This window comes from Nocardioides jensenii JCM 1364 = NBRC 14755 (genome assembly GCF_001552535.1).
GTDB lineage: Bacteria > Actinomycetota > Actinomycetes > Propionibacteriales > Nocardioidaceae > Nocardioides > Nocardioides jensenii.
In genome coordinates this window covers 1-49,804 of sequence record NZ_BCRJ01000036.1, presented here as the reverse complement: position 1 = coordinate 49,804, position 49,804 = coordinate 1, and the positions used below count along the sequence as shown (strand labels likewise).

Sequence of the window (49,804 nt, the reverse complement as noted above, 5' to 3'; positions counted from 1 at the left end):
GGGTCGGCCCGAACTCACGACAGGTCGGCCCGAACTCACGACAGGTCAGGGGCGCGGCCAGGGGCGGCCGTCGCGCTTCTCGATGTCGGCGTTGAAGCGCTGGAGCAGCTTCGCCAGGGCCGCGACATCCTTGGCGCTCCAGTCCTCGAGCACCATCTGAAGGCCGGTGATGTGGAACGCGCGCTCGGCGTCCAGCTTCTTCGCCCCGGCCTCGGTGACCAGGAACTTGCGGGCCAGGCCGCCGTCGGGGTCGGGAATGCGCTCGACCAGGCCGGCGCGCATCATGGCAGCGGTCTGCCGGTTCAGGGTGGAGGAGTCGAGCCCGAAGGCCTCGCTCAGTTGGCCGATCGACATCGGGCCCTGCACCTGGAGCCTGCTCAACAGGGTGTAGGCGCTGCGGTCGAGGTAGGACTCGCCGTCGGCGGCCCGGCGTACGGGGGAGAGGTGACGCCCGAGCAGCATCGTCTCGAACTCGATGTTCTCGAACTTGTCAGCCACGTCGCTCACTCCATCGTCGATCCCACGCCTCGCCGCGCCGGCACATCGAAGTGTAACGTACACAACGTGTGCAAGATACATAGAATGTGTATAGTGCACATCGTGACTTCCCAAGCCCCCGACCACGTCACGGCCCCCGAGCCGTCGACGGTCTCATCCAATGCCATCGTCTTCGTGCTCTCGGTCGCGGGCATCACCGGCGCTCTCATGCAGACGCTCGTGGTCCCGCTGATCCAGGACCTGCCCGACCTCCTGAACACGACCGCGTCCAACGCCAGCTGGGTGATCACCGCAACGCTGCTGACTGCGGCCGTGGCCACGCCGGTCAGCGGCCGCCTCGGTGACCTCTACGGGAAGCGCCGGATGATGCTGGTCTGCTCGGGTGCCCTGGTCATCGGCTCGGCCGTCTGTGCGCTGGCCGCGTCGGTGGTCCCGATGATCGTCGGCCGCGGCCTGCAGGGGGTCGGCATGGGCATGATCCCCCTCGGCATCAGCGCCATGCGTGACCTGCTGCCGGCCGAGAAGCTCGGCACCTCCATCGCCCTGATGAGCGCCTCCATGGGTGTCGGTGGGGCGCTGGGGCTGCCGATCGCGGCAGCCGTCGCCGAGGTCAACTGGCGCCTGCTGTTCTGGGGCTCGACCGCCCTGGCCGTGCTGATCGCCACGCTCATCTTCAAGCTCGTGCCAGCCACTCCGGTCGCGAGGAACACGTCCGGGTTCGACTACGTCGGCGCGGTCGGGTTGGGGGCCGGTCTGGTCTGCCTGTTGCTCGGCGTCTCCAAGGGAGCCGACTGGGGCTGGGGCAGCGCCACCACGGTCGGCCTGCTCGTCGCCTCCGTGGTGATCCTGCTCGTGTGGGGCTGGTTCGAGCTCACGCTCGACGCCCCGTTGGTCGACCTGCGGGTCACCGCGCGCCCCGTCGTACTCCTCACCAACGTCGCCTCCCTGGTCGTCGGCTTCTCGATGTACGCCCAGTCGCTGATCATCCCGCAGCTGATGCAGATGCCGAAGGCGACCGGGTTCGGTCTCGGAGAGTCGATGCTGGCGATGGGCCTGTGGATGATGCCCGGTGGCCTGGTGATGATGCTGGTCTCGCCCCTCGGTGCCAAGCTCTCCCACCTGCGTGGCCCCAAGGTCACCCTCGCCGTCGGCTCCTTCGTGGTCTCGCTCGGCTACGTGGCCGCCGTGTTGATGATGGGGTCGGCGTTCACCCTGATGCTCGCGGTCTGCATCGGCAGCGCCGGGGTCGGTCTGGCGTACGGCGCCATGCCTGCCCTGATCATGGGGTCGGTGCCGGTCTCGGAGACCGCGTCGGCCAACAGCTTCAACACCCTCAGCCGCTCGGTCGGTACGTCGATCGCGGCCGCGGTCGTCGGTGTCGTGCTCGCCCAGATGACCATGGACCTCGGTGGCACCCAGGTCACCAGTGAGAACGGCTTCAAGACCGGGCTGCTGATCGGTGCCGCGGTCGCACTGGTGGCGTCACTGGTCGCGATGGCGATCCCGTCCAAGGCCAGCCGAGACGCGGAGGAGAGCATCGAGCACGAGGTCGCGACAGTCTGAACCGGACGAACCCGGGTCTGGTCGAGCCGGGCCGAAGTGGAAGGATGACGTCCAGGAAGCACGGCCAGCGGCACGGTACGAGGAGATTCGGATGTCAGCGGAGAACGACTACTGCGAACTCTGTGACCTGCCGTTGAGCACCTGCATCCACGGCATGCCCAAGCCCGTGGCTCCGCCCGAGCCGGTCAAGCCCGTGCGGGCCCCGAAGGTGCGCGAGCCCAAGCCACGCAAGTCACCCGCGGCCAAGGCGGTCTCCACGCGTACGACCGCACCCCGCAAGTGGACCCAGCCGGGGGAGTTCATGCCCCACATCGTGGCCCTGCTCGACGAGGCCGGTGCCGGGCTCGAGACCGAGGAGGCGCTGAACCGTCTGGGGGAGCGGATGGCCGACCATCTGCGGCCCGGCGATCACGAGAAGTCACCCCAGGGCGAGCTCCGCTGGCGTACGGCGGCACGCAAGGCCCGCCGCGAGCTGGTCAGCACCGGACTGCTCAGCGATGACCAGCCCGGAGTCTGGAAGCTCAAGGGCTGACGCAGTCGGTCAGGCGGACTCGAACCACGGGTGGTGCAGGTCGTAGAACGTCGCGCCGCGCATCACCTCGGCCAGGGCCGTCCGGACGTCGGCCGGCGGCTCGACGGACTCGCCCTTGCGGGCGCTCGCCTCGTCGGTGAACGCGATCGTCTCCGTGAACGTGCCGTCGTCCTCGAGGGCGAGCGTCGCGCCGAGGATGTCGGGACGCATCTGGTGGAGCATGTCGGTGTCGGCCATCATCGCCTTGAGTCGGCTGGGGTCCTCGACCTTGCCGCGGATCACCTGCACGAAGCCGGCACTGTCCGAGCCGCCGTCCATCATCAGGGTGACGTCGTCGCAGTCGTGGAACTCGACCGGCCCGTCCATCAGGCCCATCATCCTGTCTGCCCAGGCGCTCTGCTCGGGGCGAGCCGAGTTCTCCATCGCGAGCTCCCGTGACTCGAACCTGACCACACCGACGAACATGTCGTCATCGGTGAAGCCGTAGGTGCCGCCGAGGAACCCTCGGGCCGTGGGACCCAGCTCCTCGCGCCAGGTGTCGGCCATCGCACGAAGCTCGTCCTGCCGCGTGCACCTGCCCTGAATGATCTGGATGAACATTCCGTGCCATCTCCTGAGTCGGGTTGGTCCCCCGATCACCTTTCAAGGTAGGTCCACCGACCCCCTGGACACATCTCCGAAATGGGTGGTCTTCCTGCCCCGGGAGCAGTTGCCGGCTTAGGGTCCTGACGCCTCATGCTCTAGATTCCGGTTCGTGAGTGCCCAAGCCCCTTCCGCAGTGATCCTGATCCGAGCCGAGCGATTCACGCCCAACCCGTCGACCGCCGCGGACAACGCGTTCCAGTCCGAGGCTCCGGCCGGCGAGCCCGATGACGTGCTCGCGATCCGAGCCCTCGCCGAGATGGATGCCCTGGCCGACGCCCTGCGCGAGGTCGGCGTACGGGTGCACGTCTTCGCCGACGAGGACCACACCCGCCCCGACAGCGTGTTCCCCAACAACTGGCTCTCGACGCACGCCGGCGGCAACGTCGCGGTCTACCCGATGTATGCCTCCAACCGTCGCCACGAGCGCCGGGCCGACGTGCTCGAGATGCTCAAGTCGGAATACCGTGTGCAGACGATCATCGACTACTCCGGACTCGTGCCCGACGGGATCTTCCTCGAGGGGACCGGCGCGATGGTGCTCGACCACGTCTCCCGGGTCGCCTACACCGCCCGCAGCTACCGCGCCGACACCCATGTGCTGGAGCGGTTCTGCACCGACTTCGGCTACGAGCCGATGGCCTTCGAGGCGGTCGACTCCGGCGGGGTGCCGGTCTACCACACCAACGTGATCGCCTGTGTGGGCACGGATGTGGCGCTGTTCGCCCTCGAGATGATCCCCGACGAGCGTCGCCGTGAAGAGGTCCGTGAGCGCCTGACGGTGCAGGGCCGCAGGGTCATCGAGATCACCGAGGCCCAGGTGCGCGAGTTCGCCGGAAACGCGGTCGAGCTGTGCGGGCGTACGCCGGACGGCGGGCGCCGCTATGTCATGGCGATGTCGGCCCGGGCGCGACGCAGCCTGACCCAGGAGCAGATCGCGGCGATCGAGGAGTCGTGCGAGATCGTCGCCGTCGACATCCCCACGATAGAGCTGGCCGGTGGGTCGGTGCGCTGCATGATCGCCGGAGTCCACCTCGACCACCGTCCCGCCGGCGCCGAGCCAGAGCTCACCGAGGCCGTCGAGGCGATCAACGAGGACAACCCGGTCACCCCGGACGGGCGCTTCGTCGGAATTCCGGTCGGTTGACCTCGGCCCGGGCGCGCCCGACTCCAAAACTGAGTGCGGCCCGGCCTCCCGGTCCGTAGGTTCGCAGTCATGCGCGAACCCGATGCTGCCTTCGCCGACCCCCGACAGGCCGTGCTGTACGACGCTCTCGACGACGACCGTTCCGACCTGGACGTCTACCTGGCGATCGTCGAGGAGGTCGGTGGCGATCGCGTGATCGACATCGGCTGTGGCACCGGAACGCTCGCGGTGCTGCTGGCCGCGATGGGTCGCACGGTGATCGGAGTCGATCCGGCCGACGCCTCGCTCGACGTGGCGCGGGCCAAGCCGAACGCCGACCGGGTCACCTGGGTGCACGGCGACGCCACCAGCCTGGTCGGCCGCAACGGAGTTGGCGGCCCAGTCGTCGACGGGACCCTTGACCACGCGGGCCTGCTCGCCGACGTGGCTGTGATGACCGGCAACGTGGCCCAGGTCTTCGTCAGCGACGACGACTGGTCCAGGACCCTCGCCGCGGTGCACGCGTGCCTTCGCCCGGGCGGCTGTTTCGTGTTCGAGACCCGACGCCCCGAAGCGCGCGCCTGGGAGAGCTGGGATCTCGCGCCGACCGCCATCACGCTCCCCGACGGTCGGTGCGCGGTCGTCGAGCGCACGGTCACCGAGGTCGCCCTGCCACTGATCACGTTCGAGGGATCCACCACCATCGACGGTGAGGCCTTGCGCTCGCGGTCGACCCTGCGTTTCCGTGAGCGGGACGAGATCGAGCGCGATCTCGCGGTTCACGGGTTCACCGTGGTCGACGTCCGCGAAGCACCGGACCGACCCGGCAAGGAGCATGTCTTCCTGGCCCGGTGCGACGGCGTCAGGCCAGTGCCGCGGCCAGGCGCCTGAGGACCTCGCGCGCCGCCTGCAGCTCGTCGGGGGAGACGCCCGCCCGGGCCAGCCGGTCCGCTCGATCGGCATCGGAGGAGCGCACTGAGGCGGCGAGGACGTCGCGGCCTGCGTCGGTGAGGACCAGCAGCGGGGCGCGGGCGTCGTTCGGGTCGGTCTCGCGCCGCAGCGCTCCGATGCCCACCAGGTCGTTCGCGACCCGCTGGACGCTCTGGCGAGCGAGCCCCAGACGCCTGGCCGCGGACGCCACCGAGCGTGGCCCGTCGGAGACGACGCTCAGCAGGTTCCAACGTGCCGCGGTCTGCCCCAGGTCGCGCGCCAGGGCCTCGCTCGCCCGACGTGATGCACCCGCGAACTCGTAGGCGTCGGCCACGAGCAGGCGGTAGGCCTCGGCCAGGTCCTCTGCGCCGTTCGACGTGTCCATGAATGACAGTGTACTGTCGAATTGGTCGACAGCACACTGTCACAAGGCGGGAGAAGCACCCATGCGAGTCGGGCAGGGCCCGAGCAGGTCGGGGCACGCGGGCCGCGCCGCCGCGTCGAGTCCGGATCGCACCGTGCTCCTGCTGCTCGGACTCTTTGCCTGCTGGGGATCGGCGATTCCGGCCATGAAGCTGATGGTCGACACGGTGCCGCCTGTCGGGGGAGCGGCTCTGATCTTCCTGCTCGCCGGGGTCGTGCTCGCCTGCGTCGCGCGCGGGCATCGCCGGCCCACGAGCCGGCAGCTGCGGGCCCTGACGGCCGCAGGCATCCTGCTGCTGGTGGGCGGGCAGGGGCTCGCCGTCGTGGCGCTGACGGAGGTGACCGCCAGCCTGGGGGCGATTCTCGCTGCGGCGATCCCCTTGTGGGTGGTGGTGCTGAGCGCGTTGACCGGCGTTCGGGTTCCGATCGCGTCGTGGGCGCGCCTGTCGGTGGGGTTCGCGGGCGTCGCGATCGTGGTGATGACGGCGCCGGGGAGTGCCATCGGCGCAACGCCGTGGGGGCTGGCGGCATTCTGCGTCGCGCCGGTGCTGTGGGCCGCAGGCACCCTGATCTCCGCGAACGTCGATCGTCCGGTCGACCGAACGATCGCCAACGCGGTCCAGCTGCTTGCCGGTGGCAGTGTGTTGCTGCTGGCTGCCCTCCTGCTCGGCGAGCTCGACCCGACGCGATGGGCAGACGTCAGCGCCGCGTCAGCCGCGGCGGCCCTGTTCCTGATCGTCTTCGACTCGCTCGTCGGATTCATGCTCTACACGCGCCTGCTGGAGAGCGCACCTCCGCCACTGGTCAGCACCTACGCCTATGTCACACCGCTGGTCGGCGCCGTGCTGGGCGCGACCGTGCTCAACGAGCCGCTCTGGGCCGGGGCGCTCGCCGGAGGGGCGCTGGTGCTCGGCGCGGTCGCCCTCGAGCTGTCCGGGTCGAGTGCCGACAGCGGCGCGGAGAGTGGCAGGGAGCACGTGGGCCGTTGATCCGTCCCGGTGGGTGGCCGGTGAGACCTCAGCCCTCGATGCCGGTGCTGGTGTGCGACGGTCAGGGTGTGGGCCAGCCCCGCCGCGATCACGCACAGGTAGGCGGTGAACACGAGACGCACCGTCAGCCTCCTTCGACCAAGCAGTTGCAGGGACCGGGGTGCTGGCGGTGCAGGCTGCTGCCACGACTCGCCAACCGTCCTCGAATCGGCTCAGGAACACGGTGTCGTGGGCGAAGCGCACCTGGGCGCTGGTGCCGATCACCGTGACCTCGCCGGCCCTGGCCGGAACGGGCTCACGGGTTGAAGACGACCTTGACCATGCCGTTGGACTTGGCCTGGAAGGACCGGTAGGCCTCCGGCGCCTCGTCGAGGGGGAGGTGGTGGGTCGCGAACGTCTCGACCCCCAGAGGGTCGCCGTCCTGCTCGAGGAACGGCATCAGGTCCTTGGTCCAGGCGCGCACGTTGGCCTGCCCCATCCGGATCTGCACCTGCTTGTCGAACAGCTGCATCAGGGGCACCGGGTCCAACGCCCCGCCGTACACGCCGGCGATCGAGATGGTGCCTCCACGGCGTACGGCGTCGAATGCCGTGTTGAGCGCCGCCATCCGGTCCACGCCCGCCTTCTGCATGAGTGGCCCGGCGACCCCGCCCGGCAACCTGGACAGCACCTTGGTGAGGCCCTCGACCACCGGAGAGCCGTGGGCCTCCATGCCGACGGCCTCGATGACGGAGTCGGCCCCACGTCCATCGGTGAGCTCACGCACCTGCTCACCGACGTCGCCCCGGTCGAGGTCGATCGTCTCCGCGCCGCGCAGCCGCACCCGTTCGAGGCGATCCGGGACCCTGTCCACGGTCAGCACGCGATGGCCCTCATCGAGCGCGAACCGGGTGGCCATGTCGCCGATCGGTCCGGCACCGAGCACCAGCACGGTGCTCTCCGGCGCGGGGTCGGCGTAGCGCAACGCCTGCCATGCGGTCGGCAGGACGTCGGAGAGGAACAGGAACCGGTCGTCGGGCGGACCGTGGGGCACCGTGATCGGCAACCGGTTGCCGAACGGGACTCGGAGGTACTCGGCCTGCCCGCCCGGGACCTGTCCATAGAGACTGCTGTAGCCGAACAGGCTGGCACCGGTGCCCCGGTCACGGTTCTGCGTGGTCTCGCACTGGGAATGCAGACTGTGCTCGCACATCCAGCAGGTGCCGCAGCTGATGTTGAACGGCACCACGACCCTGTCGCCGACGGTGAGCTCACGGACGCCGGGGCCGGTCTCGACCACCACGCCCATCGGTTCATGGCCGACCACGTCGCCGGGCGTCATGAAGGCCGTGAGAACCTCGTAGAGGTGAAGGTCGGAACCGCAGAGCCCCGTGGAGGTGATCTCGACGATGACGTCGTCGGGGTCGATGATTCGCGGGTCTGGGACGTCCTCGACCCGGATGTCGCGCTTGCCCTGCCAGGTGACAGCCCTCATCAGCTCCTCCTCAAGATCGTGTCCGCGCCCGGTACCCGAATCACCTCCCGGCAGTCACCACCGGTGAGGTGCCCACAGGTGGGTACCGGTTCGGCCACGCGTCCGGCAGCAGAGTGGCCGGTCGCAGCCCGAACGCCTCCAGGAGGAAGCATGAGCAAGGAAGAGAGGGCCAGTACGTCGGCCAAGGTGCTCTACCGGCCCGTGGGGTTGGTCGGCTCGGTCCTGGCCGGTCTGCTCGCCAGCATGGTGTTCCGGTTCGTCTGGAAGAAGGTCGCACACGGCGACCGGGACGACCCGCCGAAAGCGCTGGAGAGTGAGTACGCGCTCAAGGAGATCCTGGTCGCTGCCGTCATCCAAGGTGCCATCTATGCCGTGGTGAAGGCGCTGACTGACCGTGGCGGGGCCAGGGTCTTCCAGAAGGTGACCGGCGACTGGCCAGGGAGCTGACATGAGAATCGTGGTCACAGGCGCATCGGGAAACCTCGGGAGTGCGGCGATCCGTGCGCTGACCGAGGACGGAGCCCACGACGTGCTCGCCGTGGCACGTCGACGTCCGAGCGGGATCCCCTCCGCGGCCCCGACGTCGGTGGAGTGGCGCGAGATCGACGTGGCAACCGCGAATCTCGTGCCCGTCGTGCACGGGGCGGACGTGGTGGTGCACCTGGCCTGGAAGTTCCAGCCCACGCACCGCCCCGACGTCACGTGGGCGACCAACGTCGTCGGAACCCGCCGCGTGCTGGATGCCGTCGCGCGCGCCGGCGTTCGCGCCGTCGTCTGCGCCTCGTCGGTGGCGGCGTACTCACCCGTTGAGCACGACGATCCGGTCGACGAGGGCTGGCACACCGACGGCGCCTCGCCGGCCGCGTACTGCCGGGAGAAGGCGTACGTCGAACGGGCACTCGACGCGTTCGAGTGCGCCCACCCCGACGTGCGGACGGTCCGGGTGCGTCCCGCCTTCGTGTTCCAGAGGTCTGCGGCAAGCGAACAGCGCCGCATCTTCGGTGGCCCGCTCGCCCGACCGTGGCTGCTCGACCGGCGGCGCATCCCGGTGCTGCCCGTGCCCGCAGGGCTGCGCTTCCAGGCCGTGCATGCCGGTGACGTCGGGCAGGCCCTGGCATCGGCCGCCACCAGTGACGTGTCCGGAGCCTTCAACCTGGCCGGAGGTGGGGTGATCGGCCGCGAGGTGCTCGGTGAGCTGATGCGCGCCCGTACCGTCGAGGTCCCGGCCCGTCTGGTCCGGGGCGGCCTCCAGTCGGCGTGGCACGCCCGCGCCGCGCCCGTGCCGGGCAGCCTGCTCGACGCGGTGCTCCAGCTGCCGCTGATGGCGACCGACAGGGCCACCCATGAGCTCGGCTGGGAGCCCCGCCACACCGGCGCCGCTGCACTCGAGGCCGTGCTGAGCGGAATCCCCGATCGGGCCGGGAGTGACCTTCCGCCGTTGCGCCCCTGACCAGGGCCCGCACCGAATGACTCTCAGCCGGCCGTGCCGCCGGCCGGGTGCGTGGTCGTCGGCTGCTCCGGTGCCTCTGGCCGACCCGGAGCCTGGGGGGTGACGAACTTGTGAGTGCCGTCGCACCACGGTTGTCGCTGGGACCGATCGCAGCGGCACACCGCCACCACCGGCCGGGTGACCGGGTGCTCGGTGCCCTCCTGGTCGGTCCACGTCGTCGCCCCGCGGACGAGCAGGGGCCCACCGGGGCAGTGCTGCAGCCGCACCGGTGGTGACGCCGACCCGGAGCCCGATGTCTCGTCCTCCGGTTGGTTGCCGGCGCTCTCGGAGCTCACGCGTCCACCGCGACGAGTCGCTGGCGGGGCGGGGTCTCGCTCCACGAGCCGACGAGTGCCTCTCCCGCGATCTCCGCCATCCGCAGGCAGCTGGCCGCGCCGAACAGCACGTCGTCGGCCAACTCCGGCTCGTCGTCGGTGAGAGCCGCGCAGACATTGCGAATCGCCAGTTGCTCGTGCACCGCGTCTGCCTCGACGTGCTCGTCGAAGTACGCCGCGGTGGCGGCCGGCAGCCCCAGTCGTTCGATGCCGGAGACGATGCGGCGGCACGGAGCCGAGCTGGTGGCCTCGAAGGCGGCCAGATGGCCGAGAGCGGCTCCGCGGAGCCGACGTCTCAGGCCGAACATCGACATGACGTTGTTCATCGCCAGGGTGGCGGCGCTGGCCTCGTCGATGTACGCGCCGTAGCCGCTGTCCAGTGCCATCGCATCGAGGGCCCGCCCGAACATGTCGGCGTGGAGTCGCTCCGGACGTCCGGCGCCGTACTCGTCGTACTGCAGCTCGGCGAGGGCCACCTTGGCCGGGCCGCCGATCCGGGGCAGCACGAAGCTCTGCGGGTCGGACTCCTTGAGGTGGTAGATGCTCCGTTGCCGCATGAAGTCGGCGAACTGGTCGACGGTGGCGCTTCGCTGGAGGAACGTGGCCAGGGACCCACGGTCGAGATCGTCGATCAGCCAGGTCAGCCGACCGGCGAGGTCGCCACCGCGGCGCTGGGCGCGGCGTACGTCCTCCGCGGTGAGACCTCGCAGCTCGCCTTCGAGGCAGCCCTCGAGCATGCCTCGGGAGTGGATCAGCACCGGGTCCCACTCGAGGTCGGGATCGACCCCGTCGAAGCCGCGGTAGTGGAGCTCGAAGAGCATCCAGAGGGCGAGCTGGAGATCCTCGCTGTCGAGGACCTCGCCGGTGGGCAGGGGTAGTGCGGTGACCGCGGGGCCCTCGCACGCACGACCGGCGAGCACGTGGCCCACCTGCTGGCTGAGGGGTCCGCGAGGATCGGGCAACTGCATGGGGCACCTCCGAGGGAGTGGGGACGCAGCGGTACCCCGCGACGGCTGGATCAGCCTAGGGGATCTGCTGGCGCGGATCAGGCGGGCTCGGGTCGGGCGGGACGTCGCAGCAGCACCAGCACTCCACGATCGCCGAAGGCCCGCACCTCGGCGGCGACCAGATCGGCGCGTTCGCTCATCCAGTCCCCGAGTGCATCGGCCTGGGCGATGCTGCCGAGCTGGATCACCGCGGCCCCCCGCGGGTCGAGGCACCGGTCGATGGTGGACACGCACTCCCTGGCCAGATCGAGTCCGTCGGAGCCGCCGTCGATGGCTAGCACCGGGTCCTCGGGAAAACGACCGGTCCGGCTGCTCGGCACCCACGGCGGGTCAGCGACGACGAGGGGAAAGATCTCGCCCGGTTCGAGGCAGTCGTCGACGGCCCGTTGGCGGACCTCCACCCGTCCGGCCAGTCCGGCGACCGCCGCGTTGCCACGGGCGAACTCGCACGCAACAGCGGAGATGTCGACGAGCACGCCGTCACGGTCGCTGGCCCTCACGGCGAGCAGGCCGATCTGGCCGGCACCGGTGCAGAGCTCAAGCAGGGGGCCGGACGGCGCCCCGTGGGAGAGCTCGGCGATCCAAGCGGACTGGGCCGCGGTCCACGGGCGCGGGTCCAGCACGCGGTCGTCGTACGCGATCGGCAGGTCGCCGAAGGTCAGCTGTCGGGTGGGCGGGCAGGACGGCTGCGTGGTGTGCATGCCTGGGTGGTACCCAGCACTGGTCCTGTGAACCCTGCGGTCGGGGACGGGTTTGCGGAGACGGCAGTCTCGGGTGGTCCCGTTCGGGTGGGCCCGTTCAGGTGGGACGGAGGGTGAGGTCCGTGCCGCCGTCGACGATCCGCGCGGTCGTGAGTCTGCGGAACCGGAACTCCTCGCACAGCATGTCGAGCCACGGCTGATGCAGGTCCGGACGGTGCGAGGCGATCGCGTCCTCGGCAAGCACGACGTGCAGGTCGTGGGCATAGGCGTCGGTCGCCGTGGCCGACACACAGGTGTGCGTCGAGACCCCGCAGACGATCAGGAGATCGACGTGGCGCTCGCGCAAGCGGTCGGCGAGGTCGGTGCCGTGGAAGGCGCTGTCCCGGGTCTTCACGACCTCGGCGGCGCCCTCGGTGACGAGCCCGGGCACCGGCCCTGCATCGTCGTCCCCGGCGATCAGGAAGCCCTGGTCGTCCTCGAGCATGCTCAACGTCCACGTCGATTTGTCGGCCTGGTGCTGGGTGCGCACCTGGAAGACCGGGATCTGCCGGTACGACGCCCATCGGTGCAGCTCGTTGCACCGTGAGACGAGCTCCTCCCGGAGCGGCTCGAGGGGGCCCGAGGAGAAGAAGGCGACCTGCATGTCGATCATCACGAGGGCGGGAGTGGCTCCGTTCACCCGCGACAACCTACCCGGCCGGCGTCCTGCCATTGCCGAGCCGGGGTACCGGAAGCCTCCACAGAACGAGGAGGACCTATGGCGTTCGAGAACAAGGCCACCGAGAAGGCGGCGAACCCGACCGCTCCCCAGCAGAGCCAGGCGGGGCCCGAGCCCCGCACCCCCACGGGGGCCGGCACGACCACCGAGACCCGGGATCTCGGGCAACAGGGAGATCTCCTGACCACGGCCGACGGCGCGCGTCTGCGCGACAGTGAGCATTCGCTCAAGGCGGGGCGGCGTGGGCCGGTCCTGCTCCAGGACCACCACCTGCGCGAGAAGATCACGCACTTCGACCACGAGCGCATCCCCGAACGGGTCGTGCATGCCCGAGGGGCTGCGGCACACGGCGTCTTCGAGGGCTACGGCACGGCCAGCTCCGTGACGCATGCGGCGTTCCTCGAGAAGGGCACCCGCACGCCGGTCTTCACCCGGTTCTCCACCGTGCTGGGCTCACGGGGCTCGGCCGACACGGTGCGAGACACCCGAGGCTTCGCCACGAAGTTCTATGCGGCCGAGGGCACCTTCGACCTGGTCGGCAACAACATCCCCGTGTTCTTCATCCAGGACGGGATCAAGTTCCCCGACGTGGTGCACGCGGCGAAGCCACACCCCGACCGCGAGATCCCGCAGGCCCAGAGCGCACACGACACCTTCTGGGACTTCGTCTCGCTGCACACCGAGGCGCAGCACCACACCATGTGGAACATGTCCGACCGCGGCATCCCCCGGTCGTTCCGGATGATGGAGGGCTTCGGCGTCCATACCTTCCGGCTGACGAACCGCAACGGTGAGACGTCCTTGGTCAAGTTCCACTGGAAGCCCGTGCTGGGCGTGCACTCCCTGACCTGGGAGGAGGCACAGCTGGTGGCCGGCGCCGACCCCGACTTCCACCGACGTGACCTGGCCGACGCGATCGAGGCGGGCGCCTACCCGGAGTGGGAGCTGGGCATCCAGGTCTTCCCCGACAACGAGGAGCAGTCCTTCGAGAGCATCGACCTGCTCGACCCGACCAAGCTCGTGCCCGAGGAGCTGGCGGAGGTGCAGCCGATCGGGCGGCTGACCCTCAACGCCAACCCGACCAACTACTTCGCCGAGACCGAGCAGGTCGCCTTCCACCCCGGCCACCTGCCGCCCGGCATCGACGTCACCGACGACCCGCTGCTCCAGGTCCGGCTCTTCTCCTACATCGACACCCAGATCACCCGCCTGGGCGGGCCGAACTTCGCGCAGCTGCCGATCAACCGTCCGCACGCACCGGTCAACGACATGCTGCGCGACGGCTTCGGGCAACAGGGTGTGCACACCGGTGTGGCGCCGTACACCCCGAACTCCATGGATGACGGGTGCCCCTTCATGGCCGGTGACGAGGACCGGCCCTTCACCGACGTCCCGGTCGCGCTGCCCGCCGCGACCAAGGAACGGGAGCTCTCCGCGTCGTTCGACGACCACTTCAGTCAAGCGAGACTCTTCTGGCTGAGCATGTCGGCCCCGGAGAAGGAGCACATCGTCGGCGCCTACGGCTTCGAGCTCGGCAAGTGTCGTGACCCCGAGGTGCAGCAACGTCAGCTGCAGTGCCTGGCCACGATCGACCCGGTGCTCTGCCGCGAAGTCGCCACGGTCCTCGGGCTCGAGCCGCCCGAGCCCGAGGAGCGCGTTGCCGACGTGAGCCCGTCCGCCGCGCTCACCCAACTGGGGGCCGAGTGGCCGCTGGACGGACGCAGCCTCGGCATCGTCGTCGACGCTGACAATGCGCCGGACCTGACCGGGCTGGCCGACGCCGTCACCGCGGCCGGGATGGTGCCCAAGGTGGTCGCCGCACACGGCGGAGAGGTCGGCGGGGTGACCGTGTACGGCACCTTCGCCACGGCGCGGTCGGTGGAGTTCGACGCGCTGCTGGTTCTGGGAAGCCCGTCCACCGCGCCGGACGCGATCGCCGCACGCGACACGAAGGCGGGCGCCGCGGACACGGAGGTTTACGACCCGCGTGTGCGGCTGATGGTCGAGGAGTGCTGGCGGCAGGCGAAGGCGATCGGGGCCGACCGTGTCGGCACAGACGTATTGGCCGCGTGCGGTGTCGACGGTTCCACCGGTGTGGTCACGGGCGACGACGCCGACAGCGTCCTCACCGAGGTCCAGGGGCTGATGGCTTCGCACCGGGTCTGGGAGCGCTTCCCGAGCCGGATCGAGGAGTCGTGAACGACGAGGTGATCCAGGGTCAGCTGCAACACCACTGGGTGGGCGCCACCGGTGGAGTCGCCCTGTTCGAGCGGGTCGGGCGGACTCATCCGGACGCCGAGGTGGCCGCCGAGGTCAGGAAGCTGGCCGCCGAGGTCAACGACGATCGTGAGTCCCTGCGCCAGATCATGGTCTCGATGGGGTTCTCGCCGTCACGGGTCGGCGCGGTCTCCGCCCGCGCGGGGGAGTGGCTGGGTCGGTTCAAGCCCAATGGCCGTGTGGTCAGTCGATCCCCGCTCACCGACGTGCTCGAGCTGGAGGCACTGCGCATCGCTGTCTCCGGCAAGCGGATCGGTTGGCAGGTCCTGCGCCAGCTCGCCGAGCACGACGGTCGGATCGACCCGCGGAGGGTCGAGATCCTGCTGGAGCGTGCCGAGTCGCAGCTGGGCCGACTTCACGACCTCCACCTGCGCGTCGCCCTGGACCGGGAGGTGGACTGACTCAGCCTGAATCCACCGATCGACGGCGTTGCGACGCCGTCGATCGGTGGATTGGGGCTCAGAGACCGAGGTTGCGCAAAGGCGGATGCGGAGTGGAGACCCACCGGCTCGGTGCCGGCAACTCAGTCGTGCTCGGGCGGGTCCTGGTCCTGCCCATGGGTGCTGCGGAGCCGACGTCCGCGCGCGACGTCGGCACGTTCCTTCCTGGCGGCCTTGTCGCTCTTGCGGGTGTCGCGCGGCGGCAGCTGAATCGTCTCCTCGGCGGGCATCCCCGCCTGGAGCTCGCGCCCGCGTTCGACCTCGGCATCGAGCTCGGCCCCGAAGAGCAGGGCCAGATTGGTGACCCACAGCCACAGCAGGAACACCACGACGCCGGCCAGCGATCCGTAGGTCTTGTTGTAGCTGGAGAAGTTCGCGACGTAGAGCCCGAATGCCGCAGAGGCGAGCACCCACGTGAGGATCGCGACAACGGCGCCGATGCTGATCCAGCGGAACTTGGGCTGTTTGACATTGGGGGTGGCGTAGTAGAGCAGTGCCACGATGAGTACGACGACCGCCACCAGCACCGGCCACTTGGCGACGTTCCAGACCGTGACGGCCTGGGACCCGAGTCCGATCGCATCGCCGACGGCCCGGGCGGCCGGGCCTGTGAGCACGAGACCCAGCGCCACCACCGCCGTGAGCAGCACGGTCACGAGCGTGACCAGCAGCATCGCGGGTCGCAGCTTCCAGATCGGCCGGCCCTCGTCGATCTCGTAGATGCGGTTCATGCCACGGCCGAACGCTCCGACGTACCCGGAGGCCGACCACAGGGCCGCCGCGAGTCCGACGACCATGCCGAGCCCGGCGTTGGGTGTGTTGCTCAGCTCGGTCAGGGTCGGCTCGAGCGAGTCCGCGGCGCCCGAGGCACCGACGTCACGCAGGATCTGCAGCAGCGTGTCGACGGTGCTGGTCCCCTGTCCGAACAGCCCCACCAGTGACAGGATCGCGATGGACGCCGGGAACAGCGCGAGCACGGCGTAGTAGGTCAGGGCCGCCGCGAGGTCGGTGCACTGGTCGTCGGAGAACTCGCGGATCGTCTTGCGGGTGACGTAGAGCCACGACGTCCTGGTCAGGTCGCGGGGCGAGTCGGGCTTGTCGGCGGCGTCGTACTGCGCCTCGGTCGTGTGGCCCGGGTTCTCCCTGTCCGGACCGCGGCCGACGTGACCGTCCTGCCCCGTCGCGCTCCGGCCAGTCCGTCTCATTCCGACCTGGCCGGGTTCTCGACGGTGCCCACGATGTCGGTCGAGCCGGCCCCGCCGTGGGAGGAGCCCGTGGAGGACACCCTGTCCTTGGCCAGGGCGGCCGCCTCGGTGGCCTTGCTCCTGGCGACGGCGGCCGCCTCGGTGACCTTGTCCTTCAGCGCGTGCCCGGCCTCGGCGCCCTTCTCGCCCGCCGTCTGACGGACTGAGTCGGCCTGGGCCTGCACGCGGGGGTCGCGCCACACCTTCCGTGCCTGCGCGGCGATCTGTTCGTAACGTTGGCGCCCGGCTCGTGCCCCGAGCACGTAGCCCGCAGCGAATCCGGTGAGCAGTCTCAACTTGCCGGTCATGCCGACCTCCCGTGTCGTGGTGGGCCGCCGAGATCGGAACCAATCGCGTGACGGCAACGCGTGTGTGTCCTTCGGTGCCCAGATGTGGGCGTCACATGCGCCCGGGACGCGGGTTTTCCTCTCCGACGTGGCCCGAGGGCGCCCCTCGCTGCGCTTGCGTCGCGCGGGGTACCCCGTCGATAGGGACCCATCCCCGTTGGATTCTGCTGCCGGGCGGGCTAGCGTCCCCGGCATGAGCGACGACCAACTGCAGCCAGAGGACACGCTCGACGACCGGGGCGTGGACGACATTCTCGACGAGGGCATCTCGCCGCCCGAGCGTCCCCGAGGGGTGACCGCCAAAGGTGTCACCGCTCGCGAGGAGCTCGAGGGCGAGAGCATCGACGAGCGGCTCGCCCAGGAGGAGCCCGAGGTCTGGGCCGAGGCCGAGGCCGAACGCGATGCCGACATCCTCGACGGCCCGGTCGGCGGTGAGGTCGGTGAGGCCAGGGCCGGGCGGCTGACCAGTCCCGACGAGGGCCTCGGCGAGGACGAGGAGTCCGAGCTGATCGGCCACGACGAGGGCATCGACGGCGCCGGAGCCTCTGCCGAGGAAGCCGCCGTCCACGTCTTCGAGGAGTGACGCGACGGTCGACGCCCTGAGCCTTCGCCCGGGGTGGACGCCGTGACGCATCCTCGACCATGATCGAGGGTGGAGGCTCTGATGAACGACCACCTGCAGACCCACGCCCTCAACATCATCGACGCGACGCGCTATCTCGTCCTCGGCACGGTCGACGCAGACGGCCACCCGTGGACGTCGCCGGTCTACATGGCCGCGGCCGGACTCCGAGACCTCTACTGGCAGTCCGAGGTCACCGCCGCCCATTCCCGCAACCTGACCGCGCATCCGCGGGTCAGCCTGGCCGTGTTCGACTCCACGGTCGCGCCCTACCACGGTCGCGCCGTGTACGCCGTTGCCGAGGCCGCCGCACTCGAGGAGGAAGACCTCGACCGGGCCCTGCAGGTCTATCCACGAGCGGCCGAACGCCGGGTTCTGCCGATGCAGCGCGACGAGGTGACCGGCGACGCGCCGTACCGCCTCTATCGAGCCGTGGTCTCGCGGCTGTGGGTGCTGTGCCCGCGTCCACCGCGTCAGCCGTGCCCGTTGCACGATCTCGACCGCGACCACCGGGTCGAGGTGCAGCTCTCCAGCGAGTCCGGTACGACGAACGTGGGGTGACCGCGCATTGCGGCCAGGAAGTGGCCTGAAGGGCTCGTAGCGTGTGACCAGTCGCCCCGGCCGGCGGGGCACGAACCAGGAGGAGCAGCAATGGACTTCAAGATCGAGCTGATCCCGATCGCCGTGGCCGACGTCGACCGGTCCGTCGAGTTCTACGGCACGGGCCTGGGCTGGAGCATCGACTTCGACCAGACCGTCTCACCCGAGTTGCGGTTCGTGCAGGTGACCCCACCCGGATCCGCGTGCTCCATCTGCTTCGGCGTGGGGCTCGAGATGATGCCGGAGGGCTCGTCGCAGTTCATCCAGGTCGTCATCGAGGACGCGGACGCGGCGCTGGCCTACCTGCGCGAGCGCGGCGTCGAGTGCGAGGGCGTCGACGAGCGGCCGTGGGGCCGGTTCGTGACCTTCGCCGACCCCGACGGCAACCGCTGGGCGCTGCAGCAGATCGTGAGGCCGTCCTGAGTCTCAGGAAGCGCCGGCGCCACTAGGGTCGACCCATGGCATCGCAGCAGGTGGACCGGATCAGCGGCCGGTTCCGGAGAGTGGCCACCCGCGAGTACGCCGAGGGCGCCATCGTGATCTCGCACCGTTGGGTCGATGACAAGCAGGGCCGTCGGCGATCCACCGGCCGGTGGTACCGCATCGTCAGCACCGAGGGTGGCCGGGCGATCTTCCGCGTGCTCACCTTCGATCCGACCCTGGTGCGCGGCGCCGGTGGGAAGACCGAGCAGGCTGAGGCGCCTGGCGATGAGGAGGCCGGCGAGCTCGGTGTCGACTGGTCGGGGTGGCTGGCACTGATCGACTACGCCGACGACACCACGGCGCCGCGCACTCTCGACCTGACCCGCGCCCGGTGGTGGCACTTCCCGCGGATCGCGATCACCCACCCCAACCCGGTCTCCCGGGTCGCCCTCCAGGTGTCGGCGGTCGCGTTCGTGCTGGGCGCGATTCCCTTCCTGGTCTCGCTGGTCGGATGGATCGCCGGCGCCGTGGGATGAACGACGTGCGTTCTCACGAGAACGGCGGCGGCCCGAGGATCTCGATCGCGTGGGTCTGTGCGGCGGCCGCGCCCACCCGGGCCATGTCGAGACCGGTCGGGTCGGATCCCTCGATCACCGGATCGCTGGCCAGCCGATAGAACGCCTCGCCACTTCCGGGGGTCTGCAGGCACAGCATCCTGGCCCGCGGCGAGGTGACCATGAACGCGTGCGGGACGCCGCGTGGGACGACGGCGATGCCGCCGGCGGCCAACGTGTGCAGCTCGCCGTCGATGTGGACGGCGATCTCGCCGTCCAGCACGTAGAACGTCTCGTCCGCATCGGGGTGCTGGTGCAGGGGAGTGACCTTGCCGAGATCGAGACTGTCCTCGAAGAGGAGGAAGCTGCCGTCGGTGTCGGCGGAGGTCGCCAACCAGGTGTGCATGCCGCCGCCGCAGAACCAGCGGCGTTCGCCGGTGCCCGGTTCGCGAACGGTGGAGGTGGAGGTCTTCATGGTGCCCCCTCGGGCTACATGGGACAGGTGTCCCATAACGAAACTAAGGTACCGTGTCCGGCATGTCAACGGGTTACCTCGATTCCGGGAGGACCAACCAGAAGCAGCGCACGCGCGAGGCGCTGGTGCGGGCGGCCAGGGACCTGATCGCCCGCGGTGGCGACACGCCCACCATCGAGGAGGCGGCCACTGAAGCCGCGATCTCCCGCACCACGGCCTACCGCTACTTCCCGACCCAGCGGGATCTCCTGGTCGCGGCGCATCCCGAGGTCGCCACGAGCTCCCTGCTTCCGGAGGGAGTCGGCGACGACCCTCTCGATCGGCTGGACGCGGCCGTGGGGGCATTCATCGAGATGATCGCCGAGACCGAGACGCAGCAGCGCACGATGCTCCGGCTATCACTGGAGTCGGCCACCGACACCTCGGCGCTGCCGCTGCGCCAGGGGCGTGCAGTCGGGTGGTTCGCCGAGGCTCTGTCGGTGCTGGTCGAGCAGCTCGGCGAGGACGGCGTACGACGTCTGGCGGTGGCGATTCGCAGTGCCGTCGGCATCGAGGCGAGGGTGTGGTTGGTCGACGTCGCGGGTCTCGACGGCGACGAGGCGAGCGCCGTGCTCCGCTCGAACGCCCGCGCGATCCTGCAGCAGACCCTCGACGAGCACGGGAGAAGGAAGGGATGACGAGCGTGAGCGAGCACATCTGCTGCCCGATGCCGGGCGGCGCTGCGCAGTCGGGGATGGCCGAGGCCTACGTCGCTGGCGACCACGGCCCCGGCGTCCTCCTCTACATGGATGCCATCGGCCTGAGGCCGCAGATCGAGCGGATGGCCGATCGCGTCGCCTCCTGGGGGTACGTCGTCCTCGCCCCGCACGTCTTCTGGCGGGACGGAACCTCTGCGGACCTCGCCCCGACCGGGGATCTGCGTGAGCCGGGCAACCGCGAGGCGTTCTTCGCCTCCGGCGTGATGGACCGGGTCCGGGCGCTGACTCCCGACCGCGTCCGCGCCGACGCCGACGTCTGGATCGACACCTTGCGCGCCCACCCCGGCGTCACCGCCGGCCCGCTCGGAGTGACCGGCTACTGCTTCGGCGGACGGCTCGCCCTGATCACCGGCGCCCACCGACCCGACGACGTCGCGGTGGTGGGCATGTTCCACACCGGCGGCATCGTCACCGACTCCCCGGACAGCCCCCACCTCGTCGTCCCTGACCTCACCGCCCGCGTGGTGGCCGGGCACGCCGACGGCGACGGGTCCAACACGCCCGAGCAGATCGCGGCCTTCGACGAGGCGCTGCTGGCCAACGATGTGCCGCACCGGACCGCGATCTATCCCGGTGCCGCCCACGGCTTCACGATGGCCGACACCTCGTCCTACCAGGAGGCCGGGGCCGAGCGTCACTTCGCCGAGCTGCGGGAGGCCCTGGCCGCCGGGCTCCAGATCGCCTGAGCCAGCTGGGAGTCTGAGCCGGCCGCGGACCGTGCTCAGTCGACGCGGTGCAGCCGACGGGCGGCCCGCACCGGCATCCTGACCCCGTTCTCCAGGGTCGAGACGGTGCGGATCTCGAGGATCCTCGGAGCGGTGTCGACCGGCACGCTGAAGATGGCGCGGCCGACGGAGCCGTTGATCGTGCCCGCCTTCAGGCCGTCCCGCGCGACCAACGGGCGACCGTCGAGGGTCACCCGCGGAGCCGCCTGACGGGCATCGGAGAAGAAGTTGCCGGCCGCGTCGGTGCCGCCGGGGCCGAAGGAGTGGATCCGAACGCCACCCCACAGGGTGCCCTCCTCGGCCCAGCCGAGTTCGTGGTCGTAGGGGTAGAGCGTGAGGTAGCTGGCCAGGAATCCCGTGCTCAGCGGCTGGAAGGGCTGCCGATCGCTGACCGGGCCGTAGTCGCAGTTGTCCTCCACCTCGACGCAGTCCGCGTCGAAGTTCGTCAGTGGCACGTAGAGCGCCTGGGCCACGCCGGCGTCGATCTCGCCCGACGCGACGTCGACGATCTGGGTGAGGCCGTCGTACTCCACCTCGACGCTGAGGTCGTCGATCTCGACGTCGTGCGACAGCGCGACCACGATGCTCCCCTCATCGGGGGAGTCGGAGGTCTGACCGGGGCGCGGGAGGGTGGCGGAGCCGAGGGGGATGGTCGTGTCACCGGCGATCAGACGCATCACCGCGGGGTGCTGCTCGGCGTCGCTGGCAGCGACGTCGGCACGTTGCCGGAGAGACCAGCTCAACGGAACCAGAGTGCCGCCCTCGGGCGCGTGCACGGCCTTGGTCGAGGTGCCCTCGATCAGCTCGTCGTCGAGGGCGTCGGTCGGCTGCCCGATGGTGACGTCGACCTCGCTCTGGGGCAGGAGCACGGTGTGTTCCAGGCCGTAGGGCTCGGTGCGCAGCGACCGGGTCTCGCCCGCCACCAGCACCTCGGCGGGGTCACCGCGGAGCTGGCCGACCAGTCGGGTGCCGAGGACGATCGCGGTGATGGCCAGCGCGATGCTCAACAGCGCCCGCAGCGTGGGCATCCAGCTGGGCGTGGCCTCGTTCTCGGTGGTGCTCACGCCAACTTCCTTCCCGGGACGGTCCACCGGATCGCGGCGCGTTCGGTGCGGATCGTGAAGCCGATCTGGCCGCGGGCACGGATCCGGGTGGTGACCGTGAGATCGCCGGCCGGCCGGTCCTTGGCCACGTCGAAGACGAGCTGGGTGCCCTCGGGGCCGAGGACGTACTGACCGAGCGCCTTCATGCCGGCCGGTGCAGCCAGACTCGGCCTGCCGTTCAGCTTCCCCGAGATCGCCAGTGTGCTGGAGTAGTACGTGTCCGTCGGTGCCCCGTCGTCGACCGTCACGTCGATCTGGTTCGGTCGCTCGATCTGCACGGCCAGGAACTCGCGTCCGGGCTCGGCCCAGCCGAGGCCGTCGACGTACGGCGTACGCATCACCTGCGCCACGCGGCAGTCGACGTACTGCGGGTAGGGAAGGGTGATCGGGGAGTCGTCCAGACGGGTGAACCTGCCGCAGCTGAAGCTCGTGCGGTTCTGGAACTGCTCCTGGATCGTTGGCAGGCCCGCGAGGTCGACGAACCGACCCGGGTCGACGGAGCCGTCGGAGGCGTCCACGACCTGCTCCTCGCCGTCGAGGCGTACGACGACGGACAGGTCCTCCGGGTGGCCCTGGACCGCGACCCATCGGTCCTCGCTGCGCGGGTTGGTGCCGGCAGGGTCGAGGACGATGCCACCACGCCCGGACAACGGGTAGTCCGTGCCGTCGGCCCGCAGCACGAGCTCGACCTCGGAGACGTAGCGCGCAGAGATGACCGTGAGTGGGAAGCTCTCCTTCGCGTTCACCTCGACCCGCACGAAGCTGCCGTCCTCGGGTGCCTGGACGTTGGGTCGTGCGCCGAGCAGGTCGGGCAGGTCGTCCTGGGGCTCGCTGACGCCGACGCTGACCCGGCCCCACGGCAGCAGCACGTCGCCGGTGGTGCGGATCGAGCCCTGGGACCAGGAGTCGGTGAAGATCTGACCGGCGTTGGCGTGGGGACGGTCGTCGCTGTTCTTCACCACGACCAGGGCCGCCGCGAGGGCGATGACGGCGAGCACCAGCAGCACCGGGAGGTAGCGGACCGAACGCGCCAGACGTTGTCTCACCGTGGCGGCGTCCGCCGGATCGTCATGGTTCACGAACCATCTGTTCCCGGCGGGGTGTGCTCCCAAACAGTGACGCAATCGCGATCGCGAGTCGTACGCCGTCACGACGTCGCGGCGTCGCGGTCCCGTATCGTCGCCCCGTGCCCAACGAACCGACCTCCCTGGCCCAGCAGCTGCTCGATGCGCAGGTCCGCCACCACCTCGACCGGCTCACCGGTGACCAGATCGCGGTCACGGTGACCGGCCTGGCCGACGGCCTGTTCGCCGCGACGGGGGAGCACCAGATCGCCGACCTGGTGGACCGTGAGGCGATCACCGCGGTGGTGACCCGGGCGCTCACCACGGTCCCGGGCAGCGCCGCGGTCAGCGGCATCATCGAGCTGGCCGTGCAGGTGGCGTACGACGGCCCGACCGAGCCCTATCGCGTCGGCGACCTCGTCGATCGCGAGCGGGTCGAGGCGGTGCTCGACTCCGTGCTGGGCCTGACCCCGGTGCTGGAACGCGCACTGGAGCGGCTCACCGACAGCCCCCTGGTCGGCACCATGGCCTCGAGGTTCATGGGTCGCATCGTGGGCGAGGTGCTGCAGGCCAACAAGGCGGTCGCCGACAAGGTGCCCGGCCTCGGCTCCCTGATGTCGCTGGGCACGAGCGCCGCGTCCAAGGTGATGGGTGCCGCCGACAAGCAGTTCGAGGGGCTGCTCGGAGACACGGTCGGCAAGGGCGGCACGTTCGCCGTACGCCGTCTGAACCGGATCATCGTCGAGACCCTGCGCGACCCCACGACCCGTGAGGCGGTGCTGCAGGTGTGGGACATGGTCGCCGCGGAGCAGGTGACCGGGCTGCGTCGAGTCGTGGAGCGCGACGAGATCGACGAGGTCGTCGACTCCGCACACGAGCTGGTGATCGGCCTGCTGGCCGACGACCACATCGCCCAGCTCGGGGGAGTGGTCGTCGACGGCTTCTTCGAGCGGTTCGGTGGCTACACCCCGACCGAGCTGCTCGACGAGCTCGACATCGACCGAGCCGACATCGTCGCCGACCTGGTCCGGATCGCCCCGGGCGCGCTCGACGCGCTGCGGGAGTCCGGCGATCTCGAGCGCATCGTCCGCGCCCAGCTGGCGCCGTTCTACGAGTCGGCCGAGGTGCGCGACCTGCTCGGCTGATCGCGATTGTGGGCTCATCCGATCGGTCACGGCGGATGACCCGGAAGCGCCATGCGAACCACCCGTGTGGCACCTGGGTTCGAGGTGTCCGTGCTCCTACGCTTGAGCCATGGCTACGTTGGGGGCAGCACCAGGGGGAGACGGTCTCAATCGCCTGTTCGAGGCATCGCCGGACCGCGAGGTCCGCACGTCCGCGGCGGCAGAGATGGCCTTCCTGGCCGGTCTCGTCGCGGCCTTCACGGCACCGTTCACCGCGGTGCGCGCGCTCTCGTTGATTGCCGGCGTGATCGCACTGGCCTTCGTGCTGGTCGGCATGGCCGCGACGAGTCGGCCCCACGTCGCCGGCCGCGCGTTGGTGCCCGCCGGGCTGATGTTGGCCCTGGCCTCGCTGGTGATGATCGGCATGGGCTACGCGGGCTACGACACCGCGTTCGGTGACGCGGCGGTGCCCACCTTGAGCGGTTGGTTGGCCGACCTGCAGTCCTGGCTGCACCTCGCATGAGCTTCACGATGATCCGCGGTGGCGCCGACGGCGCCCCACCTGAGGCCGACGTGCACTTCCGCAGCCACGCTGACCCGTCGTGAGTTCGCGCTGACCTGTCGTGAGTTCGCGCTGACCTGTCGTGAGTTCGCGCTGACCTGTCGTGAGTTCGCCGTTCTTCGGGAGCGCGCGGCACGTGAGCCCACGGCAGTGGGAGCATGAGGCCATGAGCACAGATGATGACCGGCGCTGGCCGCGCTTCGTCTACGAGGAGGGCGACGAGCCCGACTACCGGTTCTCGTTCGCCAACGAGCGCACCTTCCTGGCCTGGATCCGCACCGCGCTCGCACTGCTGGCCGCCGGTGTCGCCGTCGACGTGGTCGACCTGTCGCTGAGTGACGGGGCGCAGCGCACCCTGGCCGTGGTCCTGGTCGTCGCGGGCCTGCTCACCGCGGTCGCGTCGTGGGGCCGCTGGGCGTTCTCCGAGCGCGCGATGCGCCGGGCCCTGCCGTTGCCGTCGTTCAGCCCTGGGGCGTTGTTCACGCTGGTGGTGGCGATCGCGGCGCTGATCGTGCTCTTCGGGCTCCGCTGACGTGGTGCGTGACACCGGAATCTCCAACGAGCGCACGGCTCTGGCCTGGCAGCGCACCGCGCTCTCCCTGGTCGCCGGGGCCGCGGTCGTGGCCAGGCTCGGCGTGGACAAGGCCGGTCCCGTGCTGGTCGTGCTGGTCGGTCTCGCCGCGGTGCTCGGGCTCTGGATCTTCGTCGAGAGCTCGGGTCGCTACCGGCACTCGGCCGGCTCGTCGGTGCGGGTCCGCGGCCGGGGCGGCCGAGCCGCGCTGGCGCTCACCGTCGCCACCGTGTTGATCGGTGCGGGAGAGCTGTTGCTGGTCCTGCGCTGACCATGCGCCCGTCCGCGCCACCAGATCACCAGGCCCAGCGACGCGAGCACGATCGCGTCACCGGCGATCGCGTCGAGGAAGTAGTGGTTGCCGGTCAGCACGACGCTGACCACCATCAGCACCGGGATCGTCCGCCCGGCGGCCCGGGCCCAGGCATTGCCCGACTCGCGGACCAGGGCGATGCCGACCAGCAGGTCCCACCCGACGTGGAAGCTCGGCATCGCGGCGTACGGGTTGGTGAAGGCCGGCGGCTGCAGCACCCGGTAGGCATTGGTCTGTGTGGTGACCGTGTCCAGGAACCCGAGGTCCATCAGCCGCGGTGGCGCCGTCGGGTGCAGCGCCACGATCGCCATCCCGACCAGCCCCGAGATCAGCAGGGCGTTGCGATAGACCGGGTAGGCGTCCGGTCTGCGCCACGCCAGCCACACCAGCACGAGCGCGATCACCGGCCAGTGCCCGTAGATGTAGATCGTGTTCGCCACCGTCATCACCCCGGGCAGGTCCAGCGCGAAGGCCTGCACCTGCTGCTCCACGAAGATGCCCAGGCTGCGCTCGAGCGCGACCAGATCGTGCGCGTTCGCGGTGGCGGTGCTGGCGCTCCCGACGGTCAGGCCGCGCACTCCGAAGTAGACGGTCACCGCGACCAGCAGCAGCCCCAGCTGCCGGGCCACGAACCAGGCCCGGCCCGTCGGCTGACGATCGGTACGCCGGTCCGCCGTACGCAGACCCGCCGTACGCCGACCCGCGGGCGTCCCGGGGACGCTGGTCACCTTGCGGCGGGGTAGCGCGGGCTCGGCTCGCGCGGGCGGGACGAGGGTGCTGGGACGGTCGAGGAGGCTCACCTGTTCAGGGCACCACTCTGAGCGGGTCGGCCACATCCGGCGATCCCCCCATCTCTCCCCGGAACGCGATCTCGGGGATGACTCAGGGAGCCGGGAGTCGGACGCGGCCCGCGCGCCGAGGCGGGCTCAGGCAGTACGTAAGGAGGGCGGGGACTCCAGGTGATCCGCACGATGCCGCAGGTCGTCCTGGTCTGATGTGAGGATCTCTGTCGGGCAGCCGCCATCTCGTCCTCGGGGATTTTGCCGGCCAGCCGCTCGTAGTCGGCGACGCCGGCCAGCCCATCTCTGAGGAGCTCACGACGAGCGACGGCGGTCATCCGTGCCGACACGCTGACACCCTCGCGCAGCTGCCGCCACAACGCGTTCATGGACGTCGGCTGTCGATGGCACCAGACGTCGACGACAAGCAGGTTCCGGATCGGCGGAACCCGCGCTCGAGTGGCAGGATCGCGGGCATGGAGCTATCCGATTTCCTGGACCACGTGAACCACGGCGAGCTGATCGAAGGCGGGTCGGAGGCGCATGCGTTCATGCACGGCGCCGCCCAGGAGGCGCTACGCGTCGTCGCCGAGCTGAACTCCGGCTACCGCACGCCCGAGGAGGTCCGCGACCTGCTGAGCCGACTCACGGGCAAGACGGTGGACGCGTCGGTCGCCGTCTTCCCGCCCTTCTACAGCGAGTTCGGGAAGAATCTGACCCTGGGAAGAGATGTGTTCATCAACATCGGGTGCCGCTTCCAGGACACCGGAGGCATCACCATCGGCGACGGGTCGCTGATCGGCCACGGCAGCACCCTGACCACGCTCGACCACGGGATCGACCCCGATCACCGGGCGGACATGATCCCGGCACCGGTCGTGCTGGGGCGGAAGGTGTGGCTGGGGGCGGGAGTGACGGTCGTTCCCGGCGTGACGATCGGCGACGGGGCGATCGTGGGCGCCGGAGCCGTCGTGACCAAGGACGTGCCAGCCAACGCCATCGTTGCCGGGATACCGGCCAGGTTGATCCGGATGACCGGGTTCGAGGCCTGAGAGAGCTAGCCCGCGGCCAGCCTGATCGCCACGAGCACCATCGTCGCCGCGATCAGCACCTCGAGCACCTGCCAGGCGCGCGGGCGCCGGAGCACCGGCGCGACCAGGCGGGCGCCGAACCCGAGCCCGCTGAACCAGACCAGGCTCGCGGTCACCGCGCCGATGCCGAACCACCACCGTCCGTCCAGGCCCGCGCCGCCCCCACCGCTGTGCGTGGCCGCGATCGACCCGATCAGCAGCACGGTGTCGAGATAGACGTGCGGGTTCAGCCAGGTCAGGGCGACGGCCCGGCCGACGACCGTACGCCGTGACTCGCCGCGAGCCAGCGCCAGTCCGTCGGCGTGCAGCGACTCGGCGTGGAAGGCACGCCGCAGCGAGCCCGCCGCGTACCAGAGCAGGAACGCGATGCCGAGCCAGCGGACCACGTCGATCACCCACGGGGCTCGGTCGACGATGGTGCCGATGCCGCTGACCCCGGCGGCGATGAGGACGGCGTCGGAGACGGCGCAGACCGCCACCACGGCCGTGATGTGGTGCCGGATCAGGCCTTGTCGCAGGACGTAGGCGTTCTGCGCGCCGATGGCCACGATCAGGGTCAGTCCCGTGACGAAGCCGGCGAGGGCGGAGGCGGTCATGCCTCGAACCTAGGCGCTGGCACTGATGAAGAACAGCGAATGTTTCTTCAGGTCCTGAAGTCATGCTTCACTGACCTCATGCAGATCGACCCGATCCAGCTGGAGACCCTCCTGGCGATCGCTGAGGAGGGCTCGTTCGACGCCGCGGCCCGGAGGCTGCACGTCACGCCCAGCGCGATCAGCCAGCGAGTCCGGGCGGCCGAGCGGGCCGCGGGGCAGGTGCTGGTCCGAAGGACCTCGCCGGCGGAGCTCACCGACGCCGCTGCCCCGCTGATGCGCCTCGGTCGACAGTTGCGTCACCTGACCGCCGAAGCGGCCTCGGTGATGGGCAACGAGGCTGTCGTCGACCTCGCGGTCGCGGTGAACGCCGACTCGTTGGCGACCTGGTTCCGACCGGTGCTCGCGACTTTGGCAGAGGCGCCCGCGACGGCGGTACGACTGTTCGTGGAGGACGAGTCGCTGTCACACGACCTGCTGCGTCGCGGGGAGGTGCTGGCCGCGGTCACCGGGGAGCCCCGACCGGTGCAGGGCTGCTCGGTCGAGCCACTGGGCACGATGCGCTACGTCCCCGCCGCAACCCCGGCGTTCGTGGAGCGCCACCGACGGGGGAGAGGGTTCGACTGGTCGGCCGCCCCGGTGGTCGTCTTCAACGAGAAGGACCGGCTCCAGGACGGCGTACTCGCCGCCCACGGCGCGACCCGGCCCGCGGTCGTCCACCGGGTGCCGAGCTCGGCCGACTTCCACGAGGCCGTCCGTTGCGGTCTGGGCTGGGCGACGATCCCCGAGCCGCAGTTCGACCAGACGGGCGCGGCCGGCGACCTGGTCCGCCTGCCCGGGGCGAAGCCGATCGGGGTTGCCCTGCACTGGCAGCGCTGGCGACTCGAGAGCCCGGCCCTGGACGCGCTCACAGAGGCCGTACGCCGAGCCGCGGCCGACGTGCTGCGTCGCCCTCGCCGAGCCTGATCGGGCGGCGCGGGCCGGCGCCACCGTCCGGACTACGTCACACTCTCTGGTTGTCGACGGCGCGATCGCGTTACCTTCGATGTGTCGGGGGACGCACAGCGGGTTGGACCAACGCAGTTTCGCCCGACGTTCACGAGCCTGCTCCACCGAGGCGGGCTCCGTGCTGGAAGGCGAGCTCGAAGAGTTGTGATGCACCTGCGCACCATTGTCCACTCCAAGACGGTGCTGGTCCTCGGCATCGCGGTCGCGGTCGCCGTGCCGGCGTTCACGCTGCCTCGTCTGCCGTCGGTCTCGCCGTGGCCGATCCTGCTCGGTCTGCTGCCCTGGGTCGTCGGCAAGTACGTGCTCTGCCCGCTGCGCTGGCGGGCGCTGACCAACGCCGACTTCGGTCGCCGTTGGTTCCTGCGGGCGTACGCCGAGTCCGAGCTGCTCGGACTGCTCACTCCGGGTCACGTCGGGGCGGACCTGTGGCGGATCCGCCGACTGACCCACGCCGATGTCGCCCGCGGTGACGCCGTGGCCAGCGTCGCGGTCGACCGGACCGTGGGAGCGGTGGGGCTGGCGATGTTCGTGGTGTTCGCCGGGTCGGCGCTGCCGTGGCGGATGATGCTGACCGCGCTGGCGATCGGCGCCGCGTTCGTCGTCGGGTTCCTCGTGGTCCGGCGCATCCGACCACAGCTGCTCCCACTCGGCCCGATGCCGCCGCCGAGGAAGTTCGCGCACGCCCTGGCCCTCTCGGCGGCCTACCAGGCCTCGATCGCGATGCTGCTGCTCGGCACCCTGGGCGCCACCGGCTACACGCTCTCGCCGCTGGAGCTGCTCGGTGCGTTCGGCGCCAGCCAGGTCGCCGGTGCGGTGCCCGGCCCCAACGGCGCCAGCCCCCGCGACGGCGCGCTCGTGGTCGGCCTGGTCGCGCTCGGCGTCCCGTGGACCGCGGCCGCGGCCGCGGTGACCCTGAAGGCGGCTGTCGCCTGGTTGCCCGCCCTGGTCCTCGGCGGGGTCAGCCTGATCGCGACCCGCCGGATGCTCCGCCACTCGTCCGCGCCGGCGCCTGCCGCTGCCTGACCATCTCGGGATGAGCACCTCCGCACAATGAACAGCTCCCGCGAATGAAACGCAGTCCTCCCAATTATTTGGGAGGACACCTCGGGGTCTCCCGCGCCACACTGGCAGCAGGGAGGTGGAGTGGTTCGCTGGATGTGGCTCTTCAAGCAGGCACTCCTCGTCGTCAGTGGCGTCGGGGCCTACTTCGGTGTCCGGGGAGCGACCGAGGGGTCGGTGGATCTCGCGGTCCAGCACGCGCACCTGATCGTCGACCTGGAGAAGAGCCTCGGCATCTACCTCGAGAAGACGCTGCAGGAGCCGTTCACCAACTCCGGGGTCCTGGCCACCCTGGCCAACTGGGTCTACATCTGGGGTCACTGGCCGGTCATCGGAGCAACCATGCTCTGGACCGGCATCTGGCACCGTGACGTGTTCCTGCGGTTCCGCGACGCGATGCTGGTCTCCGGGCTGCTGGGCATGTCGATCTTCGTCTTCTTCCCGGTGGCGCCGCCGCGGCTGGCCGGCCTGGGGTTCATGGACAGCGTCACCGAGCGCTCGTTCTCCTACCGCGTGCTCCAGCCGCCCGCGTTCGTCGACCAGTACGCCGCCATGCCGAGCCTGCACGCCGGATGGGACCTGCTGGTCGGCATCGCGGTCGTGACCGCGGCGTCGTCTCTGGCGCTGCGTGTGTTCGGCTTCGTGATGCCGGTGCTGATGGCCGTCGCCGTCGTGGTGACCGGCAACCACTTCATCCTCGACGTGGTGGCCGGGGTCGTCCTGGCGCTGGTGGGCCAGCTGGCCAGCCTGGCGCTGGAGCGTCGCCGGGCGCGGCGATCACAGAGTCGTGCCCCCGACGTACGGGAACCGGCCCGACACCGCGACGGCAGAGTCCTCGACGGCAGCGGACCTGTTGACGGCGACCGCACGGGTGACCGCGCCGTTCACGACGGCGTACGAGACACCCAGAACGGCGACTGGCAGGAGGCGTCGTGAGCCTGCTCGCGATCGCGCACCGCGCCGGCAACTCGCTGTCCGGGCTGCACGCGGCCAACGAGCTCGGCGTCGACGTCATCGAGTGCGACATCCACCGGCACCGCAACCGGCTCGAGGCCACCCACCTCAAGAGCGCCGGCCCGTTCCCGTTCCTGTGGGACCGCTGGGAGCTGGTGCCGGCCTCGGCGCCGAGGCTGGGCCTGCGCGAGCTGCTCGAGGCGGACCGACACGGCACCACCTTCATGCTCGACCTGAAGGGGATCGGCACCGGTGTCGGCGCCGCGGTGGCCCGGTTGCTGGGCACCGACGGCCACCGCCGGGCGGTGCTGGTGTGCGGGCGCAACTGGCGCGCGGTCGAGGAGGTGGCCGTGCTCGAGCACGTGCGACCGGTGCTGTCCGCCCGCAACCAACGCGAGCTGGCCGGCCTGTGGCCGAAGATCAGCGGCGGCACCGTGCACGGCGTCTCGGTGCACAACTCCCTGCTCGACGAGCCGGTGGTGACACGGCTGCGGGGTCACGTCGAGGTGGTGATGACCTGGCCGATCAACGACCTGCAACTGCTGGACCGGATGGTCGACCTCGGGGTCAACGGCGTCATCAGCGACGAGCCGGAGGTCCTGGCCGAGGTGGTCCGTCGCCGAGGCTGACCGGGCACTCGCGAGTTCAGCCGACGGCCGTCCGCCGAGCGCCCGGACCCGGGGCGCTGCGCGACTCGCGGGCCGACTCGAGCCGGTGCCCGGCCGCACACTCCACCGCAACCGTGACGGGTTCGCCGCAGTCGCGGTGGGTGACCACGACAGCCGGTCCCGCACCGTCCGCGCGATGGTGGTCGCCCCAGCTCAGCAGCGAGATCAACACCGGATAGAGGTCCAGCCCCTTCTCGGTCAGCTTGTACTCGTGGCGCGTGCGGCGTCCGGGCTCCCGATAGGGGAGCGCCTCGAGCACGCCCGCGGTGACCAGCTTGCGCAGCCGGTCGGCGAGCACCGGGTCCGAGACGCCCATGTGGTCACGCATCTGGTCGAAGCGTCGTACGCCGTTGAACGCCTCGCGCAGCACGAGGATCGTCCACTTCTCGCCGATGACGTCGAGGGTGCGCTGGATCGAGCAGTTGTCGGTGTCGTACTCAAGCCACTGCACGGCGCCACCTTCCCTCGTTGTACGGCCTTGGTGCTCTGGTCCGCGGTCAGTGTAGTCTAACTTCGAGAAACACAGTCAGCCTACGAACGGAGTCGCCCATGACCACCCACACCCAAGGCCCCGACGTCTCGTTGACGGCGGCGAGTGCGTTCGTCGCGGCGTCCGGCTTCGTCGTCGACGAGGTCACGCCCACGCAGGTGCGCGGGTACGTCGACCTCGACGAGTCGCACCACACGCCGTGGGGAGTCGTCCACGGGGGCGTCTACGCGACGATCGTCGAGAGCGCCGGCAGCATCGGCGCCAGCCATGCCGTGGGTGAGCGCGGGCAGTTCGCGGTCGGCGTGCACAACGGCACCGACTTCCTCCGCTCGACCACCGGCGGCCGCGCCACCGTCGTCGCCGACGCCCTCCACCAGGGCCGAAGCCAGCAGCTGTGGGACGTCGTGGTCACGGACGACTCGACGGGCAAGGTGCTGGCGCGCGGACAGCTGAGACTTCAGAACCTGCCGCTGCCGTCGCACGACGACGAGGGCGGCAACTGACATGTCTGATCGTTCGACCGTCGTCACCTGGAGCGACACCTCGGAAGCCCTTGCTGCCCTACCGAAGCTCGACGGCCTCGACTTCCTCAAGCAGATGATGGCCGGAGAGCTGCCGCCGGCACCGATCGCCGGGCACATGCGCATGGAGCTGGTCGAGGCCGAGCCCGGGACGGTGACGTTCCGCTGCCACCCCGACGAGTCGCACTACAACCCGATCGGCATGGTGCACGGCGGGCTGGTCTGCACCCTGCTCGACTCGGCGCTCGGCTGTGCCGCCCAGACCACGCTGCCGGCGGGCACGGGCTACACGTCCATCGAGATCAAGGTGAGCTACCTGCGCCCGGTGACCCTCGACAGCGGACCCCTCACCTGCACCGGCCGGGTCACCAAGCCCGGTCGCCGGGTCACGTTCGCCGAGGGCGAGGTCGTCGACAAGGACGGCCGCACCGTCGCCACCGCGTCCGGCACCTTGCTGGTGTTTCCCCTGGGCGCCGGCTGATCTCTCTCCGTCGACGTTGTTCAAGCCAGCTTCCGTGCCGCGATGGTCCACGCGAGATCGGCCCGCAGGTTCTTGGCGGCGAAGGGCCCGTGGCCGCGAGCCCGGTAGCGCGTCGTGACGGTGAGGTCACCGGTGGCCTTGGCCCGGGGAACCTCGAAGATGAACTGGGTGGCCTGCGTTCCGAACCGACCGCCGTCGTCGGTTCCACGGGCCCAGGTGTCCACCGGGGTGGCGTCGTCGGGCTGACCACCGAGTGTCGCCGAGGTCCTGACCGCCATCGCGTGCCAGACCTTCGTCGGTGACTGAGCCGGAATGTCGAACTCCCTCCTGAGGGGCAGCAGGACCGTCACGACGACGAATTCTCGGCCGGGCTCGGCCCAGCCGAGGTCGCCGACGTACGGCGTACGCTGCGCGTCGGCCACACGGCACTCGCCGGACTCCGCATCGCGCACGGCGAACCGTTGGTCGTCAGTGCGCACGAAGCTCCCACAGTCGAAGGTACTGTCGCCCTTCGCCTGCTGGTCCTCGGCCGAGGGCAACGCAGCGAGGTCTGCCGCGCGCCCCAGGTCGGCCGAGCCGTCGGAGGTGTCCACGACCTGCTCCTCCCCGCCGATGCGGACCACGACCGCCAGATCCTGTGGGTGCCCCTCCACGGCCACCCACACGTCGTTGCGAGTGTCGGGCAGACCGGCGCGGTCGAGGTCGAGCCCGTCCGGCCCGGACAACGTGTGGTCCGCACCGTTGGCCCGGAGCAGCACGTCGACGTCGGCGAGGTAGGGCCGGGAGGACTCGGCGAACGCGATCGTCCCAAGGTCGGTGAGCTGGACCCGGACGAAGCTGCCACCCTCGGGGGCGCGTACGCCGGTGCTCTCGCGCAGGCCGTCGGGCAGCTCGTCCCGCGGTGCGGCGGTGGCAACACTGAGACGGGCCCAGGGGAAGACCACGGTGCCGGCGTTCGGAAGTGGGTTCTGTGTGTCGGGGTTGAGGAACACGGCGCCTGGCTCGGCGCGCGGGCGGTCGTCGATCTGCCTCACGATCGCGATCCCCACGGCGATCGCAATGACGACGAATCCGATCAGCCCGGGGAGGTAGCGCTCCAGCCGCTTGCTCCTGGTGGTGCCGCCTGCAGGGCGTTCGCGTGTCACGGACGAGGTCTTCCCGGAAGGGGCGAGCCGAAACCCGCGGAGATGTCCGGTTTCGCCCGAGTTGTCGAGGGTAGGACGCAGGCCACTACTCACGAGCTCGGGGGACCCATGTCACGCATCCGCACCGCCGCGGCACTCGTCGCACTTTCGCTCGGCCTGTTCGGCGCCAGTTACGGCGCCACCGTCGGCACGGCCTCGGCGGCGCCCGAGGAGCGGGCCGCCCAGCGCACCACCGCCTGGCACCTGCACTTCAAGGACGACTTCAAGGGCACCCGACTCACGTCGTACTGGAGCCACAAGAACACGCCCGCCTCGCATCGCGACACGTGCAGGTACACCAGCCCCTATGCGCACGACCGCAGCCGCAACCGCTCCAACAACTCCGTGGTGAAGGTGCACGACGGCCGGCTGCACCTGCTGGTGCGCAAGCAGGTCTGTCCCAACGGCAGGGTGCTGTGGAAGTCGGGGGCGATCACGACCTACAGCACGATGCACATGGAGAGCGCGCTGACCTGGCGGATCACCGCCAAGATCAAGTTCCCCAGGTCGTCGGGCAACCACGCCGCCCTCTGGTCCCTGGCGGTGAACAACGCGATGCCGACCGGTCCGCAGGAGCTCGACATGGCCGAGAGCTTCGGCTGGAAGTCGCGCGCGGGCAACTGCAACGGACACACCTGGCTCAACTACTACTGGATCTACACCGACCCGGCGGCCCAGGTGAAGCAGTGCATGAAGAAGTCGCCGACGCCCTGGTCGGGATTCCACACCTACAAGGTGCTCTGGAAGGGCGGCCAGTACGCCCGGGTCTACATCGACGGCGTCAAGCGCGGCGAGCTGCTCGGCGCGGCGGTCCCGAACACGCCTGAGTACCTCCTGCTGACCAACCTGGTCAACGACGGGCACGGCAAGAACATCGGTCGGATCGACTCGTCGACCACGATGATCGTCGAGTCGATCAAGACCGAGTGGCGCTGACGCCGAAGGCTCGCCGCGGGAGCCCGGACTAGAGTCGAGGGCATGGACGTCGCGCACCACTACGTGGGCATCGACCTGGCATGGCAGCCAGCCAACCGCACCGGCATGGCGGTGGTCGACGAGTCAGGTCGGCTGCGCACGTCGGGCGTCGTCCGCAGCGATGACGAGATCGCCGACTGGCTGGCCCTGCATGCGGTGCAGCCGGTCGTCGTGGCGGTGGACGCTCCGCTGGTCGTGCCGAACGCGACCGGTCAGCGCGTGGGGGAGAACCTCGTTGCCAAGGCGTTCGGGCGCTTCAACGCAGCGCCGTACCCCTCGAACCGCGCGAACCCGATGTTCGATCCGCCACGCGCCGAGTGTCTGGCGCATCGGTTCGGCTGGTCGGTGGATCCCGACGAGCGGGGCAGCGCGGAGAGCCCGGTGTGCATCGAGGTCTATCCGCACCCGGCGATGGTGAGCCTGTTCGGCCTGAGCAAGGTGCTGCCCTACAAGTCGGGTCGGGGTCGTACGCCGGACGCGCGGCGCGAGACCTTCGGTGAGCTGATGGATCACCTCGAGGCGATCCACGAGCTGCAGCTGTCGAGCGTGCGTCGATGGCAGGAGATCCGCGCGGCCGTGGAGCAGACGACCCGGCACATGCACCTCGAAGTCATCGAGGACGAGATCGACGCGATCCTGTGCGCGCACCTGGCCTGGCTGTGGCACCACCGGCCGGATGCGCTCAGGGTCTACGGCAGCCTCGCCGAGGGTTACATCGTGGCGCCCCCGCCGCCCGAGAGAGAAGGCTCGGTGGTCGAGCCTGCCGAGACCGCCGGCGACGACCCGGCCACTCGCGACCACCGCCTCGTCGCCACCTTCGGGCGCACTGTCATCGGCCGCCCCACGGGGTACGGCGGCGAGGAACGCGAGCGGGTGTGGAAGCAGGCCGTCCGCGCTGCGTTCCAAGGTTGCTCGTTGCCGACGGACTGCCGGGTGGCAATCGAGCTCTCGTTCATGCTCGCCCCCGGGCAGACCGGCCGCAACGAGCCCGACCTCGACAACCTGGTCAAACCGACGATCGACGCGCTCGACGAAGTGCTCGGGCGGCGACCCGGCACCGGCTCGCGCATCGAAGCCGACGACGTGCGCGTGGACCGGATCATGGCCTTCAAGCAGCCCGCCACAGGTGAGCCCGGCGCACACATCGTGGTCCGCGAGCTGCCGCCCAGGTAGGCACGGCGGAAGCACCGTGGGACCTGGTGTGAATGGGCGCTACCGGTCGGCCGATCCTCTCGGACCGATGAATGCGGGCAACGAGAAGAGTCAGCACGGCCATGCATGAACAACAGCCGACCTTCCAGACCCACGACCTGGCTGCGAGGCCCCGATGACGACCGTGAACGCCAACGGCGTGGCCCTGGGCATCGAGTCGTTCGGTGAGGACGGCTCACCCCTGGTCCTGCTTGCCGGCGGGCCCACGATGCTCTCCTGGCCGGACGCGCTCTGCCAGCGTCTCGCCTCGGGTGGTCGCCGCGTGGTGCGCTACGACCTGCGCGACAGCGGTGAGTCGACGGCCGAGGACGCATCCGCTCCCGGCTACACCCTGCGCGATCTTGCCGCGGACGCGGCGGCCCTGGTCGAGGCTCTCGGCGGAGCACCAGCCCACCTGGCCGGGATCGGCGTCGGCGGCATGGTTGCCCAGGTGGCCGCGCTCGAGCATCCGGACGCGTTCTCGGCGCTCACGCTGGTCGGCACCCGCCCGGTCGCGCCCGGACCGCAGGACGATGACCTGCCCGACCATGACCAGGCGGCGATGGGTCGGCTGTTCGCGCGTGCGATGCCCGACTGGACCGATCGCGAGGCGGTGTCGGAGTTCGCCGCCGCCGGCGCCGAGGTGCTGGGCAACGACGCCCGCGCAGCTCGGGCGACTGCCGCACGCATCTGGGACCGCACGTCCAGCACCGAGGCGCCGGTGCAGATGGCCAACCAGCTGGGGATGGTGTTCTCCAGGCTCGACTGCACACCGCGCTGGCGCGAGCGGCTGCCAGAGATCGGGGCTCCGACGCTCGTCGCGCACGGCCGCCGCGACCGGTTCTTCCCGGTCGGCAACGGCGAGGCGATCGCTCGCGAGATCCCCGGAGCGGAGCTGCTGGTCCTCGAGAGTGCTGCCTCGGCGATCCCCGAGTCGTCAGTGAGCACTGTCGCAGAGGCGATGCTCGCGCTCGATTGAACGGGGCCGTTGATCAGCGAGGGAGCAGGACGCCCCGGTCCCGCAGGATGTCGGCGTCCGCACCCATCACGTCGCTGAACACGATGGCCTCCTCGATGCTCGAGAAGCCGCGCGGCAACAGCTCGCGCTGGGCGACGATGCGTCCCGCCGTCTCGTCGGAGATGCCGAGGAACGAGGCCAGCGTTGCCCTCGCGGCGTTGTTCAGGTCGACCAGTCCGCCGTCGTGGTAGGTCCGCTTGTAGTCCGGTCTGCCGATCATCAGCTCCCGGGCCAGCGAAGGATCAGAGGCAACCAGACGGCGCGACTCCTCGCGGCGGTTCCGCGCGGCCAAGGCGCTGCCCACAGCGGGGTCGATGACGCCCGGCGGCGCGGCGTACGGGCTCGGTGTCGGATAGACGGCCCGGCGCGGGGAGCGCAGCTGAACGCAGGCGAGCACCACCATGGCGATGGCCAGCAGTGCCATCACCGTGGAGAGGATCCCGCCGATGGCGCCCTCGGGATCCCCGTTGGCGTCCGTCGGAGTCACGCCGGTCAGGCCCAGCAGGACGAGTGCGCCGGCGCCGTACACCACGGCATGGCGCCGCAAACCGGGGTCGTTCAGTCGCGACGAGGCATGGACGAACGGGACCCAGGCGCAGATCCCTGCGCTCGCGACGGTGATCGTGAAGTACCACCGGCCGTGCGCGATGAGGCGATCGTGAAGACTCACGCCGGGCTCCTTCCGCGACTGTCACCGATGTTCGCATGCTCGCAGAGTCCCCGCGCCCGCGCCGGGTTTTGGCTCGATGGGCCCGGCTGGTTTCGAGATTCGGCAGCGCGGGGGCGGTACGCCGGGCATCCTTGAACCCAGGGGTTGGGGATCGAGGGGGCAAGGTGCAGGTGCGGTACGCCGCGGCCGTGGTGGTCGCGTGCTTGGTGCTGGCGGGATGCGGACCGAGCGACGGGGAGCTCGGTTCCGACCTGCCCCCGAGCAGCCCCGCGAGCGTGGCCACGCCGACCGAGCCGTCCGCCTCACCCGAGCAGCCGACCGGGAGTGCCTCCGCGCCCAATGCGAGCGCGACTCCCTCGGCGGCGGACACGATCGACGCCCCGGACCCGGCGCAGAGCACCGCGGATGACCCGGCCCTTGCCGCGCTGGGCCTGCTCGCCGTCAAGGGACGGGCGCCGATGACCGGCTACGACCGGGCGCGGTTCGGGCAGGCCTGGCTCGACGCGGACCGCAACGGCTGCGACACCCGCAACGACGTGCTGGCCGAGAGACTGAGGGCCGTCGTCCTGGAGTCCAACGGATGCGTGGTCGCCACCGGGCAGTACGCCGACCCCTACACGGGCGCCACGATCGACTACCGGCACGGCGACGGCACCCTGATCGACATCGACCACGTGGTCGCGCTCGGCAACTCGTGGGCGACCGGCGCGGCCCGCTGGGACATCAAGAAGCGTGCCGCCTTCGCCAACGATCCGCTCAACCTGCTGCCCGCCGACGCGTCGGCGAATCGTCAGAAGGGGGACGGCGATGCGGCGACCTGGCTGCCGGCGTACAAGCCCTTTCGGTGTGCGTACGTCGCACGGCAGGTCGCGGTGAAGCAGAAGTACGGACTGTGGGTGACCGCACCCGAGAGGGACGCCGTCACGCGGGTCCTCGCCGTCTGTCCGGACCAGGCGTTGCCGGTCGATCGCTGGGCGGCGCCGACCCGGGTCGACCACGACATCACCGACCCCGGGGCGCCCGCACCCAGCGAACCTCCGCGTCCCACGTCGACGCGGTCGTCCCAGCCGTCGTCCCAGCCGTCGCCCCAGCCGTCGCCCCCGCCGGTGAAGAGCCTCACCTCCACCTACTTCAAGAACTGTGACGCTGCCCGGGCTGCGGGCGCGGCACCGGTGCACAGCGGTGATCCCGGCTACGGCCGTCACCTCGACCGTGACGGCGACGGCGTCGGCTGCGAGTAGCTCGGAGCGGCAGGGCAGCACCCGCACCCCAGATCCCGAGGTCGCTGGGAGGGTGGGGTGCTGGTGGTTCGGTGCGGCGGCCCCGGGACGACTCACGGTGGGCGATTCGCTCACGTGATCTTGCGGAAGCTCACCTTGTTGTCGGCCCCGATCGAATGTCGATAGCCGCGATGATGGATCAGCCGATGATGGTGCGGACACAACAGTCGGCCGTTGCTCACGTCGGTGGCGCCGCCCGCGGACCAGGCAGTGTCGTGGTGGGCGTGACAGACCCCGGCCGGCATCCCGCACCCGACCGCTGTGCAGCCCTGGTCGCGTAGCGCGAGAGGCCGGAACTGGGCGGTGCTGAAGAGGCGGCGCAGGCGGCCGAGGTCGAGGACTTCGCTGGGGCCGTCAAGGATGCCGGGGATGATGCCGGCCCGGCAGGCCAGGCGCCGGACTTCGCCGGCGGTGATGCGCTCGCCGGTGGCCAGGACGCCGAATCCGGAGTCGGAGAGCAGCTGCGCGATGTCGATGGTGATGACGATCGCGACGCTGCTGGCGGCGTGGGTGGGCAGCTTGTCGGCGGGGAACATCTCGATCAGTTCCATCAGGGCGTGGCCCATGCGTTCGGGGGTGATCAGTGCCCCGTCGCGTCGTGGGGAGTTCGTGCCGGAGCCGGCGGGGCCGTCGGCAGACGAGCCGGGCAGGTCGCGGCGCGGGTCGGCGAGGGCCAGGAGCTGGTTGCGGAACAGCTCGCCCTGGGTGGCGGGAAGGATGAAGCGTCCGTGCACGCGGCCGTGACCGTCGTTGCTGAAGGTGACCCGGGCGGTCGCGTTGGCCTTGTCCTCCTCGTCCTGGAGCCGCTTGCCCTCTTCGGCCTCGGCGCGCTCCGGGTCGATGACGTCAAGGAGGTGTCGTCCGATCTGGCGCAGCTCGTCGGCGTCGAACGAGCGGGCGTCGTCGAGGAGGATGTCGCGGGCCTTGGCCCGACTCTCCGGGGCGAGGTCGGAGGGCAGGTCGGCGATGGCCTTCACCATGACGTGGGCGTGGTCGGCGTGGATCTGGCCGTCGGCGAGCGCGGTGGCGACGGGTTCGAAGAAGGGGTCGTCGAGCTCGCGGGCCAGATCGAGACGTCTGGCGGCGTCGCTCTTGGTGAGACGGCTGTGCTTGGCCCACCAGTTGGAGGTGTGTCGGGCGCCGACCTTGTCACCCAGGGCACGGTGGTGGGCCTCGACCGCGACCCGTGAGGTGGCGTGGGTCAGTCGGTCGCCGATCGCCGTGCAGGTCTGCAGAAGCGCGCTCACCTGATCGTCGTCGAGAGGGGTGAGGGGCAGGGCGGACAGGTCGCCGAGGTCGGCATCGAGCCGCTTCAGCAGCTCGCTGACGACGTCGGATGCAGTCATGGCCCGGGGGCTCCTCTCGACCAGCGGACCCGTGTGAGCCCAACAGTTGAATGGATGCCACCGAGTCCCCGCCTGTCACGGCGTACTCCCGGATGGATGGTGCCTCTGGCCGATGAAGCTGGCCGGACCCGACACAGAAACCCTTGGTGGGGGACCCGCCGGAGCGGGTCGAGCTCGTATCCCTCAGTGTCGATGTATTGGATCGAACTCTGTGTCCATCGTATGCCTGTTCGAAGTCACATGCAAGTAGTTTGACCGAAAAAATGCGCTAGTCTGCATGCATGGCCACCGTTCAGATCCGCAATCTCGACGACGACGCGTACGCCGTGCTCAAGGGCCGCGCCGCTGCGTCGGGGCGGTCGTTGCAGGAGTTCCTGCGGCTGATGCTCGAGCGTCAGGCCGCCGAGCCCACGGTCGACGAGGCCCTGGCCGCAGCGCGCGTCGACCTCTCCTGGTCCGACGCCCCGGCGATGGTCGACATCGTCGAGGCTCAGCGCGCCGATCGCCGCCGATGATCGTCGTCGACAACTCCGTGCTGGTCGCGGCCCTGGTCGGCCCCGAGGCGCTCAGCGGGGCGATGAGGCAGCGGCTCTCGGTCGAGCAGGCGGCGGCCCCCGAGCTGATCGACGTCGAGGCGGCGAGCACGCTGCGAACGTTGCTGCGGTCCGACAAGCTCAAGGAGGCGCAGGCCGAGCGCGCGGTCGCGGCCCTCGCCGGCTTCCCGCTGCGACGGGTGGCCCATGCCCGGCTGCTGCCGCGGGTGTGGCAGCTGCGTGACGCCCTCACGGCCTACGACGCCACCTACGTCGCCCTCGCCGAGCTGCTGGGCGCCACCCTGGTCACCGGCGATCGACGGCTGGCCAAGGCGGCCAGCGCGCACTGCGTGGTCGAGGTCATCGCCGGCCAGTGAGCCGGGGCCACTCGCGCTGCGCCGACTCAGCCGTCGAAGCGTTCCCCGGTCTGGGGGTCACACAGGCGCCTGTCGCCGAGGTCCACGGAGACGTCGATGATCGCGCCAGAAGACAAGTTCGTGGGCCATGCGGAAGATGTGCCGAACCTGCGATCCGAGAGCAGCGTTCTCAACGACGGGCAAGCAGCAAGGCGAAGTCCCCGGCAGGATCGCTCCACCACCGCTCGGGGTGCAGTCCGGCGGCGGCGAGCTCGGGCTCGAGACGCGATCGGCGGAACTTCGCCGAGATCTCGGTGCGGATCTCCTCCCCGGCGTCGAAGGTCACCTTCAGGTCGAGAGCCGCGAGCTGCGCGACGACCGGACGGCGTGCCCGCAGGCGCATCTCGATCCACTCGTTCTGCGCGTCCCACAGCGCTACGTGCTCGAAGTCGTCCGGGTCCAGGTCGCCGTCGAGTTCGCGGTTGAGCACGGCGATCACGTTGCGGTTGAACTCCGCGGTCACGCCCGCCGAGTCGTCGTACGCCGCCACCAGCCGGTCGGCGTCCTTGACCAGGTCGACCCCGAGCAGGAACGCCTCACCCGGGCGCATCGCCGCGGCCAGTGAGGAGAGGAACGTCTGTCGCTGCCCGGGCGGGTAGTTGCCGAGGGTCCCGCCGAGCAGGGCGACCAGGCGGCGTCCGGGGGCGGGCAACTGGTCGAGGTGGTGGTCGAAGTCGGCGACCGCGCCGTGCAGCACCAGGTCGGGGTAGTCGCGGCGCAGCCCGGCCATCGCGTCGTCCAGTGCGCCGGCGCTGACGTCGACCGGCACGTACGCCGACAACCGTCCGCCGCGCGCCATCGCATCGAGCAGCATCCGGGTCTTCTCGCTCGACCCCGAGCCCAGCTCGAGGAGCGCCTCCGCATCAGCCACCGAGGCGATCTCGTCGGCGTGCGCGGTCAGGATGGAGTGCTCGGTGCGGGTCGGGTAGTACTCCGGGAGTCGGGTGATCTCCTCGAAGAGCCGGCTGCCGCGGTCGTCGTAGAAGTACTTCGGCGGCAGCCACTTCGGCGTCGCGGTCAGGCCGGTGCGGGCGTCGGTCTCGAGCGCGGCGCGCAGGTCGGCCGGGGTGAGCAGCTGGTCGAGGGTCACGGTGCCTCCGGGGTCGGATGCGGACAGGGAGCGTCAAGCGGGTGGGCCGCGCTGGTCCAGGTCACCGCCGCGGCTCGCGCCGTGCGCCGCCGTCGGCGAGGCGTACGCCGGTCAGCGGCCAGCGAGCACCTGGTGGGAAGAAGTTGCGGTACGACGCCCGCGCGTGGCCGGGTGGCGTCAGTGCGCAGCCGCCGCGCAGCACCATCTGGCCGGACATGAACTTGCCGTTGTACTCGCCGAGGGCGCCGGCCGTGGGGTGGAAACCGGGGAAGGGCAGGTAGGCCGACGAGGTCCACTCCCAGCAGTCGCCGAAGAGCTGGCGCAGGCCGTCGACCGGTTCGCCGGCGGCACGGGGATGCCACGACTCGGTGTCGGCGAGGTTGGCAGTTTTGTCGGCACCGGCGTGCTCCTGCAACCGGGCGGCGTGCTCCCACTCCGCCTCGGTGGGCAGCCGCTTGCCGGCCCAGGTCGCGTAGGCGTCGGCCTCGTAGTGGCTCACGTGGCAGGCCGGCAGCTCGGGGTCGACCGGCCGGGTGCCGGTGAGCGTGTGCTCGAACCACACGCCGTCGCGCTCGGACCAGTACGCCGGGGCCGCCCACTCCTCGGCCTGCACGCGAGCCCATCCGTCGCTGAGCCACAGCTCTGGCCGGCGGTAGCCACCGTCGGCCATGAAGGCCAGCCACTCGCCGTTGGTGACCAGCCGGTCGGCGAGGCGGTAGGGCTCGAGCCACTGCTGGTGGCGGGGGAGCTCGTTGTCGAAGCAGAAGCCGCCATCGAGGGACGTCTCGTGGCCGATCTCGACCAGCCCGCCGTCGAAGTCGCGCCAGCCGAGGGTGCCCGATCGTCCGCCGCTGCGCGGGTTGCCGGCGTACGACGGATCGAGCGGGTTCAGCGAGAGGACGTGCTTGATGTCCATCAGCAACAGCTCCTGGTGCTGCTGCTCGTGGTGGAAGCCGAGCTCGATCGTCGGCGCCAGCTTGGTCAGCGTGCCCTCGTCGAGGGTGGCCATCAGGTCGCGCATGCGGTCGTCGACGTTGCCGCGATAGAGGCCGACGTCGTGGGCACCCGGCCGGCTGATCACACCGCGCATCGGCCTGGACCAGCGCGGACCGACTGCCTCGTAGTAGCTGTTGAAGAGGAACCAGTAGGTGTCCTGGTACGGCGCGAAACGCGGCTCGTTGTCGGCCAGCACGAAGGTCTCGAAGAACCAGGTGACGTGGGCCCTGTGCCACTTGGTCGGCGAGGTGTCGGGCATCGACTGGACGGTCTGGTCCTCCGGCGAGAGTGGAGCCGCGAGTCTTTCGGTGTGGGCCCGGACGTCGTCGTACCGGGCGGGCAGTGAGGTCACGTCGATGCTCGCGGCGTCGCTCATGGCCCCAACTCTTGCAGGCCGCCCCAAGCCAAGTCACGCACTTTTGCCAACCTTCGGTGGTCGAGCAGCGAGCGCCCATCGAGACCACCCGCCAGGCAGGGGTCACCGCTTGGGTCGGTAGGTCCGACCGAAGCTGCGCCGGTTCGCTTCGTCGATCTCCGCGAGCTCCCAGTCGACGCGACGTCCGCCGGGCACGTCGAAGATCCTGACCCCGTCGCCGAGGAAGACGGGCGCGACGTAGACCTGCAGCTCGTCGATGAGGTCGTGCTCGAGCGCCTGCCTGGCGATGTCGGCGCTGATGATCTGGACGTCCCTGTCGCCGGCGAGCTCCTGGGCACGTGCGATCGCCTCGGTGACGGAGCAGTTGAGTGCGATGACGGACGGGTCGTCCGCGAGCTCCTCCGGTCGGTGGGTGAGGATGAACTCGGTGCCGGACCACGCGCCGCCGTACGCCTCGGAGGTCATCTCGTCACGTTCGTCGGCCTGCGCCTTCGCCGCGTCGTACCCCTCACGGCCGGCGATGATGACTGCCACCTTGGAGGCCATCGCCTCGGTGGTGCCCTCGGCGTTGGGCTCGGAGGCGGACAGCCAGGCCATGTCGTGGCCCGGTCCCGCGATGAACCCGTCGAGCGAGCAGGTGAAACCCCATGCAACCTTGCCCATCACTCCTCCTTGAGGGTCTGATGACACCGGTGTAGACCAGCCGTAGGCGCGGAAGTCATCGGCCCCGGTGCTCGAGCAGCCCGAGGCGATGTCCTGAGTGCCCGCGAGGGACGAGCGGGTGTATCGAAGGGAACGAGGGCGTCCGTCGAGACCACACCCGTCATGGCAGGCTGACCCCATGCACCTGATGGACGCCCAGCTGGACCGCGCCTGCGGCGTGCTGCTGGGTACAGCGACCGGTGACGCCCTGGGTGCCGGCTACGAGTTCGGCAGCGCGCCGTACGACGGGTGGCCGGCGATGATCGGCGGCGGCCTGGGCAACTTCGCGCCGGGGGAGTGGACCGACGACACGGCCCAGGCAATGGCGATCGCCTTGGCCGCGGCAACCGGCGCCGACCTGGCCTCGAGCGAGGGACTGGATCTCGTGGCTGCGGGCTTCGCCCGGTGGTACGCCGAAGGTCCGCCCGACGTTGGGATCCAGACCTCGGCCGTCCTTCGACTTGCCGGGCCCGACGCGACCGCGGAGCAGATGACCCGTGCGGCGCAGACGGTCCACGAGCAGACAGGCAAGTCCGCCGGCAACGGTTCTCTGATGCGTACCGCACCCGTGGCCTTGGCCTACCTGGACAGGCCAGAGGCCGAGCTGGTCGACGCTGCGATGAAGGTCTCAGCGCTCACCCACCATGGACCCGCTTGCCGGTGAGGGCGCCGCCCTGTGGTGCCTGATGATCCGTCACGCGGTCTTGACAGGGGAGTTCCCCACAGCCGACGACGTGCTGCCGCACCTACCGAACGCTGCCAACTGGGCTGACGTGCTGGCAACGGCGGAGACCTCCGCGCCGGAGACGTTCGTGACGAACGGGTGGGTGGTCGGTGCGATGCAGGCTGCCTGGTCGTCGATCACTCACACACCAGTGACGGACGATGCCGCCGGCCGCCCCCTGCAGGTCGCGCTGGCGACCGCCATCGGCATCGGGAACGACACCGACACCGTCGCCGCGATCGCCGGAGGACTGCTCGGCGCACGCTGGGGTGCCAGCGCGATCCCGCAGGAGTGGACAGGCCTGCTACATGGCTGGGGCGTCAAGGGCGCGGGCGCTCCCGAGTTGATCCGGCTGGCGACGGAGATATGCAGGGAGATCGACTCAGGCGTGACGCCCGGGACGGCGCAGCGGACAGCACGTGAGACGGGCGCGTGATCGACCAGTCTGCTCGTTTGAGGCCCGGCCGCGACCTATCGAATTGAATTGAGCTGGCTTTCGTACTGGAGCGCCGCCGCCATGAGTTCTGGCTCAGTGACGAACGAGTCGCCTGGCCTCAGATACGGCCGATCCTGTGATTCGCCGTTCGAGCACAGCACATCGTCGTGCCAATCATTGTTGTAGGTAGGCGAGTAGTCGCACGACCAGAGCCGCACTTGTGGCAGGTAATCATCAGTCGCGTAGTCCGACACGTTGACTCGTTCCTCAACGGGTTCGTGCATGCGTTCGGGCGCAGGCTCGCCGCCTCCACGCAGGTCATCGATGAAGTCGCCAAACAGCACTGAGCCCATGAGCCACGCTAGGAATGCGAGGGTAATGACGAGCAGCAGCAGTGCGCCGCCGCCCATCGCGGGGATCACGAAGCGCTCATAGAACCCAGGACGGGGCGGAGTTCCGCTCATTCGAGCGACGCTAGCCGCAAGTAGACGTGTTCGGGATGGAAACGGACAACTTCGATGGGCTCGAGGTGAGCGTTGTGGCTGTTGAACCGTTGGACGAGTTGTTCGAGTGTCACGCGATTGATTTGATGATGTTGCACTGTTCCGCGTCCCCAATGCGGATTGGGTTCAAGTCTCCAGAAGTTGCGATCCTGAGCTACGAGTCTCGCGGCCGAGGTGGCCTGTCCGTGGAGCGTCGCACGAAGAGCGGCATGCCGCTGACGCTGACCAGCTTGTACGCATTGAAAGAAGCGCATGGGTGAATGGAGAGGATGGCCTCCGGAGATACCCGACTGTGTATCAGAACTTGTGGGCCTTCGGTTCGCACGAGGCACAGTTCCGTCGACTGTGTTCAGATGAGAAGCAGGGGAGTCACCGGGAGGCAGTCAAGGAGTACGCGCGCATCAACGAATCAGTCGCGGAGCTCGCGGTGGCTCTGACCGGCAGATGAATCCTCCAGCAGGGACTTCAAATCGTGGGAGAACTCGGTGGGACAGGTCAAGAGATGACTGTCGCACGTCCGAGTCTGCTGCGCGGGGGAATGCACCCGGATACAGTGCACGCATGAGTGACAGCCGTGTCCGGGAAGCACTGCGAGAGTTCGTCGCTGAACGAGATTGGGCCCAGTTCCACTCGCCCGAGAACCTGGCCAAGAGCGTCGCCATCGAAGCTGCAGAACTCCTTGAGTGCTTCCAGTGGAGCGGTGATCATGACGTTGCACGGGTTCGCGATGAGCTCGCAGATGTGCTGACCTACTGCCATCTGCTCGCAGACAAACTCGGTCTGGATATTGACCAGATCGTGCTGGACAAGTTGGACAAGACCCGGTCGAAGTATCCGGTCGAGACGGCTCGGGGGAGCAGCGAGAAGCATGACCGCCTTCCGGATTGAGGAGTTCGCCTTCGATGCGAGGTCCTTGGCGCAGCAGGCGGCTCTGGAGCCAAAGCTCAACAATTGGCCAGTCGTCTACACCTTGGACGCGCAAGGAAAGATCTACGTCGGGGAGTCGATCAACGCGGTCGGGCGGCTGAGGAACCACCTGGACTCGCCAGCAAAGAGAGTGCATCGGCTTCAAGGTGCACGTGTCGTGATCGGCGAGCGCTTCAACAAGTCAGCCTGCCTTGATCTCGAGTCGTACCTCATTCGCCTCCTGGCCGGCGATGGCCAGTTCGAGGTGTTGAACCGCAACGAGGGGATCACTCGGGCCGACTACTACGACCGTGAGACCTATCAGCGGACCTTTGCCGAGATCTTCGAAGAGCTCCGCAGGAGAGGTGTCTTCACGCGGAGCATCTCCGAGATCGAGAACTCGGACCTGTTCAAGTTGTCCCCGTTCAAGGCGCTGTCGGCGGATCAGGCAGGTGTGGTGGAAGGCATCCTCGATGGCCTCTTCGACGACCTCTCGCGAGACACTTCCAGCCGTATCGTCATCCAAGGCGATCCTGGGACGGGCAAGACCGTGGTGGCGATTTATCTGATGAAGCTGCTGGCCGACATTCAGGCCGCAGATCCGGATACCGTGCCGGAAGGAGACTCGGTGTTGTCGGAGTTCTTCGTCAAGGGCTATCCGGAGTTGCTCCAGGGTTTCAAGGTCGGGCTGGTCGTGCCGCAGCAGTCTCTTCGACGTTCTGTCGAGAGAGTGTTTGGAAAGACGCCGGGTCTGAGCCCGAAGCAAGTGCTGAGCCCGTTCCAGGTTGTCTCCGCTGGCTCCGAGTTCGACCTGCTGATCGTCGACGAAGCACACCGGCTGAACCAGCGAGCGGCTCAGGCTGCCGCCCCCCTCAGCAAGATGTTCAGCGACCACAACCGCACGCTCTTCGGCGACGACGACCCGAAGTACACCCAAGTCGATTGGATCGATCGGGTCAGTCGCCATCAGATCTATCTCGTGGACGGAGCTCAGGCGATCCGGCCGGCGGATCTCTCGAAGCGAACTCTGGACGACTTGGTCGCGACGGCGAGGCACGAGAACAGGCACTACGTACTGCGCTCTCAGATGCGCGTGCAGGCGGGTCAAGACTATGTTCGCTATGTCCGTGGCGTGCTCAGCGGCAGTGTCTTCCACCGCGAGGATTTCCCTGGTTACGACCTGCGCTTCTTCGACGACCTCGGGGACATGCGGCAGACACTTGATTCGCGCGAGCAGGAGTCAGGGTTGGCACGGCTGGTTGCCGGCTTCGCGTGGCGTTGGGTGACCACGAGAGATCCAGACGCGTACGACATCGAGTTGGATGGTCAACGGCTCCGCTGGAACGCGACGCCTGTTGATTGGGTCAGCTCGCCGAACTCCGTGAACGAAGTGGGTTCGATCCACACGATTCAGGGCTATGACCTCAACTACGCCGGCGTGATCATCGGCCCCGACCTCCGGTACGACGCCATTCATCGACGCATTGTGTTCGACCGCTCCAGCTACAAGGATCCTCGTGGTACGACGAACAATCGCCTCCTCGGCGTGACGTACAGCGACGAGGACATTCTCCAGTTTGTTCGCAACATATACGCGGTGCTGCTGACCCGCGGGATGCTGGGCACCTATGTCTACGTCTGCGATCCGGCTCTCCGTGAGCACCTGCGCAACTTCTTCTGAGCGTGACGCGAGCCAGGTTCCCAGCCCGCTTATCTAGTCCTGGGCAGGGACGTCTTCGGCGAAAGCAGCGGAAACTTGGGCATTGGTGGTGTTTCAGATTCCGGCGGGCCAGCTCATTCGAAAGTGCTCGGCCTCCGCGTGCGTGTTGAACTCCAAGACCGAGACCTTGTGGGCTTGAAGGGCATCAAGCACGGCGGTCGGATCAACTCGGAAGAACTCCTTGCGGGGGTTGACCTTGTTGAGGCGCTGCTCGGCGAACTCACGGTGAAGCATTGCTTCGACTCCAACTGCATCATCACTGAAGAAGAGAGCGTGAACGTCGAAGACGAAGGGCACTGAAGCGTCGCCAAGCTCGCGAATTCTGTCCATCGGGTCGAGGCGTCGCGTCATCCCAATCTTGACAGTGCCTTCCCCGAAGGCTCCGATGTTGGAGATGACGTAGACATAACCGGCACGGATGTTCGCCACTCGGTAATCAGCTTGTGCGATCTCTTCATCGATCCT

General features: G+C 69.5%; 60 protein-coding genes and 1 pseudogene. 37 read left to right on the top strand and 24 right to left on the bottom strand.

Annotation, left to right across the window (positions count from 1 at the left end; genetic code table 11):
• Window positions 1-45: 45 nt before the first annotated feature.
• On the bottom strand, window positions 46-498 hold the full coding sequence (locus tag NJ4_RS09620; protein WP_217996814.1) for a MarR family winged helix-turn-helix transcriptional regulator: 453 nt from the start codon (window positions 496-498) through the stop codon (window positions 46-48).
• Between the two features lie 102 nt (window positions 499-600).
• On the opposite strand from NJ4_RS09620, the gene NJ4_RS09615 reads away from it, so the two are divergent.
• Window positions 601-2,061: an MFS transporter gene (locus NJ4_RS09615; protein ID WP_245644521.1), complete on the top strand. Its 1,461-nt coding sequence runs from the start codon at window positions 601-603 to the stop codon at window positions 2,059-2,061.
• Window positions 2,062-2,152: 91 nt separating this feature from the next.
• Window positions 2,153-2,593, top strand: coding sequence for a hypothetical protein (locus NJ4_RS09610; protein WP_067433638.1), 441 nt, complete (start codon window positions 2,153-2,155; stop codon window positions 2,591-2,593).
• Window positions 2,594-2,602: 9 nt separating this feature from the next.
• On the opposite strand, the gene NJ4_RS09605 is transcribed toward NJ4_RS09610, so the two are convergent.
• Window positions 2,603-3,193, bottom strand: coding sequence for a hypothetical protein (locus NJ4_RS09605; RefSeq protein WP_067433635.1), 591 nt, complete (start codon window positions 3,191-3,193; stop codon window positions 2,603-2,605).
• Between the two features lie 154 nt (window positions 3,194-3,347).
• Between NJ4_RS09605 and ctlX the strand changes: the two genes are divergently transcribed.
• Window positions 3,348-4,382, top strand: a complete 1,035-nt coding sequence (gene ctlX, locus NJ4_RS09600) for a citrulline utilization hydrolase CtlX (protein WP_067433632.1) — start codon at window positions 3,348-3,350, stop codon at window positions 4,380-4,382.
• 69 nt (window positions 4,383-4,451) lie between these two features.
• Complete coding sequence (locus NJ4_RS09595) at window positions 4,452-5,252, top strand: class I SAM-dependent methyltransferase (protein ID WP_067433630.1); 801 nt, start codon at window positions 4,452-4,454, stop codon at window positions 5,250-5,252.
• Here the strand turns inward: NJ4_RS09595 and NJ4_RS09590 are convergent.
• A complete protein-coding gene (locus NJ4_RS09590; RefSeq protein ID WP_157551000.1) occupies window positions 5,224-5,676 on the bottom strand; it encodes a MarR family winged helix-turn-helix transcriptional regulator in 453 nt (150 codons plus the stop codon). The two genes, NJ4_RS09595 and NJ4_RS09590, sit on opposite strands and share 29 nt — an antisense overlap.
• A gap of 61 nt (window positions 5,677-5,737) precedes the next feature.
• Between NJ4_RS09590 and NJ4_RS09585 the strand changes: the two genes are divergently transcribed.
• The gene (locus NJ4_RS09585; RefSeq protein ID WP_067433627.1) at window positions 5,738-6,703 is read left to right on the top strand and encodes an EamA family transporter; all 966 of its coding nucleotides are present in this window, start codon (window positions 5,738-5,740) and stop codon (window positions 6,701-6,703) included.
• A 295-nt stretch (window positions 6,704-6,998) separates the two neighbouring features.
• Here the strand turns inward: NJ4_RS09585 and NJ4_RS09580 are convergent, their stop codons facing one another.
• Window positions 6,999-8,177: an alcohol dehydrogenase catalytic domain-containing protein gene (locus NJ4_RS09580; protein ID WP_067433625.1), complete on the bottom strand. Its 1,179-nt coding sequence runs from the start codon at window positions 8,175-8,177 to the stop codon at window positions 6,999-7,001.
• Between the two features lie 150 nt (window positions 8,178-8,327).
• Here NJ4_RS09580 and NJ4_RS09575 point away from each other — a divergent pair, with 150 nt between their 5' ends.
• Together NJ4_RS09575 and NJ4_RS09570 are read left to right on the top strand one after the other, a co-directional pair.
• Window positions 8,328-8,624 (top strand): DUF4235 domain-containing protein, encoded by a 297-nt coding sequence (locus NJ4_RS09575; RefSeq protein WP_067433623.1) that lies wholly within the window; start codon window positions 8,328-8,330, stop codon window positions 8,622-8,624.
• Between the two features lies 1 nt (window position 8,625).
• Entirely contained in the window at window positions 8,626-9,627 is a 1,002-nt protein-coding gene (locus NJ4_RS09570; RefSeq protein WP_067433620.1) for an NAD-dependent epimerase/dehydratase family protein, read from the top strand.
• 23 nt (window positions 9,628-9,650) lie between these two features.
• Here the strand turns inward: NJ4_RS09570 and NJ4_RS09565 are convergent, their stop codons facing one another.
• From NJ4_RS09565 to NJ4_RS09550, 4 genes are all read right to left on the bottom strand, one after another.
• Window positions 9,651-9,962, bottom strand: a complete 312-nt coding sequence (locus NJ4_RS09565; protein WP_082748334.1) for a CDGSH iron-sulfur domain-containing protein — start codon at window positions 9,960-9,962, stop codon at window positions 9,651-9,653.
• Window positions 9,959-10,969: an iron-containing redox enzyme family protein gene (locus tag NJ4_RS09560; RefSeq protein WP_082748332.1), complete on the bottom strand. Its 1,011-nt coding sequence runs from the start codon at window positions 10,967-10,969 to the stop codon at window positions 9,959-9,961. Before NJ4_RS09560 ends, NJ4_RS09565 begins: the two co-directional genes overlap by 4 nt.
• Before the next feature lie 77 nt (window positions 10,970-11,046).
• Entirely contained in the window at window positions 11,047-11,709 is a 663-nt protein-coding gene (locus tag NJ4_RS09555; protein WP_067433617.1) for a methyltransferase, read from the bottom strand.
• A gap of 97 nt (window positions 11,710-11,806) precedes the next feature.
• Window positions 11,807-12,388, bottom strand: coding sequence for a cysteine hydrolase family protein (locus NJ4_RS09550; RefSeq protein WP_169799235.1), 582 nt, complete (start codon window positions 12,386-12,388; stop codon window positions 11,807-11,809).
• 78 nt (window positions 12,389-12,466) lie between these two features.
• Here NJ4_RS09550 and NJ4_RS09545 point away from each other — a divergent pair, with 78 nt between their 5' ends.
• Both NJ4_RS09545 and NJ4_RS09540 read left to right on the top strand, forming a co-directional pair.
• Window positions 12,467-14,626, top strand: a complete 2,160-nt coding sequence (locus NJ4_RS09545) for a catalase (RefSeq protein WP_082748329.1) — start codon at window positions 12,467-12,469, stop codon at window positions 14,624-14,626.
• Entirely contained in the window at window positions 14,623-15,105 is a 483-nt protein-coding gene (locus tag NJ4_RS09540; RefSeq protein WP_067433608.1) for a hypothetical protein, read from the top strand. Before NJ4_RS09545 ends, NJ4_RS09540 begins: the two co-directional genes overlap by 4 nt.
• Window positions 15,106-15,227: 122 nt before the next feature.
• Here NJ4_RS09540 and NJ4_RS09535 read toward each other — a convergent pair whose 3' ends face one another.
• Window positions 15,228-16,349 carry a YihY/virulence factor BrkB family protein gene (locus NJ4_RS09535; protein ID WP_082748328.1) on the bottom strand — a complete coding sequence of 374 codons (1,122 nt, stop codon included), beginning with the start codon at window positions 16,347-16,349 and terminating at the stop codon, window positions 15,228-15,230.
• Window positions 16,346-16,696: a hypothetical protein gene (locus NJ4_RS09530; protein ID WP_067433605.1), complete on the bottom strand. Its 351-nt coding sequence runs from the start codon at window positions 16,694-16,696 to the stop codon at window positions 16,346-16,348. Before NJ4_RS09530 ends, NJ4_RS09535 begins: the two co-directional genes overlap by 4 nt.
• Window positions 16,697-16,928: 232 nt before the next feature.
• On the opposite strand from NJ4_RS09530, the gene NJ4_RS09525 reads away from it, so the two are divergent.
• From NJ4_RS09525 to NJ4_RS09510, 4 genes are all read left to right on the top strand, one after another.
• Window positions 16,929-17,318 (top strand): DUF5709 domain-containing protein, encoded by a 390-nt coding sequence (locus NJ4_RS09525; protein ID WP_067433602.1) that lies wholly within the window; start codon window positions 16,929-16,931, stop codon window positions 17,316-17,318.
• Window positions 17,319-17,399: 81 nt separating this feature from the next.
• Window positions 17,400-17,918 carry a pyridoxamine 5'-phosphate oxidase family protein gene (locus NJ4_RS09520; protein ID WP_245644520.1) on the top strand — a complete coding sequence of 173 codons (519 nt, stop codon included), beginning with the start codon at window positions 17,400-17,402 and terminating at the stop codon, window positions 17,916-17,918.
• A 90-nt stretch (window positions 17,919-18,008) separates the two neighbouring features.
• Window positions 18,009-18,380 carry a VOC family protein gene (locus NJ4_RS09515; RefSeq protein WP_067433599.1) on the top strand — a complete coding sequence of 124 codons (372 nt, stop codon included), beginning with the start codon at window positions 18,009-18,011 and terminating at the stop codon, window positions 18,378-18,380.
• A 35-nt stretch (window positions 18,381-18,415) separates the two neighbouring features.
• On the top strand, window positions 18,416-18,916 hold the full coding sequence (locus tag NJ4_RS09510) for a hypothetical protein (RefSeq protein WP_067433596.1): 501 nt from the start codon (window positions 18,416-18,418) through the stop codon (window positions 18,914-18,916).
• A 13-nt stretch (window positions 18,917-18,929) separates the two neighbouring features.
• On the opposite strand, the gene NJ4_RS09505 is transcribed toward NJ4_RS09510, so the two are convergent.
• Window positions 18,930-19,409: a quercetin 2,3-dioxygenase gene (locus tag NJ4_RS09505; RefSeq protein WP_067433593.1), complete on the bottom strand. Its 480-nt coding sequence runs from the start codon at window positions 19,407-19,409 to the stop codon at window positions 18,930-18,932.
• Between the two features lie 62 nt (window positions 19,410-19,471).
• Between NJ4_RS09505 and NJ4_RS09500 the strand changes: the two genes are divergently transcribed.
• A complete protein-coding gene (locus NJ4_RS09500) occupies window positions 19,472-20,086 on the top strand; it encodes a TetR/AcrR family transcriptional regulator (protein ID WP_067433648.1) in 615 nt (204 codons plus the stop codon).
• Between the two features lie 5 nt (window positions 20,087-20,091).
• Entirely contained in the window at window positions 20,092-20,853 is a 762-nt protein-coding gene (locus NJ4_RS09495) for a dienelactone hydrolase family protein (RefSeq protein ID WP_245644519.1), read from the top strand.
• Between the two features lie 35 nt (window positions 20,854-20,888).
• Here NJ4_RS09495 and NJ4_RS09490 read toward each other — a convergent pair whose 3' ends face one another.
• Window positions 20,889-21,956: a hypothetical protein gene (locus NJ4_RS09490; protein ID WP_067433585.1), complete on the bottom strand. Its 1,068-nt coding sequence runs from the start codon at window positions 21,954-21,956 to the stop codon at window positions 20,889-20,891.
• Entirely contained in the window at window positions 21,953-23,074 is a 1,122-nt protein-coding gene (locus NJ4_RS09485) for a hypothetical protein (RefSeq protein WP_067433582.1), read from the bottom strand. Before NJ4_RS09485 ends, NJ4_RS09490 begins: the two co-directional genes overlap by 4 nt.
• A gap of 107 nt (window positions 23,075-23,181) precedes the next feature.
• On the opposite strand from NJ4_RS09485, the gene NJ4_RS09480 reads away from it, so the two are divergent.
• The 4 genes from NJ4_RS09480 (at window position 23,182) to NJ4_RS26635 (ending at window position 25,587) form a co-directional block, all read left to right on the top strand.
• Entirely contained in the window at window positions 23,182-24,204 is a 1,023-nt protein-coding gene (locus NJ4_RS09480; protein WP_067433579.1) for a hypothetical protein, read from the top strand.
• Between the two features lie 109 nt (window positions 24,205-24,313).
• Window positions 24,314-24,706 (top strand): hypothetical protein, encoded by a 393-nt coding sequence (locus tag NJ4_RS09475; RefSeq protein ID WP_157550998.1) that lies wholly within the window; start codon window positions 24,314-24,316, stop codon window positions 24,704-24,706.
• Between the two features lie 205 nt (window positions 24,707-24,911).
• Window positions 24,912-25,277, top strand: coding sequence for a YidH family protein (locus tag NJ4_RS09470; protein ID WP_067433573.1), 366 nt, complete (start codon window positions 24,912-24,914; stop codon window positions 25,275-25,277).
• Window positions 25,278-25,281: 4 nt separating this feature from the next.
• Complete coding sequence (locus NJ4_RS26635; protein ID WP_245644518.1) at window positions 25,282-25,587, top strand: DUF202 domain-containing protein; 306 nt, start codon at window positions 25,282-25,284, stop codon at window positions 25,585-25,587.
• 44 nt (window positions 25,588-25,631) lie between these two features.
• On the opposite strand, the pseudogene NJ4_RS26225 reads toward NJ4_RS26635, so the two are convergent.
• Window positions 25,632-26,465: pseudogene (locus NJ4_RS26225) on the bottom strand (phosphatase PAP2 family protein); the annotation flags it as partial.
• Window positions 26,466-26,884: 419 nt separating this feature from the next.
• Here NJ4_RS26225 and NJ4_RS26920 point away from each other — a divergent pair.
• A complete protein-coding gene (locus NJ4_RS26920; protein WP_067433645.1) occupies window positions 26,885-27,460 on the top strand; it encodes a DapH/DapD/GlmU-related protein in 576 nt (191 codons plus the stop codon).
• A 5-nt stretch (window positions 27,461-27,465) separates the two neighbouring features.
• Here the strand turns inward: NJ4_RS26920 and NJ4_RS09455 are convergent, their stop codons facing one another.
• Window positions 27,466-28,095 (bottom strand): LysE/ArgO family amino acid transporter, encoded by a 630-nt coding sequence (locus tag NJ4_RS09455; RefSeq protein WP_067433567.1) that lies wholly within the window; start codon window positions 28,093-28,095, stop codon window positions 27,466-27,468.
• A gap of 78 nt (window positions 28,096-28,173) precedes the next feature.
• Here NJ4_RS09455 and NJ4_RS09450 point away from each other — a divergent pair, with 78 nt between their 5' ends.
• From NJ4_RS09450 to NJ4_RS09435, 4 genes are all read left to right on the top strand, one after another.
• Entirely contained in the window at window positions 28,174-29,058 is an 885-nt protein-coding gene (locus NJ4_RS09450; protein WP_067433642.1) for a LysR family transcriptional regulator ArgP, read from the top strand.
• 189 nt (window positions 29,059-29,247) lie between these two features.
• A complete protein-coding gene (locus tag NJ4_RS09445) occupies window positions 29,248-30,123 on the top strand; it encodes a lysylphosphatidylglycerol synthase domain-containing protein (RefSeq protein WP_067433564.1) in 876 nt (291 codons plus the stop codon).
• Between the two features lie 132 nt (window positions 30,124-30,255).
• Entirely contained in the window at window positions 30,256-31,095 is an 840-nt protein-coding gene (locus NJ4_RS09440) for a phosphatase PAP2 family protein (RefSeq protein ID WP_082748325.1), read from the top strand.
• Window positions 31,092-31,742 (top strand): glycerophosphodiester phosphodiesterase, encoded by a 651-nt coding sequence (locus NJ4_RS09435; RefSeq protein WP_067433561.1) that lies wholly within the window; start codon window positions 31,092-31,094, stop codon window positions 31,740-31,742. The genes NJ4_RS09440 and NJ4_RS09435 overlap by 4 nt, the downstream gene beginning before the upstream one ends.
• 16 nt (window positions 31,743-31,758) lie before the next feature.
• Here the strand turns inward: NJ4_RS09435 and NJ4_RS09430 are convergent, their stop codons facing one another.
• Entirely contained in the window at window positions 31,759-32,232 is a 474-nt protein-coding gene (locus NJ4_RS09430; protein ID WP_067433558.1) for a winged helix-turn-helix transcriptional regulator, read from the bottom strand.
• Between the two features lie 98 nt (window positions 32,233-32,330).
• Here NJ4_RS09430 and NJ4_RS09425 point away from each other — a divergent pair, with 98 nt between their 5' ends.
• Both NJ4_RS09425 and NJ4_RS09420 read left to right on the top strand, forming a co-directional pair.
• Window positions 32,331-32,774, top strand: a complete 444-nt coding sequence (locus NJ4_RS09425; protein WP_067433555.1) for a PaaI family thioesterase — start codon at window positions 32,331-32,333, stop codon at window positions 32,772-32,774.
• 1 nt (window position 32,775) lies between these two features.
• Entirely contained in the window at window positions 32,776-33,273 is a 498-nt protein-coding gene (locus NJ4_RS09420) for a PaaI family thioesterase (protein ID WP_067433552.1), read from the top strand.
• A 20-nt stretch (window positions 33,274-33,293) separates the two neighbouring features.
• On the opposite strand, the gene NJ4_RS09415 is transcribed toward NJ4_RS09420, so the two are convergent.
• Window positions 33,294-34,418, bottom strand: coding sequence for a hypothetical protein (locus tag NJ4_RS09415; protein WP_067433549.1), 1,125 nt, complete (start codon window positions 34,416-34,418; stop codon window positions 33,294-33,296).
• Between the two features lie 108 nt (window positions 34,419-34,526).
• Between NJ4_RS09415 and NJ4_RS09410 the strand changes: the two genes are divergently transcribed.
• The 3 genes from NJ4_RS09410 (at window position 34,527) to NJ4_RS09400 (ending at window position 37,602) form a co-directional block, all read left to right on the top strand.
• A complete protein-coding gene (locus tag NJ4_RS09410; protein ID WP_067433546.1) occupies window positions 34,527-35,393 on the top strand; it encodes a glycoside hydrolase family 16 protein in 867 nt (288 codons plus the stop codon).
• Window positions 35,394-35,435: 42 nt separating this feature from the next.
• Window positions 35,436-36,605, top strand: coding sequence for a DUF429 domain-containing protein (locus NJ4_RS09405; protein WP_067433543.1), 1,170 nt, complete (start codon window positions 35,436-35,438; stop codon window positions 36,603-36,605).
• A gap of 154 nt (window positions 36,606-36,759) precedes the next feature.
• A complete protein-coding gene (locus tag NJ4_RS09400) occupies window positions 36,760-37,602 on the top strand; it encodes an alpha/beta fold hydrolase (RefSeq protein WP_067433541.1) in 843 nt (280 codons plus the stop codon).
• A gap of 13 nt (window positions 37,603-37,615) precedes the next feature.
• Here the strand turns inward: NJ4_RS09400 and NJ4_RS09395 are convergent, their stop codons facing one another.
• The gene (locus NJ4_RS09395) at window positions 37,616-38,311 is read right to left on the bottom strand and encodes a hypothetical protein (protein ID WP_067433539.1); all 696 of its coding nucleotides are present in this window, start codon (window positions 38,309-38,311) and stop codon (window positions 37,616-37,618) included.
• A gap of 164 nt (window positions 38,312-38,475) precedes the next feature.
• Here NJ4_RS09395 and NJ4_RS09390 point away from each other — a divergent pair, with 164 nt between their 5' ends.
• On the top strand, window positions 38,476-39,552 hold the full coding sequence (locus NJ4_RS09390) for an excalibur calcium-binding domain-containing protein (protein ID WP_067433536.1): 1,077 nt from the start codon (window positions 38,476-38,478) through the stop codon (window positions 39,550-39,552).
• A 110-nt stretch (window positions 39,553-39,662) separates the two neighbouring features.
• On the opposite strand, the gene NJ4_RS09385 is transcribed toward NJ4_RS09390, so the two are convergent.
• Complete coding sequence (locus NJ4_RS09385) at window positions 39,663-40,937, bottom strand: HNH endonuclease signature motif containing protein (protein WP_067433533.1); 1,275 nt, start codon at window positions 40,935-40,937, stop codon at window positions 39,663-39,665.
• A gap of 281 nt (window positions 40,938-41,218) precedes the next feature.
• On the opposite strand from NJ4_RS09385, the gene NJ4_RS09380 reads away from it, so the two are divergent.
• The gene (locus NJ4_RS09380) at window positions 41,219-41,452 is read left to right on the top strand and encodes a FitA-like ribbon-helix-helix domain-containing protein (protein ID WP_067433530.1); all 234 of its coding nucleotides are present in this window, start codon (window positions 41,219-41,221) and stop codon (window positions 41,450-41,452) included.
• Window positions 41,449-41,847, top strand: coding sequence for a type II toxin-antitoxin system VapC family toxin (locus tag NJ4_RS09375; RefSeq protein WP_067433527.1), 399 nt, complete (start codon window positions 41,449-41,451; stop codon window positions 41,845-41,847). The genes NJ4_RS09380 and NJ4_RS09375 overlap by 4 nt, the downstream gene beginning before the upstream one ends.
• Window positions 41,848-42,016: 169 nt before the next feature.
• Here the strand turns inward: NJ4_RS09375 and egtD are convergent, their stop codons facing one another.
• The 3 genes from egtD to NJ4_RS09360 form a co-directional block, all read right to left on the bottom strand.
• Window positions 42,017-42,976 (bottom strand): L-histidine N(alpha)-methyltransferase, encoded by a 960-nt coding sequence (egtD, locus tag NJ4_RS09370; RefSeq protein ID WP_067433524.1) that lies wholly within the window; start codon window positions 42,974-42,976, stop codon window positions 42,017-42,019.
• Between the two features lie 61 nt (window positions 42,977-43,037).
• Window positions 43,038-44,348, bottom strand: a complete 1,311-nt coding sequence (gene egtB, locus NJ4_RS09365; protein WP_067433521.1) for an ergothioneine biosynthesis protein EgtB — start codon at window positions 44,346-44,348, stop codon at window positions 43,038-43,040.
• 102 nt (window positions 44,349-44,450) lie between these two features.
• Window positions 44,451-45,011 carry a dihydrofolate reductase family protein gene (locus NJ4_RS09360; RefSeq protein WP_067433518.1) on the bottom strand — a complete coding sequence of 187 codons (561 nt, stop codon included), beginning with the start codon at window positions 45,009-45,011 and terminating at the stop codon, window positions 44,451-44,453.
• Between the two features lie 178 nt (window positions 45,012-45,189).
• On the opposite strand from NJ4_RS09360, the gene NJ4_RS26630 reads away from it, so the two are divergent.
• Window positions 45,190-45,714 carry an ADP-ribosylglycohydrolase family protein gene (locus NJ4_RS26630; RefSeq protein ID WP_245644517.1) on the top strand — a complete coding sequence of 175 codons (525 nt, stop codon included), beginning with the start codon at window positions 45,190-45,192 and terminating at the stop codon, window positions 45,712-45,714.
• Window positions 45,695-46,210 carry an ADP-ribosylglycohydrolase family protein gene (locus NJ4_RS26625; protein WP_245644516.1) on the top strand — a complete coding sequence of 172 codons (516 nt, stop codon included), beginning with the start codon at window positions 45,695-45,697 and terminating at the stop codon, window positions 46,208-46,210. Before NJ4_RS26630 ends, NJ4_RS26625 begins: the two co-directional genes overlap by 20 nt.
• A 35-nt stretch (window positions 46,211-46,245) precedes the next feature.
• Here the strand turns inward: NJ4_RS26625 and NJ4_RS09350 are convergent, their stop codons facing one another.
• On the bottom strand, window positions 46,246-46,674 hold the full coding sequence (locus tag NJ4_RS09350; RefSeq protein ID WP_157550996.1) for a hypothetical protein: 429 nt from the start codon (window positions 46,672-46,674) through the stop codon (window positions 46,246-46,248).
• 35 nt (window positions 46,675-46,709) lie between these two features.
• Here NJ4_RS09350 and NJ4_RS09345 point away from each other — a divergent pair, with 35 nt between their 5' ends.
• The 3 genes from NJ4_RS09345 to NJ4_RS09335 all read left to right on the top strand — a co-directional run bounded on the left by NJ4_RS09345 (window position 46,710) and on the right by NJ4_RS09335 (window position 49,300).
• Complete coding sequence (locus NJ4_RS09345; protein WP_157550995.1) at window positions 46,710-46,973, top strand: hypothetical protein; 264 nt, start codon at window positions 46,710-46,712, stop codon at window positions 46,971-46,973.
• 301 nt (window positions 46,974-47,274) lie between these two features.
• Complete coding sequence (locus NJ4_RS09340) at window positions 47,275-47,601, top strand: nucleotide pyrophosphohydrolase (protein WP_067433509.1); 327 nt, start codon at window positions 47,275-47,277, stop codon at window positions 47,599-47,601.
• Window positions 47,582-49,300: a DUF2075 domain-containing protein gene (locus NJ4_RS09335; RefSeq protein WP_067433506.1), complete on the top strand. Its 1,719-nt coding sequence runs from the start codon at window positions 47,582-47,584 to the stop codon at window positions 49,298-49,300. Before NJ4_RS09340 ends, NJ4_RS09335 begins: the two co-directional genes overlap by 20 nt.
• A gap of 93 nt (window positions 49,301-49,393) precedes the next feature.
• Here NJ4_RS09335 and NJ4_RS09330 read toward each other — a convergent pair.
• A partial coding sequence (locus tag NJ4_RS09330; protein WP_169799234.1) for a GIY-YIG nuclease family protein occupies window positions 49,394-49,804 on the bottom strand: 411 nt, incomplete at its 5' end.

Coding starts and splice junctions, on each gene's coding strand:
- NJ4_RS09555 (WP_067433617.1), bottom strand. CDS start 11,709: ATGCACACCACGCAGCCGTCCTGCCCGCCCACCCGACAGCTGACCTTC.
- NJ4_RS09360 (WP_067433518.1), bottom strand. CDS start 45,011: ATGGGCAAGGTTGCATGGGGTTTCACCTGCTCGCTCGACGGGTTCATC.
- NJ4_RS09455 (WP_067433567.1), bottom strand. CDS start 28,095: ATGACCGCCTCCGCCCTCGCCGGCTTCGTCACGGGACTGACCCTGATC.
- NJ4_RS09525 (WP_067433602.1), top strand. CDS start 16,929: ATGAGCGACGACCAACTGCAGCCAGAGGACACGCTCGACGACCGGGGC.
- NJ4_RS09385 (WP_067433533.1), bottom strand. CDS start 40,937: ATGACTGCATCCGACGTCGTCAGCGAGCTGCTGAAGCGGCTCGATGCC.
- NJ4_RS09580 (WP_067433625.1), bottom strand. CDS start 8,177: ATGAGGGCTGTCACCTGGCAGGGCAAGCGCGACATCCGGGTCGAGGAC.
- NJ4_RS09500 (WP_067433648.1), top strand. CDS start 19,472: ATGTCAACGGGTTACCTCGATTCCGGGAGGACCAACCAGAAGCAGCGC.
- NJ4_RS09575 (WP_067433623.1), top strand. CDS start 8,328: ATGAGCAAGGAAGAGAGGGCCAGTACGTCGGCCAAGGTGCTCTACCGG.
- NJ4_RS09520 (WP_245644520.1), top strand. CDS start 17,400: ATGAACGACCACCTGCAGACCCACGCCCTCAACATCATCGACGCGACG.
- NJ4_RS09595 (WP_067433630.1), top strand. CDS start 4,452: ATGCGCGAACCCGATGCTGCCTTCGCCGACCCCCGACAGGCCGTGCTG.
- NJ4_RS09530 (WP_067433605.1), bottom strand. CDS start 16,696: ATGACCGGCAAGTTGAGACTGCTCACCGGATTCGCTGCGGGCTACGTG.
- NJ4_RS09610 (WP_067433638.1), top strand. CDS start 2,153: ATGTCAGCGGAGAACGACTACTGCGAACTCTGTGACCTGCCGTTGAGC.
- NJ4_RS09585 (WP_067433627.1), top strand. CDS start 5,738: ATGCGAGTCGGGCAGGGCCCGAGCAGGTCGGGGCACGCGGGCCGCGCC.
- NJ4_RS09515 (WP_067433599.1), top strand. CDS start 18,009: ATGGACTTCAAGATCGAGCTGATCCCGATCGCCGTGGCCGACGTCGAC.
- NJ4_RS09440 (WP_082748325.1), top strand. CDS start 30,256: ATGTGGCTCTTCAAGCAGGCACTCCTCGTCGTCAGTGGCGTCGGGGCC.
- NJ4_RS09510 (WP_067433596.1), top strand. CDS start 18,416: ATGGCATCGCAGCAGGTGGACCGGATCAGCGGCCGGTTCCGGAGAGTG.
- egtB (WP_067433521.1), bottom strand. CDS start 44,348: ATGAGCGACGCCGCGAGCATCGACGTGACCTCACTGCCCGCCCGGTAC.
- NJ4_RS09340 (WP_067433509.1), top strand. CDS start 47,275: ATGAGTGACAGCCGTGTCCGGGAAGCACTGCGAGAGTTCGTCGCTGAA.
- NJ4_RS09405 (WP_067433543.1), top strand. CDS start 35,436: ATGGACGTCGCGCACCACTACGTGGGCATCGACCTGGCATGGCAGCCA.
- NJ4_RS09375 (WP_067433527.1), top strand. CDS start 41,449: ATGATCGTCGTCGACAACTCCGTGCTGGTCGCGGCCCTGGTCGGCCCC.
- NJ4_RS09545 (WP_082748329.1), top strand. CDS start 12,467: ATGGCGTTCGAGAACAAGGCCACCGAGAAGGCGGCGAACCCGACCGCT.
- NJ4_RS09450 (WP_067433642.1), top strand. CDS start 28,174: ATGCAGATCGACCCGATCCAGCTGGAGACCCTCCTGGCGATCGCTGAG.
- NJ4_RS09380 (WP_067433530.1), top strand. CDS start 41,219: ATGGCCACCGTTCAGATCCGCAATCTCGACGACGACGCGTACGCCGTG.
- NJ4_RS09560 (WP_082748332.1), bottom strand. CDS start 10,969: ATGCAGTTGCCCGATCCTCGCGGACCCCTCAGCCAGCAGGTGGGCCAC.
- NJ4_RS09470 (WP_067433573.1), top strand. CDS start 24,912: ATGAGCACAGATGATGACCGGCGCTGGCCGCGCTTCGTCTACGAGGAG.
- NJ4_RS09420 (WP_067433552.1), top strand. CDS start 32,776: ATGTCTGATCGTTCGACCGTCGTCACCTGGAGCGACACCTCGGAAGCC.
- NJ4_RS09505 (WP_067433593.1), bottom strand. CDS start 19,409: ATGAAGACCTCCACCTCCACCGTTCGCGAACCGGGCACCGGCGAACGC.
- NJ4_RS09475 (WP_157550998.1), top strand. CDS start 24,314: ATGGCTACGTTGGGGGCAGCACCAGGGGGAGACGGTCTCAATCGCCTG.
- NJ4_RS26630 (WP_245644517.1), top strand. CDS start 45,190: ATGCACCTGATGGACGCCCAGCTGGACCGCGCCTGCGGCGTGCTGCTG.
- NJ4_RS09605 (WP_067433635.1), bottom strand. CDS start 3,193: ATGTTCATCCAGATCATTCAGGGCAGGTGCACGCGGCAGGACGAGCTT.
- NJ4_RS26920 (WP_067433645.1), top strand. CDS start 26,885: ATGGAGCTATCCGATTTCCTGGACCACGTGAACCACGGCGAGCTGATC.
- NJ4_RS09410 (WP_067433546.1), top strand. CDS start 34,527: ATGTCACGCATCCGCACCGCCGCGGCACTCGTCGCACTTTCGCTCGGC.
- NJ4_RS09350 (WP_157550996.1), bottom strand. CDS start 46,674: ATGAGCGGAACTCCGCCCCGTCCTGGGTTCTATGAGCGCTTCGTGATC.
- NJ4_RS09535 (WP_082748328.1), bottom strand. CDS start 16,349: ATGAGACGGACTGGCCGGAGCGCGACGGGGCAGGACGGTCACGTCGGC.
- NJ4_RS09590 (WP_157551000.1), bottom strand. CDS start 5,676: ATGGACACGTCGAACGGCGCAGAGGACCTGGCCGAGGCCTACCGCCTG.
- NJ4_RS09425 (WP_067433555.1), top strand. CDS start 32,331: ATGACCACCCACACCCAAGGCCCCGACGTCTCGTTGACGGCGGCGAGT.
- NJ4_RS09400 (WP_067433541.1), top strand. CDS start 36,760: ATGACGACCGTGAACGCCAACGGCGTGGCCCTGGGCATCGAGTCGTTC.
- NJ4_RS09570 (WP_067433620.1), top strand. CDS start 8,626: ATGAGAATCGTGGTCACAGGCGCATCGGGAAACCTCGGGAGTGCGGCG.
- NJ4_RS09335 (WP_067433506.1), top strand. CDS start 47,582: ATGACCGCCTTCCGGATTGAGGAGTTCGCCTTCGATGCGAGGTCCTTG.
- NJ4_RS09345 (WP_157550995.1), top strand. CDS start 46,710: ATGGAAACGGACAACTTCGATGGGCTCGAGGTGAGCGTTGTGGCTGTT.
- NJ4_RS09445 (WP_067433564.1), top strand. CDS start 29,248: ATGCACCTGCGCACCATTGTCCACTCCAAGACGGTGCTGGTCCTCGGC.
- NJ4_RS26625 (WP_245644516.1), top strand. CDS start 45,695: ATGGACCCGCTTGCCGGTGAGGGCGCCGCCCTGTGGTGCCTGATGATC.